Below are 49,279 nucleotides of genomic sequence, written 5' to 3'. Positions count from 1 at the left end.
TCGGTTTCGCATATTGTCGGCTTCTTGAAGGGCAAGACGGCCCTTTACGTAGCGAACAAATATGCGCGCAAGCGCCGCTACAAAGGGTATCACTTTTGGGCACGCGGGTATTTCGTATCGACGACGGGCTATAACGAGCAGGTCGTCAGACAATATATCCGTAATCAGGAAAAGGCCGACAAAGCTTCCGACTTTGCCGACCTCTTCAATCGTAGCTACTAAGCGCTAACAATACCGCTTCTAGCGGTTCAAGCGCAGCGTTTCAAACCTCCACCTCTGGTGGAGGTCATGACTTTTCCCGACTTTCCGAGGGCGGGGCAGGTTCCTGTGCCGGAGGCTTCATTCCGCCGCCAGATTGACCTTCAGCTTTTGCAACTGATCGCGCAGATTGGCCATTTCGGCCATGTCGCAGCCGGTCGCCTGGCCGATGGCATTCATGATCGTGCCGACCTGGCAATTCATGCCTGCGCCTTTTTCCGTCAGGGAAATGATCACTTGCCGCTCGTCCTTCGGGTCTCGCGCCCGGCTGATCAGGCCGGCCTGTTCGAGCCGCTTCAGCAATGGCGACAGCGTTCCGGAATCGAGGTCCAGCTTCTCGCCGATGGTCTTGACCGACAGACGGCCCTTTTCCCATAGCACCAGCATGACGAGATATTGCGGATAGGTGAGGCCGACGCGATCGAGAATCGGCTTGTAGGCCCGGTTAAAGGCATGCGCAGCGCTGTAGACGGCAAAACAAAGCTGGCTTTCCAGCCGCTTTTCCTCGTCAGGTATCATGGTCTGCCCATCCGCCTTGTCCGTCATTGCTGCTCCGCCATTTTTCTTGTTGCAGGCATTGTCACAAATTCACTTTGCAAAATCAAATTGCAAAAAATACATATTGCGCGCGATTAAATCGTGATGTATATAATCGTTATCCAAACACAAAAGGAGGCATGACATGCCAATTCTCTATACCACCAAAGCTTCCGCCACCGGTGGCCGTGCCGGCCATGCAGTTTCCGAAAACGGTGTCCTCGATGTCACGCTGACCGTGCCGAAGGAACTCGGCGGCGACGGTGCCACGGGCACCAATCCGGAGCAGCTCTTTGCAGCCGGCTATTCCGCCTGCTTCCTGGGCGCCCTGAAATTTGTCGCAGGCCAGCAGAAGGTCAAGATTCCGGAAGACGCGAAGGTGACTGCGACTGTCGGCATCGGCCCGCGCGCGGATGGCGGCGGCTTCGGCATCGAAGTGTCTCTGGCGGTCCATATCCCCGGCATGGACAAGGCCGAGGCTGAAAAGCTCGCTGCCGCGGCGCATATCGTATGCCCCTACAGCCACGCCATGCGCACCTCGACCGAAGTGCCGTTCACCGTCGTCTGAGGCGAGCTGCGGCATAGCTTGAAAGCTTCGGGAGCAGAGGTCTCGCCTCTGCTCCTTTTCTTTTGCAAGAAATATGCTATATTCTTTCTTAGGAAAGGATTGCCTATGACAATGGCACAGATAGCAGGCCAGACAAGACCTGGCGAAGCACTCGTCCTTACTAAGGCGGTGGTCAATGCCGCCGACCGGCTGGGATTGAACGCCCGCATATTGGCGGCCGTCATCGGTGTCTCGGAAGCAACGGTGTCGCGTATGAAGCGGCAGGATCATTTGCTGGAGCGCAACAGCAAGCCGTTCGAGTTGGCCGTGCTTTTCGTTCGGCTCTTCCGCTCGCTCGATGCCATCGTGGGTGGCGACGAAGCTGTGGCCCGCCAATGGCTGCGCAACGGCAATCTCGCCTTCGGCGCAGCGCCCATCGACAAGATCATTTCGATTTCTGGTTTGACCGATGTCCTTGCCTATCTGGACGCCCGCCGCGCTCTTATCTGAGGCAAGGGCCATTTCCGGCCGTTATTGGCGACTGGTGGAAGCGCAGCATCAGGTCTCGACGCTGAAGCTTGTGGAGACGCTCGAGGAGCAGGCGCTTCTCGAAAGTCTATTGGAGGAAAGCAAGCCGGTCCTGCCGCCGGAATGCGCCGGTCTCGACTATCTGCTCGCAACACCCTTCCGCTATGGTGCGATCTACCCGCACGGCTCTCGTTTCCGTCGCGCTGGCCGCACGCTTGGCGTTTTCTACGCCTCCGAGCAGGTGGAAACGGCCCTGGCGGAGATGAGCTTCTATCGGCTGCTCTTTTTCCGTGATTCGCCCGACACGCCGCTGCCGGCCAATGCAGCGGAATACACCGCTTTTGCCGCGTCGATCGCCACGAAGGCAGCGATCGACCTGACCATATCCCCTCTGGATCGCGACCGGCAGCACTGGGCCGATCCGGTCAACTACGAAGCATGCCAGTTGCTTGCCGAAGCGGCGCGGGCCGGCGGCATCGAAGCGATCCTCTACCGATCTGTTCGGGATCCTCGGGGCGGCAGGAACATCGCACTCCTGACGGCCAGGGCCTTCTCCGCGCGCGAGCCGGTGGAGCGCCAGACATGGCGCATCCGGCTGTCGCGCGCTGGTGTCCAGGCGCTCTCCGAATTCCCCCGGCGTCGCATCGGCTTCGAAAGGCAGGATTTCGATCGCGATCCCCGCTTGTCGGAGCCGCCATTCAGAGCAGAATAGCAAGATCGCGGCGCAAACGGTCGCCATTGCCGTCGGGCAGCCGCTCTTCGAGGGCCGCATGCGTTGTCTTCCAGACCGGCACGGCGGCGGCAAGCGCTGCCTTTCCGGATGGCGTGAGGCTGAGAAGGCGAGCTCTTCGGTCTTTGGGATTGGGGACAATATTGATCCATCCGCGCCGCTCCAGTGGCTTCAAGGCCGCCGTCAGCGTCGTCTGATCTATTGCGAGCAATGCCGTGACCGATCCCATGGAGGCCGGCGCCGGCCGGTTCAGGGACATCATCAGGGAGAATTGGCCGTTGGTGAGCCCAAACGGCCTCAGCGCTTCGTCAAAACGACGGGCAAGAGCGCGCGCGGCACGCTGCACATGCAGGCAGAGGCAGGTATCGCGTACTAACAGCGTGGTTTCAAAGGGGATTTCGACTGAGTTTGACATGATTCATTAATATTGATATCAATATATTTGTCAAGATTTGGGAATGAAAACGCCGGAGGAGGGCGCTGACAATGAACCAGGTCGTTTCCAGGGAAGTGTGGCTCGAAGCCCGCCGCCAGCTGCTCGCCAGGGAGAAGGAGGCAACGCGTCTTCGCGATCGCGTCAATGCCGAACGCCTGGCCTTACCCTGGGTGAAGGTCGAGAAAGACTATGTTTTCGACACGCCGGCCGGCAAGAAGACGCTTGCGGATCTCTTCGATGGCCGCAGCCAGCTGATCATCTATCACTTCATGCTCGGCCCGGATTGGGATGCCGGCTGCACCGGCTGCTCCTTCCTCGCCGATCATTTCGATGGAACGCTTCCGCATCTCAACAACCACGATGTCACGCTGGTCGCCGTTGCCCGCGCGCCGATCGAAAAGATAGAGGCCTACAAGAAACGCATGGGCTGGAAGTTCCCATGGGTGTCGTCCTTCTCCAATGATTTTAATTTCGACTATCACGTCTCTTTCACCAAAGAGCAGCTTGCCGGTGAAAAGGTGTTCTATAACTTCACCGATATGGACGCCGCCAACGGCAATGACGAGTTGCCGGGACTTAGCGCCTTCTACAAGGATGAAGCCGGCAATATCTTTCACACCTATTCCAGCTATGCCCGCGGCGGTGAGGAAATGATCGGTACGCTGATGATCCTCGACAACGCGCCGAAGGGCCGGAATGAAGACCGCACCATGGATTTCGTGCGTCGCCACGACGAATATCAGGAGGCGGCGAAGGCGGGCTCCTGCTGCCATTGAGGCATGACGGGACTGCCAAATTCATGCCATGCGGCGCAAGGGGTCGAATTATTACGCCTTGCGCCTAGTTAAGACCTGGAGCCTGCTTGCCGGGAAACGACGGGTTATCGATGAGCCATCGTTCGGCCGTCACTTTCATCGGCCATGATGCGCGTGTGCCGACATCAGGCTCAAGACAAGACGGATGACCGCAACAATCACAACAGGGAGAGACGCGATGGCTGAGAAAGGATATTTTGTCTGGTACGAGCTGATGACCACCGACATGGCGGCGGCCGAAGCTTTTTATCGCAAGGTGGTTGGCTGGGATGCGGCGGATGCCGGCATGCCGGAAGTCGGCATGGACTATACGCTGTTCAGCGCTGGTGCCGGCCCTGTTGCAGGCTTGATGATCTTGCCGGAGGGGGCGAAGGCCATGGGCACCCCGCCCTGCTGGACCGGCTATATCGGCGTTCCCGATGTCGACGAGACGGCAAAGACGATCGCCGCCAAGGGTGGCAAGATCTATCGCGAGCCGACCGACATTCCAAGCGTCGGCAGATTTGCCGTCGTCTCCGATCCCTATGGCGCCGCCTTCTGCCTCTTCACGCCGCTGCCGGGCCAGGATTGGCAGCCGCCAGCCCCCGCCACCCCAGGCTATTTCGGCTGGCATGAGCTCTATGCCGGCAACGGCCCGAAGGCCTTCGATTTCTACAGCGAGATGTTCGGCTGGGAATTGAGCTCCGATTTCGACATGGGGCCGATGGGCAAATACAAGATCTTCAAGATCGGCGATCGGGACTTCGGCGGCATCATGACCAAACCGGCGGAAATGCCCACGCCCGCCTGGAATTTCTACATCAACGTCCCGGCGATCGATGCGGCGATCACCCGCATCACGGAAGGCGGCGGCAAGATTGCCAACGGCCCGATGGAAGTCCCCGGCGGCAGCTGGATCGTCCAGGCCACCGACCCGCAGGGCGCCTTCTTTTCGCTGGTTGCGCCGGTGCGGTAGTTTTCACCCTCCCCTTGAGGGAATAGTACCTCCCCCTCGAGGGGGAGGTCGCCGCAAAGCGGTGGGTGGGGGTGACACCCAGATCTGTAAAGATCGTCGCAGATCACCCCACCCCCGGAGGTTCGCTCCGACCCTCCCCCTCAAGGGGAGGGTGATTTTTTACCGCTTCAAGCTGCCGAGAATGCCGCGCACCAGCGCCCGTCCGACCTGCGTGGCGACCGTGCGCGCCACGCTCTTCAACGCCGCTTCCATGATCGTTTCGCGTTGATAGCCCGAACGACGCCCGGCAGGCTTGCCGCTGTCGCCGCCGAATCCGGGCAGGGTCCAGCCATCGCCGGCACTCTCGTTCTGCGGCGCTGCCGCCTTGCTCGCACGCTCCGCCAGGATTTCATAAGCCGACTCGCGATCGATCGTCTGGTCGTAGACGCCGGCGACCAGGCTTGCATTGATGATCGCCTGCCGCTCGGCGTCGCTGACCGGGCCGATGCGGCCGGACGGAGGGCGGATCAGCGTGCGCTCCACAACCGACGGCGCACCCTTGCCCTCCAGCATCGATACGAGCGCCTCGCCGGTACCAAGCGTTGTGATGACGGTGGCGCAATCGAAGGCGGGATTGGGCCGGAATGTCGAGGCCGCCGTCTGCACGGCCTTCTGCTCACGCGGCGAATAGGCGCGAAGCGCATGCTGCACGCGGTTGCCGAGCTGCGCCAGCACCGTTTCCGGCACGTCGAGCGGGTTCTGGGTGACGAAATAGACGCCGACACCCTTGGAGCGGATAAGGCGCACAACTTGCTCGACGCGTTCGATCAGCACCTTCGGCGCGTCGTTGAAGAGCAGGTGCGCCTCATCGAAGAAGAAGACCAGCTTCGGCTTTTCCGGATCGCCCACTTCGGGCAGTTCCTCGAACAGCTCGGAGAGCAGCCACAGCAGGAAGGTGGCATAGAGGCGCGGGTTCATCATCAGCTTCTCGGCTGCGAGCACCGAAACCTGGCCGTAGCCGTCATTACTGACGCGCATGATGTCGGAGATTTTGAGCGCCGGCTCGCCGAAGAAGTTTTCCGCGCCCTGCTGTTCCAGCACGAGCATGGCCCGCTGGATCGAGCCGACCGACGACTTCGAGATCAGGCCGTATTTGCTGGAAAGCTCGCTGGCATTCTCACCCATATAGTTCAGCAGCGCCTGCAGGTCCTTGAGATCGAGCAGTGCCAGGCCGTTTTCATCGGCGATCTTGAAGGCGATGTTGAGCACGCCCTCCTGCGCCTCGGACGCATCCATCAAGCGTGCCAGCAGCAGCGGCCCCATCTCGGCGATGGTCGTGCGCACGCGATGGCCTTTTTCGCCATAGAGGTCCCAGAAGATCACCGGGAACTGATCGAATTCATAGGGCGAGAGGCCGATCTCTTCGGCACGCTTCAGCAGGAAATCCTTGGCCTCGCCCTTGGCGGCGATGCCGGAGAGATCGCCCTTGATGTCGGCACAGAAGACGGGCACGCCGGCCTTGGAAAATCCCTCCGCCAGCACCTGCAGCGTCACCGTCTTGCCGGTGCCCGTCGCGCCGGTGACGAGGCCGTGGCGGTTGCCGAATTTCAGCGTCAGGAACTCGTCCTTGTTGATGCTGTCATCCGGATTGCGGCTCGCGCCGACGAAAATCTGTCCATCCTGCTGCGGCATGGTGTCGTCTCCCTTAAAGCACTTCCAGCAAAAGTGCGAAGCGGTTTTGCGTCCGGAACTGCGTAAAAACAAAAAGATAGAGCGTTTTCGCGATTCGAAGAAAAGCGGAAATGCTCTAGAACATGATGCCGAAAAGTGTCACCGGTTTTCCGACGACATCATGCTCTACCTATTTGATCCTAGTACCGGGTGATTCTGGATCGATTCGATCCAGAATCACCCGGTACTAGGGCGGCGGCACAGCAGCCTTTCGGGCTGTCAGGGCCATTCATCGATTTGTCCTGACACTGTTATAAGAACTGACTTGAATGCGGACAACTGTTCGCGTCGCGGTTATGCTTCTGGTAGCGTAAGGACCGCCAGCGCGGCTTGTGCCGGTCGCTTCATTCAGTTACGTTGACGTTAACGTCGTAAAGGTAGGAGGCCACAATGAACGAAGTTATTGATCAGATCGCGACCAAAGCCGGCATCGCTCCCGACCTCGCGGAAAAGGCCGTCGGCATGATTCTCGGCTTCCTGCAGCGCGAAGCTCCGGATGGTCCTGTCACCAAGATGATCGAATCCATTCCCGGCGCCAGCGATCTCGTTGCGCAATATAACGGCGAGGAAACGGGCGGCGGTGGTCTGCTGGGTGGCCTGCTCAGCGCCGTCGGCGGCGGCGGCGGCCTGATGGCGCTCGGCCAGCAGCTGATGAGCAGCGGTCTCAGCATGGGCGAAATCACCTCGCTCGCCAAGGAGACGATTGCAACCGCCCGCCAGCATGCCGGCGACGAGGTAGTCGACCAGGTTGTCAGTTCCGTCCCGGGCCTGCACCAGTTTATCTAGGCCGGAGACGCGTTCTCTTGATGACGAGAGAGCCGACTGGCTAATGGTCATTGGTTTCATCCGTTGACTTCATGGGCGCGCTCCGCAGTTTACGCATCGATTGCTTCGAATCTCTCGGCCTTCGCCCTTGGGCGAGGGCCGTGGCTTTTGAGGAGGCAGCTTCGTGCCAGATAGCCCTATCCCGGCCCTTATGCCAAGCAGGTCCGGTCATCAGTTCATCCTCTATGGTGATGCCTGTTCCGGTATCCCCGGCGCCCTGCATGAAAGCACTTTCGCCAGCGTCAATCAGATCCTGCGCAGGCTCGATCCGCACCCAGAATTCATTCTGTTTCCGGGTGACGAGATCATCGGGCTAACTGCCGATCCGGATGCATTGCGGGCGCAATGGCGACATTGGCTTGATCATGAGATGGCATGGCTTGATCGCCGTAAAACGCCGCTTTGGCATACGACAGGCAACCACACGGCCTATGACGAGATGAGCGAGAGGATTTTCCGCGAGGTGCTTCAGCTGCCCGAGAACGGGCCTGTGGGGCAGGAAGGACTATCCTACTGGGTTCGTCGCGACGATCTGTTGTTGGTGTTCGTACATACGTTGTGGACTGGATTAGGCGGCGAGGGGCACGTCGAAACGGAGTGGCTGGAAGCGACGCTAAAGGCGCATTCCGATGCCAGGTATAAGATTGTGCTGGGTCATCACCCTGTTTTCCCCGTCAATGGATATTCCGGTGCATACCAGCGGGAGATCGGTCACGAATACGCGAAGCCATTCTGGGATATTCTCGTGGACGCCGATGTCCTGGCTTATGTCTGCAGCCATATGCTGGTTTTCGACGTTCAAGTTCATCGCGGCGTCCTGCAGCTTTGTACGGCGGGAGCGGGGACGGCGCACCGGATGCCGGAAGGTGTGGAGTATCTCCATTGCGTTCAGGCCGCATTGGACGCCGATGGATTTCGCTATCAGGTGCTCGACATTGACGGCATCGTTCGCGAGCGGCTGCAATGGCCTTTTAAAGCGGCTGAGACGTTGCGACACCTGTCACAAGGATTGAATAAAGCCGATTTTGACGGTCTCAGAGGCGATGATTATATCGTTCACCTCCGGATATCCGGATGCTTGGCAGACGAGGCGCATGCCCCGGCGCAAACGCTATTTTCCGCTTTCGGACCCGAAGAGATCGCCCCCATCTGGCTGGGCTTGCGTGGTCCCCGGCAGACACTGACTTTGATTCTTGGCCGCGATCCCGGCCGCAGTCCGCATTATTGGTTCGGGCCTGATCTCGCTCCGGGCCGACCATTCGATATAGATATTGCCCTACACGCCGGCATGGGGCCTGGTGGTATGCTCTTTCGTATGCCGACTGACCACGGATGGAGCTCGCTCAAGGGCGCATCGGCAACCGGTCTCGAGCGCACCATATGGCCTGAACGATGGGCTGTGGGCCATGCCCAGGGCGGCGTCGCGGACCGTCCCTTCATGGGCAAGGACCTGGCTGTCCAGATTGCGGCGTCGGCATGATCGCCTCCGCCGCAGTGATTAGCCTTCAAACCTAAATCTTCCTGCCCTTCGGCGTCCCATCGATCTCATGCCATTTGCGGCCGTCGCGTTCGATGAGCTCGTCGGCGCAGGCAGGACCAGTGCTGCCGGGCGCATAGGGATCGGGTTTGCCGCCCTCTGCCCAGAGATCGAGGAAGGGCTGCACGGCTGCCCAGCCGGCTTCGATGCCATCGGCGCGCTGGAACAGGGTCTGGTCACCGACGAAGAGTTCGTAGAACAGGCTTTCGTAGCCAGTCTGCTTGCCGATGTCGAAACTGTCGGCATAGCGGAAGTCGAGCGAGACCGGCGCTGTTTTCAGCACCAGCCCCGGCGATTTGATGGAGATTTCCATGTCCAGCCCCTCGTCGGGCTGCACCTGGATGATGAGCCTGTTCGGCGGAAGTTCCGGGCGGGATTCGTGGCGCGGGAATTGTGCAAAAGGCACCTGCCGGAAGGTGATCACCACCTCCGTATCGCGTGCCTTCATCGCCTTGCCCGTGCGCAGGTAGAAGGGCACGCCGGCCCAGCGCCAGGTATCGACGAACAGCTTCAGCGCCACGAAGGTTTCGGTATTGCTGTCAGGCGCGACGTCTGCGGTCTGGGTATAGGCGGGCAGATCGTGGCCGGCGAGCGGGCCGGCCGTATAGGCGCCGCGCACGCCATTCTTGGCCGCTTCCTCACGCGAATAAAGACGCAGGGCTTTCAGCACCTTGCCCTTTTCATTGCGGATCGATTCCGCATCAAAGCTGTTCGGCGGCTCCATCGCCACCATGGCCAGCAGCTGGAAGAGGTGGTTCGGCACCATGTCGCGAAGCGCGCCGGTCGCATCGTAGAACTTGCCGCGCATGCCCACATCGACCAGTTCGGCCGCCGTAATCTGGACGTGATCGATATAATTGTTGTTCCACAGCGCCTCGATCATCATGTTGGCGAAGCGCGTCGTCATGATGTTCTGGACGGTTTCCTTGCCGAGGAAGTGGTCGATGCGATAGATTTGGCTTTCGGACACATGGTTCAGCAGCCGCGCGTTCAAAGCCTGTGCCGAGGCAAGATCGTGGCCGAAGGGCTTTTCGATTGCGATGCGGCGGAAGGCGCCGGTCGCCTCGTTCATCAGCCCGTTTTCGGATAGTTTCTCGGCGATATCGCCGAAGAAGCGTGGCGGTACGGCGAAATAGAAGGCCGCATTGGCGCTTGCCGCATGCGAGAGATAGTCCGAAATCTCCTTGTAGACGCCATTCTGCGTGAAGTCGCCCGAGATATAGCTGATGCGCTTGCGCAGGCTCTGCCACGCGGCTTGCCGCTCGGGATCGTCCATATCGCCGGAGGTCTTCAGGAATGATTCCAGGCGATCCACCAGCATGTCGACGCCGCCGGTCTCTATGCCGATACCGAGAATGTGCAAATCCTCTCCGACGAGCCCGCTGCGGGTCATGTTGATCAGAGTCGGGATCAGCAGGCGCCGGGTGAGATCGCCGGCAGCACCGAAAATCACGAAGGTCAGGGGCGGGGCGGGCGCCAGGTCGGGGGTGGTCATGGGCGCTTCTCCTTCTGACAAACATGGAGCGGATTTCTGGGGGGCATCGACTATCTCCTCGGAGCTATTGCTGTTTTAGCCTCGGCTGAAGGTGTTCTAGCGCGGGCCGGCGCCGGTTGTCGATGGGATCGGCACGCCGGCGTCAGTCTGTTTCGGAACGGATCGGTTCCTAGTTTTTTACGGCAACCAGGAAGAGCCGTGGGAACCGCAGCAGCACCTTGCCGTCGACGAGCGGCGGATATGCCTTTTCGACGTGCTTCAGATATTCGGCGGTGAAGGCATCGCGATGCTCTGCGCCGGCATGGTCGAGGTAAGGGCGCAGGCCCGTGCCCTTCACCCATTCGACGATGGCGGCGGCATTCTCCAGCACGTGATTGTAGTTGGTGTGCCAGATATCGACCCGGGCCGATTTGCCGATCAGCCTGTTGTAATAGACCGACGGCGCGGGCAGCGGATTGCGCCGGACGCTCTTCTTGGCGAAGGCATCGCTCCAGGGACCGTTCTTTGCGGTCTCTTCCATCATCAGATGGCTCTGCTCGGTCAGGTTGTCGGGCATTTGCACGGCAAGCACGCCGCCAGGTTTCAGCCCGTCCATCAGGTGGTCGAGGATGTCGAGATGATTGGGCAACCACTGAAACACCGCATTGGCAAAAAGCAGGTCCAAGGGTTCCTGCGGCCGCCACGTGGCGAGATCGGCCTTTTCAAAGTGCGTGCCGGGCATGCGCTTGCGAGCGGCCTCCAGCATATTGTCGTCGCTATCGAGGCCGGAGACACCGGCGGTGCCATAACGCTCGACGATCAGCTCGGTCGAATTGCCAGGGCCGCAGCCGAGGTCGATCGCTCGCTCGACGCGCTCCAGCGGCACTTGCGCCAAGAGGTCCCGTGCCGGGCGCGTGCGTTCATCCTCGAATTTAACATATTGGCCGGCAGACCATGCCATAAGCGTATCCTCTTCGTGGATTGCCGTTTCCCCGATGCGCATAGCACCGGGATATATCAGAACCGTGTAATGACGCTGATGCCCTTGCCCTCGGCCTTATCAAGCGTCATCAGCGCCGGAACGGCTTCTTCCAGGCTGATCCTGCGGCCGATGAGCTTCTGCGGCGCGATCTTGCCGGCGGCGAGCATGTCGAGCATGGCATCGTAGCGCCAGGCCTGCATGCCGTGGCTGCCGTAAATCTCGAGTTCATGGCCGATGACCTGCGCCATCGGGATCTGCGGCGTTGCGTAGTCACTGAGCATGAGGCCGACCTGCACATGCCGGCCGCGCCGTCGCAGGTTCTTGATGGAGTTGAAACAGGTCGTGGGATGGCCGAGCGCATCGATCGAGACATGCGCGCCACCCTTGGTGATCTCGCGCACCGCCTCGGCCACATCGGTGATCTCAGACGCATTGATGGTTGCCACCGCGCCGCACTCGCGGGCGAAGGCCAGCTTCTCGTCGGAAATGTCGATGGCGATGGCATTGGCGCCAAGGGCGCTCGCAATCATGATCGCCGACAGCCCGACGCCGCCACAGCCATGCACGGCGATCCACTCGCCTGGACGGGTCTTGGCCTGGTCGGCAACGGCGCGGAAGGAGGTGGCGAAACGGCAGCCGAGGCTTGCCGCCGTCGCATCGTCGACCGTCTTGGGCAGGTGGACGAGATTGGTGTCGGCGTAGTCGATCGCCACATATTCTGCAAAGGAGCCCCAATGGGTGAAGCCGGGCTGGAACTGACTGGGGCAGACCTGCTGGTTACCGGAATGGCATTCGGCGCAATGACCGCAGCCGGAGACGAAGGGAACGGTGACGCGATCGCCGACCTTGAAACGGACGACGCCGCGCCCTGTCGCCACGACCTTGCCGGCAAGCTCATGGCCCGGCACATGCGGCAGCCTGATATCCGGATCATGTCCCATCCAGCCATGCCAGTCGCTGCGGCAGAGCCCGGTCGCCCCGACGGCGATGACGACGCCGTCCTCACCCGGTGTCGGGTCCGGCAGGGTACGGATTTCGGGTGTCGCCTCGAAGGTCTCGTAATACATCGCTTTCATGGGAGTTCTCGCTCTTCCCTGACGGTTTGGCCGGCTCATCATTTTTCCTGATGGACCTATTCGTCAAGCTGTTGTTTCGACGCATGAAAATTGCGCCATGAATGCGGTATCGAGCGCTTTGTTGCAAATGAATTTTGCCGCATAGTTTCTGCTTGACCCTTGGGTTGCGCGGTTATTTGCTTTTCGCCACCCAGAGCAATTCCAGGAAAAGCGCGTAGCGATTTTCCGGCTGGAGCTGCATGAAAACAAAGAGATGGAGCGGTTCGGAGAGTCCACGAAAAGCTGGATCGCTTGAGGAGAGGAAGCACCATGTCCGTCGATACGTCGCCCCGCACCACCACCTGGACCCATGTCGAGGGAGAATGGCTCTCCGGCAATCCGCCGCTGATCGGGCCGACTTCGCATGCCATGTGGCTCGGTTCGACAGTGTTCGATGGCGCGCGCTGGTTCGACGGCATTGCGCCCGATCTCGATCTCCATTGCCAGCGTATCAATCATTCGGCCGTCGCCATGGGGCTGAAGGCGATCAAGACCTCGCAGGAGATCGAGGCGCTCGCCTGGGAAGGTATCAGGAAATTCGACGGCAAGACGCCCATCTATATCAAGCCGATGTATTGGGGCGAGCATGGCTCGCCGGGCAGCGTCGTTGCCGTCGATGCGGAATCGACGCGCTTCGCCCTCTGCCTGTTCGAGGCGCCGCTTGGCGGCAATGGCGGCATCACGCTCACGGTCTCGCCCTTCCGCCGCCCGTCGCCGGAAACGGCGATGACCGACGCCAAGGCCGGCTCGCTCTATCCGAACAGCGGCCGCATGATCCTGGAGGCGAGAAGTCGCGGTTTCAACAATGCGCTCGTGCGCGACATCAACGGCAACGTTGTCGAAACGGCATCCTCCAACGTCTTCATGGTCAAGGACGGTATCGTCTATACGCCCGTCGCCAACCGCACCTTCCTTGCCGGCATCACGCGCGCCCGCGTCATCGGTCTGCTACGCCAGGAGGGCTTCGATGTGCGGGAGGAAACCCTATCCGTCGAACAGTTCATGGGCGCCGACGAAATCTTCACGACCGGCAACTATTCCAAGGTCGTCAGCGTCAACCGCTTGGACGACCGCGAATTCCAGGAAGGACCGGTCGCCCGCAAGGCGCTGGAACTCTATATGGATTGGGCTCACGGCCGCAGCGCCAGCGAGGAATAACCCTTTTCGTAAGGAGAAGGACATGCGGAAGAGTGCGGCCGTTTATGGCCGCACGGGTGTTCCCACACGACCTGCCGAAGCGATGTAGGATCGCGGCGCGAAGAAAACGCCATCAGTCTCGAAAGCCTCGAGGTCTTCGGCCTGGAGCGCGCGGCGGACGCTCGGTCTTGTGCTGACGCGGGCCATGAACTCCTGTAACGCCGGCCTGCGTGCGACGTCAATCTTGATCCACGGCGACCAGTTCAAGCAGACGAAGAGATAGGCGTCAGCCACCGTGAAGTCGTCACCGGTCAGATAGGGGCCGACAAGCCGGCTGTTCAGCCAGTCCAGTCGCTTGCATACCAGTTCATGAATGCCGGCATGGGCGCCTTCATAAGCGGCGTTGAAGAGCATCGCCATTGGCTTGTGAAGTTCGGCGGTGATGAAATTCAGATAGGATTGAACCTGGCTTCTGGCATAGGTTCCGGCCTCCGGCAGGAGGCGCGACCCCTCCGGTGAACATTCCGCGAGGAATTGCACGATGGCAGGACCTTCGGTCAGCACCCTCCCATCATCAAGCATCAATGCCGGCACGTAGCCATTCCCGTTGATGGCAAGGTAGTCCTCGCCCGAACTCGTCCGATGAGTCTTCCGATCGACTTTGACCAGTTCAACATCCAGCCCCAACTCCCGACAAACGATGTGCGGCGACAGGGAGCAAGCGGCGGCGTGCATGTAGAGTTTCATGGGTTTCTCTCTCCTTTTCGATGCAGGCGCGAGGTATGGCGTCGGCACCTATTGAATATTTGTACCATTTCGCATAAAACTCATCCGGTCAAGATTTTTGTGCGAACTAGTATAAAATATGAAAAGCGAGAAAAAACAGGGTCGTCCACGCGCTTTTGACGCCAAAGCAGTCATCGGGCAGGCGCGGGAGGTCTTCTGGGACAGGGGGTTCTCGGCCGCCTCATTGGATAATTTGAGCGCCGCGACGAAACTGAACCGGCCGAGCCTCTACGGCGCGTTCGGTGACAAGGAGGACCTCTATCTTGACACCTTGGAAGGCTACCGCGAGGACAGCCTCGATATATTGTCTGAGGCACTCAACCCGACCCTCACGCTGCGGGAAAATCTCACGCGCATCTATGCCGAGGCTCTGAAAATATACCTGCATGGCGAGACTGCAGCGCGTGGCTGCTTCCTGATCGGCACTGCCACGGCAGAGGCTATTCAGCATGATCGGGTGCGGGAGGTGTTGCGCCGCAGCCTGAATGAATTCGACGGTGCGATCAAGGAACGCATGGAGCTTGCGGTGAAGCAGGGCGAACTCCCTGATAACACGGATGCTGCAACGCTCGCAAAGCTCGCATCCGCCGTCATGCATTCGCTTGCCGTTCGAGCGCGTGCAGGCGATACGCGCGAGACGCTGGAGGCGATCGCGCGTTCTGGCGTCGATTTTATCTGCGGCCGGCTATAAGGGGCAGCTTGATGCTGCTCGGATCGATCTCCAGACGTCAAACTCGCGCAAACTCATCGATCCCTGTGTGATTCTGTCTTCGGGCTGACCCACCAGCAATAGATGGCTCCGAGCGCCAGCAGTACGCAGGTTCCGAGGAAGACTGCGGGCATGCCGATATGCCCGCCGACGAAGCCGCCCAGGACCGGGCCTGCCACCTGGCCGACATATTGCGAGGAGATGGAGAGGCCGAGAATGCTGCCCGTCGCCGCATCGGGAACATTGTGCCGGATGACGGCGGTGATGCAGGGCAGAAGGCCGCCGAGCGCCACGCCCATCAGAAAGCGCAAGCCGATCAATTGCCAGGCCGAGGTCACGAAAGCCTGCGGGATCAACAAGAGCGCCGCAACGGCAAGCGCCGCCATGATGACGCTCCAGTAGCCGATGCGATCGGCAAGCTTGCCGAGCCAGGAGGACGACAGGATGCTGCCGAGCGCAGCCGCCGCCATGACGACGCCCGAGACCATCGTCACCTTGGCGTCCGTGACGAACTGCGCGACATAGACTGTGATGATCGGCTCGATCGACATATTGGCCAGCATCAGTAGCAGGCCGAGCGACAGCATGGCGACGACGGGGCGCTTGTCAGGAATGGACGCCCAACTGCCACTTGCCTTCGCAGCCTTCTTCCGCGCCGTGGATTTCTCCTCCTTGATGAGGAAGGTTGTCGCCAGGAAGGTGAAGAAGATCACGCCGCCGGCCAGCAGGAAGGTGCCGCGAATGCCGATGATCGGTGGCAGCGCGCCGCCGATCAGCGGTCCGACAAGGTTTCCGGCCATGATACCGGCAGACAGCGTGCCCAGCGCCCAGGCAGAGCGATGCTTCGGCGTCTGGGCCGCCACCAGCACCATGGATCCCGAGGCATAGCCGCCTGCAAGGCCGGTGAAGAGGCGCAGCGCTACCAGCTGCCAGACATTGCCGGCCATGCCCATCAGCGAGATGGCGACCGTCATGCCGAGGCTGGCGCGGATCAGCATCAGCTTGCGGCCATAGATATCACCGAGCCGCCCCCAGAGCGGCGCGACCAAGGCTGCGGCAAAGAAGGTGGCGCCATAGGCGATGCCGGACCATTGCACGATCGCGGCCTTGTCGCTGACGCCGAGTTCCTCGACATAGAGCGGCAGGAAGGGGAGCAGCAGCGTCATTGCCACGATCGTCGTGAACGAGCCGACGAGGCAGATAACCAGGTTCCGCATCCAATGCGCGGTTTCCGGCTCGGCCGGTGCGGCTGCATCCCATCTCGTCTCGGTCATTTCTCGGCCTTTGCATTCAATGTGTAAAACAGTTCCTGGCTGCCCGATGCGAGGATATGACCCTTCGCGGCAGCAAGCAGATCGGCGCGGGTGAAGAGATCCGGCAGGTTCAGTCGGTCGACATCGAGCGCATAGACGGTGACGTGATAGCTGTGGACACGCGCGTCATTCCAGGGTGGGCAAGCGCCCATATAACCGCCATGCGGCCCGTCCTTCAAATTGCTGCCGCCCGCACCATTCTGGCCGCGGCGCCCATAGGATGTGCGCTCGAGCGGCAGGCCATTGGCTGAAGGGCCGTTTCCGTCGGCACCTTCGGCAAGGCTGGTGCGCGATGCGGGAATATCGGCCAGCACCCAGTGAACGAACTCCATCCGCTTGAAATCCTTCGGAATGGTTTTGTCCGCCTTGTTGAACAACGAGAAATCCGCGGGCACGTCAGGGTCGACCATCGTCAGCGCATAGGATCGCGTGCCCTTCGGCCCGTTCGACCAGGAAACGGCAAGGCTCTTGTTGGGACCGGGTGCCGACTTGTCTGAAGATGTCGAAATGCAGGAGGCATTTTCGGGCATCATCATCCGGCCATTGCTCTTTGCGAACGTCACCTTGAGATCGGCCGAAAGGGCCGGCGTGGCGACAACTGCTGCGATGACGGTGGCGTTCAGAAGGTTGAGCATGGTTTTCATGATGTTGCCCTTTCGCGGTTCGCTCTTGTGAGCTTTGAGGGCTGGGTCTAACAAATTCGTGCTGAGCGGCTGCGCACACAAACGCTCAAAATGCGGCCTAAAACGCTCATGCACCGCGAAGTCGATCGGCGAAGCGGCGTGGCGAGCGATAACCGGTAGCAAGGGCTGCTTCGCGCAACGACAGCCCGTCCTCGGCGAGAAGGGTCGTTGCCAGCGCCACGCGTTCGCTTGCCAGTACCTCTCGCAGGGAAGCGCCCTCGCGCGTCAGGCGCCGGCGCAGCGTCGCGTTGCTGGTGCCGAGCTCGGCGGCGATGAGGTCGGCAGTCCAGGGGCGATCCGGCTGCCAGCGTACCAGCGCCCGCACCGCCTCTGCGGTTGTCTCCGGCGACCCGGGCAGGGCGCCGCGCATGCCCAGCACCATGAGTATTTCCAGGAGCCTGTGTTCGATCAGCGGGATCGGCATGTTACCGCCGGCAATGCCTTCGCCGGCATGGCTGATGGCAGCGGCCAGCAATGGATCGAGTGGCAGGTCGATCTGCGATGCGGTTTGGGCCGGCGGAAAGGCTTTTGCGGCGCGGCGCGTCAGTTCCTCGGGAAAAGTGATGAAGATTGCCCGATAGAAGCCGGTCTGCGGATCGGGATCGTTGACGACATCGCCGCTCCAGCCGGCCGGCAGCACGAGCACCGTACCGGCTGCAAAATGCCGCTGCCGTCCCATGCTGACGATTTCCTTGGAACCTTCGAGGATGGCGACGATTGAAACCTGAGAAAAGGCCGAGCCGGCAATGCGCTCGCGTTCGCGCGCGACGAAGGTGAAAAGCGTGGAATAGCTGCCGATGCTGCTCAGCGCGACAGTCGGACGATTGTCCTTTGCCGCCAGGCGGCGCAGCTTTTCCAATATGGGATGATGAGCCTCGGACACGACGATGGCTTCCTGCTGATATGGGGTGCTGCGAAGTTTGGACCACGCGGACGACAATGCCAAGTCCGCAAAGCGCCTTGTTGGTTCGCCCGGCTGATGTTATAAACTGATTGCATTTTGCAATCGGATTGCCATAGGCACCGTGATTGCGCCGATGCAAGGAGGAGGCACATTATGAACTCTCTCGAAAATGTCCGTTGCGATATCGTCAGACGCCTGTTTGCCGCCTATGTGGCGCAACAGCCTGATGTCGTCGATCCGATGCTGACCCGGAACTTTACCTTTTCGAGCCCGCGTGACGATCATATCGACCGGAAGCGCTATTTCGAGCATTGCTGGCCGAAGGAGAATATCTTCCGCGACATCCATATCGAACATCTGGTGGCGGATGGCGATGACGTTATCGTCAGCTATCGCGCCGAGAAGATGGACGGTGGCAGCTTTCGCAATGTCGAGATGATCCATTTTGCCGGCGACCGCATCGCCGAGATCGATGTCTATTTCGGACGGAACTTATAACAGGTCAGCCGTGGCAATTTTTGCGATTGCCGCTGCAAGGGCGGTCGCCGGGCCGGTTATCGGTCGTTCGATGCCGTCCGAGAGAAGGTCGACGGCACCCGTCATCGACGCCTGCGCGAAAGTGAGCGTGACGGCGCCTTCGCCATGCGCTTCCCTCACCGCATCGGCGATGGAGGCCCGCAGATCGCCTGACCGGAAATGTGTCCATGCGCCAGGAACCAGCCGAACTTCGATTTCCGCGCCTGTTGCCTTTGCAGCAGCCTCGAAGAGGGCTGTCGTCGGGATGATGGTCGTTTCGACGGTGCAGAGAACGAGGACCTTGCCGCCGGCCTTGACCGCCTGTTCGGCCAGCGCCGCATCCGCCCTGATGATCGGCGCTCCAGCACCCGCCGCGACCTTCGAGACGGCCGGGCCGAGCGTCGAACAGTTGAGCACGACGGCATCGGCATCCTCGGCCAGATGCCAGAGGAGAGCCGCCGTTTCGGCCGAAATCTCATCCGTCAGGCGTCCCAGTTTTTCGGCGGCAAGCAGGAGGTCGGCGCGGACATGATGACGCAGCGTGCCCTCAGGCAATCCGAGTGCTTTTGCCGCCGCCTCATAGACGGCAATGTTGCTTTTGGCTGTGTGCAGGCAGACGATCGTCACGGGATATCTCGTAGAAGGCAGAAGGTCCGCGAACCTAGCCTCGACCATGTGCTTTGTCGACGGTTCGCCGTTGCCCTCCTGGATGCATTGCCACGTCATCATATGCAATGATGCAAATTTCTAAGTCGGTGCTATACATGATTGAAAAATAGGGCAATTTTTGCTCCCGTACGCAACTTTTTTGGCATGTCGCCGGTTGCTCTTCCAGGCGACCGCTCCTATGTTCCGGTTCACCTGCCGACGCAATTTTTTGCCAAGAGGAGATATGACCATGGCTTTCGAATTGCCTGAACTTCCTTATGATTACGATGCACTTTCGCCCTTCATGTCGCGTGAGACGCTCGAATATCACCACGACAAGCACCACAAGGCTTACGTCGACAACGGCAACAAGCTCGCTGCTGAAGCAGGTCTTGCCGATCTGTCGCTCGAAGAGATCGTGAAGAAGTCTTTCGGCACCAATGCCGGCCTCTTCAACAATGCAGCCCAGCACTACAACCACATCCATTTCTGGAAGTGGATGAAGAAGGGCGGCGGCGGCAACAAGCTGCCGGGCAAGCTCGAGGCTGCCTTTGCCTCCGATCTCGGCGGCTATGACAAGTTCAAGGCCGATTTCGCCGCCGCCGGCGCAACACAGTTCGGCTCGGGCTGGGCATGGGTTTCCGTCAAGAACGGCAAGCTCGAAATCTCCAAGACCCCGAACGGCGAAAACCCGCTGGTTCATGGCGCCAACCCGATCCTCGGCGTCGACGTTTGGGAACACTCCTACTACATCGACTACCGCAACCTGCGTCCGAAGTACCTCGAAGCCTTCATCGATAGCCTGATCAACTGGGACTATGTCCTGGAGCGCTACGAAACTGCGACGAAGTAAGGTCTGCCAAATAGGCTGGCTTTCGCACCCGGCGTCTTTTCGACGTCGGGTGTTTTCTTATCAGCCAGCCCTCACCGATGCCTCCGCGTGCTGCCTTACCGGCGCAAGGAAGCCGTCCAAGGAGGACGAATGCCGTCCGCACTGCTTTTCCGCTTCGGTGTTATCGCCGATCCGCAATATGCGGATCTCGAGCCCAATCTGACCCTCAATCGCTATCCGGCGAAGAGCCTCGACAAACTTCGCAACGCGATAGAGGAATTCAACCGGCACGACCTTGCCTTCGTCGTGACGCTCGGTGACATCATCGACCGCGAATGGAAGAGCTACGACGCGATCCTGCCCGTCTACGAGATATTGCGGCACCCAAAATACTTCCTCCTCGGCAATCATGATTTCGCCGTAGCACCCCAGAATCTGGGCAGTGTCCCGGCCCGCGTGGGCATGCCCGCTGCCTATTACGATTTCAGCCATTGTGGCTACCGCTTCATCGCGCTCGATGGCAATGAGATCAGCCTCTTCGCTCCGCCGGAAGGCGATCCACGCCGGCAGGAAGCGAAGGACCTGATGAAGGCGCTGGATCGCGCCGGTGCGCTGAATGGCCAACGCTGGAACGGGGCGATCAGTGATGCGCAATATGACTGGCTTGCCGCGAAGCTGCGGGAGACAAAGGCGGCGGGCGAGAAGGTCGTTATCCTGAACCATTATCCCGTCTTCCCGGAGAATGGCCACAACGCCTTGGACAGCGACCGCATGCTGGCGCTTCTGGCCGAACATGACCATGTCGTCGCCTACCTTAACGGGCACAATCACGCCGGCAACTTCGGCGCTGTCGAGGGAACCTATTTCGTCAACTTCAAGGGCATGGTGGATACCGAAGACAGCAGCGCTTACGCGATCGTTTCGGTTCACGCGGATCGGTTGGATATTGAAGGATTTGGGCGCGAAGAAAGCAGAGCGCTGGCGCTTCAGATGCCTTAATGAGATCTCCGCATCTTTTGATGTCTGTAGGGAACGATCCGCATCGCTGAATGTTTAGAAACGGAGGCTGCCTGCGAGGCGAAGCTGATGTTTCCGACATTGCAAATCCTGACAATTCTGATTGTGGCAGTCGCCATGGCGCTGGGACTGGCGCATGTGCTGGAGCTGCCGGGCAAGATGCGGCTATCGAAAGAGGATTACCTGACGGTTCAGCGGATTTACTATCCGGGCTTTACGATCCGCGGTGCCAGTGAGCCGCTTGGCGCTCTGCTGCTTCTGCTACTCCTGTTCCTGACGCCAGCCAATACGCTCTCATTCTGGCTATTGTCGGCTGCCTTTGCTGCCATGGTCGCCATGCACGCCGTCTTTTGGCTGCTGACGCAACCGGTAAACAATTTTTGGCTGAAAGATGCGAAGCTGGAAGGAATGGGCGCAGGTTTCTTTTCTCACGATCCATTCGGTGGCCATCAAATGGAAACCGCCGTCAAACCGGATTGGACCATGCTGCGCGACCGGTGGGAATGGTCGCATGCCGTCCGCGCCGCCCTGGGATTGCTGGCTTTCATTCTATTGATGACTGAGGTTGTTTTGTAGCGCCGCGCAAAGCCGGCGCATCTTCACTCCGCTGCCATCTGCGTTTCGGTTGAATCTCTCCAGGCGGTATGATCTTTCCAGGCTTCTGATCGTAACCTCAAAGAGCCTTAGCGCCTCAGCCGGCCGCGGCGGGGGTGTTTACCTGCCAGCCATTCACCCAGATCTGCCGCAAGCCATCACCTTCGCCCTTGAACCAGAATCCCGTCGCCTCGCAGCCTTCGATACGATCGCTGCGAAAGTTACGGATAGCCTGGCGCAGCTCGCACCAGGCGACGATGTTAGCCGTCTCCGAATAATAGATGAGGGCAATTGGCCGGATGATGCGTTCCGTGGCGCGGCCGAGCTCGTCGCGGTAGGCAAGGTCCAGCTTTTCCTCATCACGAATGGCGCGTCGCACCAAAGCTAGATCGATCGCCGAGGCAGAAGGTGCGGCAAAGCCCCAGGCATGCAGTGCATTGGCGTCGAGCGTCTGGCGCAGCGGCGGCGGCACGGCGCCGGCAATCTTCGAGGTGACGCGCTTGGCCGCCTGCTTCAGCTCGGCATCGCCGGTGCGTTCCAACAGGGCCAGCGACAGCACGATCGCCTCCATCTCCTCGATCGAGAACATCAGCGGCGGCAGGTCGAAGCCGGGCCGCAATATATAGCCGATGCCGCGCTCGCCCTCGATCGGCACGCGCATCGCCTGAAGTGCTGCGATATCGCGATAGACGGAGCGTACCGTCACTTCCAGCCGGGCGGCGATATCGGCTCCCGTCACCGGCCGCTTGGCCAGCCGCAGGATCTGGATGATCTCGAACAGGCGCGATGCCTTGCGCATTTCATTACCCTCAAGATGAAGGCTACTGACAATACCCTGTCAGTTGGCTCGATTTATAAAGCCGCCTATTCACTTGAAAATCAACCATTTCCTCTCCTGTTTCCAGGGAGAGGGCGATAGGCAACTGACATGGGTTACGCAGAAAATCTCTGGCTCTTCTTCATCCTTCTCTTGGGCATCATCATCGTGCCGGGCATGGACATGCTGTTCGTGCTCGCCAATTCGCTGACTGGCGGCAGCAATCGCGGTCTTGCCGCCACGGGTGGCATCATGCTGGGCGGTGCGGTGCATTCGCTGAACGGCGCCATCGGCATCGGCCTGCTGATGCATTTCGTGCCCATTCTCTTCAACCCGCTGCTGATTGCCGGCGGTGCTTATATGGTCTTCATCGGCTACACGCTGATGCGCAGTTCCATCACGGTGGGAGGCGAGGGGCCGGCCGGCAGCCGCTCCGCCTGGAAAGCCTTCCGGCAGGGAGCCGTGACTTGCCTCATCAATCCCAAGGCCTATCTCTTCATCTTCGCCGTCTATCCGCAGTTCCTGAAACCGGATTACGGGCCGATGTGGATACAGGCCGTCATCATGGGAGCCATGACCATCGCAACGCAATTTGCCGTCTATGGCGGACTTGCCATCACTGCCGGGCGCAGCCGTGACCTGCTGGTGGCCAATCCCAGGGCGACAGCCATTGCAGGCCGCGCAGCCGGGTTGCTTCTCGTCGCTGTTTCGGTGTTCACGGTCTGGGAGGGCCTGAAATTGGCGTGAGGGCGGATGCGGCGAATGAGTGTCTCGATCGCATGACACTGATTTCACTTAAATCTCACCACTTTGTGACTTCATTGCCGGACGGGAAACCGGCAAACATGTCGCAGTAATCATGCGCAGCTCGCGCATGCCGGTCTTTATCATCAGGAGAGGTAGGAGAAGGAAATGAAGTGGAAAGCGATTGTGGCGGCAGTGGCTCTAGCCGGCATCGCCCTTGGTTCGGTCGTTGCAGCCGACGGCACGCATGACTCCCGCATCGGGATGATGAAGAAGATCGGCGGTGCCACCGGAGCTCTCGGCGCGATCGCCAAGGGCGACAAGCCCTATGACGCCGATATCGTCAAGGCGTCGCTGACGACGATCGTCGAAACTGTCAAGGCTTTCCCGGATCAGTTCAACCCGCAGAGCGACAAGACCGATCCCGAGGTCAATCCGAAGATCTGGGACAATCTCGATGACTTCAAGGCGCATGCCGCCAAGCTTTCCACCGATGCCGAGACGGCGCTCGCTCAGCTCCCTGCCGACAAGGCTGGTGTCGGCGCGACACTGAAGACCCTCGGCGCCAGCTGTGGCGCCTGTCATCAGGCCTATCGCATCAAGAAGGATTAAGCGGTAGGTCTAGAAATCGATTTTGGCGTCCGCACCGGTTCTGCCGGTGCGGAGCCTTTTTGTTTTAGAGCTAAGGCTTGGGGTGAGGTGATGGCGCGGTTTATTCGATTGTTGCTTTGCCTTTTCGGCGTGATCATCCTCGGCAGCGGCGCATTTTACGTCATCACCGCGCCGTCACCTTTGCCCGCGAGCCATTGGGCCAATCTCGGTGATCCCGACATCAAGAACGGCGAGATCGTGTTCTGGGCGGGCGGCTGCACCAGCTGTCACGCTGCTCCCGGCGCGCAGGGTGACGCCAAGCTGGTGCTGTCGGGCGGTCTGGCGCTGACGAGCCCCTTCGGCACTTTCCATGTGCCGAATATATCGCCGGATGAGAAAGCCGGGCTCGGGACCTGGACGCTTGCCGATTTCGGCAATGCCATGAAGCGGGGGGTCGGCAAAAACGGCGAGCATCTCTATCCGTCCTTTCCCTATGGCTCCTATGCCCGTATGAGCGACAAGGACATCAACGATCTCTGGGCCTTCCTGAAGACGCTGTCGAAGAGCGATAATGTCGCCCCGCCACATGAGCTACCCTTTCCCTTCAATATCCGGCTGGCGCTGGGCGGCTGGAAGTTCCTCTATCTCAACGACCAGCCGCGTGTCGTCCTCGCCAATGCGGACGACAAGATCAAGCGCGGGCAATATCTGGTGGAGGGGCCGGGACATTGCGGCGAATGCCACACGCCGCGCGACAGCCTCGGCGGCTTCGTGAGCGGCCAATGGCTGGCGGGCGCGCCCAATCCGGAAGGCAAGGGCCAGATCCCGGATATCAGGCCGGGCTCCAAGGCGATCGGCAGCTGGAGCGCCGGCGACATCGCCAACTACCTTGAGACCGGCTTCACCCCGGATTATGATTCCGCCGGCGGCTCGATGGCCGAGGTCCAAAAGAACATCGCCCACCTCCCGGCAACCGACCGCGAAGCGATCGCGGCCTACCTGAAGGCGCTTCCGGCGAAATAGGCCTGGTTCTTCAGGCCGCGCCCGAGCGCTTGGCGAGATAGAGATGCGTCTCGTAACGCAGCTCGAATACGCCGCCATGCGCGTTGATGGCATCGGCAAGCTCGGAAAGCAGAGATTCCCGCTGATCTTCGGCCAAAAGCCGGGAGCTTGAAAGCGTGCGCAAAAGGTCAGTATAGCTCTGCGCCGTGTGCAATCGGCTCCAAGGATGGCAGTGATGTGCTGGAGCTTCGAAGTGGTCGGACTGCTGCAGCTCCCGAACAAAAGGGCCATCGGGCAGGTACCAGGCCTCCGCGGGCGGGCCAGTAAGCTGCGGGGCATGGCGGGCGTAGATCCCCGCGAACTTTTCTGACAATGGTGATTCCGGCTTCATCGGCACATTGCCGAAGACGGCAAGTATTCCCTCTGGCGCGAGAAGTGCCGCCGCCCGGGCGAAGCGCAATTCTGGCGTAACCCAATGGAAGGATTGTGCCGCGAATATCAGCCTGAAGCTCTCCAGCTTCCCTGGCCATGCTTCGAAAGTGGTTTGCTCGAATCGCACTCGCGGAAATCCCGCCAATCTTTCCCGCGCGACCGCAATCAGTTCCGCGCCGGGATCAAGCGCGAGAATGGAAAGGCCGCGGCGAGCAAAGCCCTCTGTCGCCTGTCCGGTGCCGCAGCCGATTTCGAGAACCTGATCCTTGGTTTCCAGGCCGGCAAAATCGATCACATCGGCAAAAAGCGCATCGGGATAGAGCGGGCGGGAAGTATTGTAGAGGCTGGCGACGCCATCGAATGTGAACCGCTGTTCCAAGCCGCATCTCCAGTTGCAGATCGAAGTCGACAGCCATTTTTCTAGCGCATTTCCGGTCAAGCTTGTAGCCAAGGATTCGGCAACAGGAGAGGGTGGTCGTGGACGCAAGGGTGGCGCGGAAGGTTCCTTATTTCAGCCAATGGGAAACGCCTGACATGACACTGGCGGTCGTCGCCGAGGGTGCGCAATCGGCCTTGCTGAAGGATCCGCTCTGGGCGTCATCCGGCGCAAGCAGCGTCGAGGATTATGCCCGCTGGGCCGGCAATCTCTGCGGCATGGCCTGCCTGAAGATGGTGCTCGCCGCCCGCACCGGCAAAACCATCCCGATCATGGATCTGGCCATGGGTTGCAGGGAGTATGGCGGCTATGTCGAAGAGGCTGATGGCCGGATCAAAGGCTTGATCTACGCGCCGTTTGTTTCCTTCGTTAAGGCTCGCTTCGATCTGGATGCCCGCATCGTCACCGGCATTTCCGTCGCTGACATCGTCGATATCCTCGACCAGTCGGAGTTTTTCATCGCGTCGGTGCATCATTCGATCCGCTGGCCAGAGACCGAGCCGCCGGCCAAGGGCGGCCATCTCGTGCTGGTGACATCTGTCGACGGAAACAGCATCCGCTTTCACAATCCTTCAGGTCATGTCGATGCGACGCGCGAGAACGCGGAGATGCCGCTGGAGATATTCGAGAAGTTCTTTGCAGGCCGCGGGATCGCCATCGATCGCTGAAGCATTTCCAGGAAAAGTGCGCAGCGGCTTTCCGTCCGAATTGCGCAAAACCAGAAACACTCTAAAAATCAATATCGAATGGCGATCCTCTTAAAGGCCGGCATCAGGCGAGTGCCTGGAGGTAGCGCATGCCGGTGACCGGACGCGGCTTGAAATCCATGTTTTCGTAGAAGCGGTGGGCCTGGAAATTGCCCGTCGCAGCACCGACCGAAAGATAGCTGCAGCCGGCCTTGCGGGCGATATCGCGGGCGCGGTCGACGAGATGCTGCCCGACGCCGTGGCCGCGATGGCCGTCACGCACGAACAGATGATGCAGGTCCATGCCGCGCTGTCCCTCTTGCGCCTTGTAGAGCGGCACGAGGATGGCGTAGCCGATCAGCCCCTGTTCGCCTTCGGCAACAAGCGCCGTGATCCACGGCATAGGACCGAAGAGGTCGCGCTCAAGCTGCTCGGGCGTGGTGCCTGAGGGGTCGCCATGATGGGCGGCCAGCAGCCGGATCATATCGTTGAGTTCAGGCAGGTCGCGCGGCTGAGCATTGCGGATCGTGAGCACCGGCGGGCGGAGAAGTGAGATGTCGCTATCGTCTAGCATGGCATTTGGCGTCCTTGTTTTTCAAATGAGCCGTCAGGACGCTGCCGATACAACAAAGCCGCCTGACGGCGGCTTGTTGACAATATGATCTGTCTTGGCCGCCCGTTACAGGTACAGCCAAAAATACGAGCAGTTATGGAGCGCGTGCGTGATCATGGCCGCATCAATGATCCGGTTCAGCACGTTTGTCAATGGGGGCACGTTTGGGGTCTCAATGCTCGTGTTCGCATAGGCCGTGATCGGAAAGCGCACGGATGACATAGCAGTCTTCGATGCTGTGGCCGTCGCAATGCGAAACGATGCGCTCCAGCTCATGCTCCAGCTTCTTTAGCCGCGCGATCTTGGTGCGAACGTCATCCAGATGCTCCTTGGCGATACGGTCGGCGCCGACGCAGGGACGGTCCGGATGCTGGCTGAGCGAGATCAGCTCCTTGATGGCATCGATCGTCAGGCCGAGGTCGCGGCCATGACGGATGAAGGCGAGGCGCTCCAGATCGGTTTTGGAATAGCGCCGCTGGTTGCCTTCGCTGCGATCAGGCTCCGATATCAGCCCCATCTGCTCGTAATAGCGGATCGTCGGCACTTTCACTCCGGTACGCTTGGACAGATCACCGATCGACAGCATTGCATGGCCTCCAATATCTCTAGTCTCTATAGAAATAAATATGCGATTGGCAGTGGAATTTTCAAGGATGTGCCGAAGGCCAGTCCGGATGTGTTTGCGCAGCCGCCTGATCCGGTAGCGCCGCTTCAAGACGCGGCTTCCAATCCGTCGCCAAAAATAGTATACCCCCCTATATTATAATCGAGGCCACAATGTCCCACACTATTCGTCAGCAAGCCAAGCTCCTGTCCCGCATCCGTCGCCTCAAAGGACAGATGGAGGCGGTGGAGCGAGCGCTCGAAGCCGAGCGGCCGTGCGGGGAGATACTGCAGCTTCTTGCTTCCATTCGGGGCGCGCTGACGGGCCTGACAGGAGAGGTCCTGGAAGATCATCTGCATGAGCATGTGCTTCATGCCGAAACGGAGGAGGCCCGCCGTCAGGCGGTCGATGAGATAGCCGACGTGCTGAAGACCTATCTGCGATGAGCAGGCCGTGTCTCGCAAATGGTGCGGCAGATTTAACTGGAGACTGACGTCATGAGTATTTCCTCCGATACGAGCCACAGCCACGTCTTTCTGGGCTCCGATCACCAGCGCAACGAACGACGCATCTGGCTCGTCATCGCGCTGACCGCCGTCATGATGGTGATCGAGATCGGCGCCGGCACGGTCTATGGCTCGATGGCGCTGGTGGCCGATGGCTGGCATATGTCGACCCATGCCAGCGCCATGCTGATTTCCGCTCTCGCCTATCTCTACGCCCGCCGGCATGCGCATAATACTCGCTTCACCTTCGGGACCGGCAAGCTCGGGGATCTCGCAGGCTTCGCCAGCGCTATCGTCCTAGCGCTGATTGCGCTGATCATGGGCTGGGAGAGCATTCTGAGATTGCTCGATCCGGTGGCGATCAATTTCCGCGAGGCCATTGCCATCGCTGTGGTCGGGCTCATCGTCAATCTCGTCAGCGCATGGCTTCTGCGCGACGATCACAGCCACCATCATCATGGCCATTCCGGCCATGGGCACAGCCATGATCACGCTCATGATCATGACCATCATCACGAGCATGATGGCGACCACCATCATCATGACGGGGGTAGGGACAACAATCTCCGCTCCGCCTATGTCCATGTCATAGCCGATGCGATGACCTCGGTTCTGGCAATCGTTGCCCTGCTGCTCGGCAGTCGTTTCGGCTGGACCTTCCTCGATCCTGTCATGGGTATCGTCGGTGGCCTGGTGATCCTGCAGTGGGCCTGGGGCCTGCTGCGCATCTCCGGCGCGGTTCTGCTCGACTTCATTCCGCCGGGTGAGGACCTGCCTGATGAGATCCGTGAGGCGATCGAGACGGGCGAGGACCGCATCACCGACCTACATGTCTGGCAGGTCGGCCCCGGACATCATGCCGCCATCGTCGCGGTTGCAACGCCCGTCTCGCGCGACCCGTCTTTCTACAAGGCACGGCTTGCCGCTATTCATGAATTGTCGCACGTCACCGTTGAAGTCACGGTCGACAAGGCGGCATAAATTCCGCTAGCAATTGGTAAGATCAGAGGCTTGCCATATTCCTCGCATAGCCCGACATCTGCCCGATTCTGCTGGAGGCTTTTCTCATGCCCACATTGCTTACCCGCCGCCGCCTCATGGCGGGCTCGGCGCTGCTCCTTCCCGCCCTGACACTTGGCCCCGATGCGCTGTTCGCCCAGGAGAGCGGCGCCTCATCACAGACGCTCCCGACGACGGACAATTCGGCGGCGCCCGACGCCGGCGACCAGGGCATGGAAGGCGGAGCATCGCAGGACGGCGCACAATTGTCCGACGATGTCGACAAACAGCTTGCGGATCTTGAAAAGAAGACCGGCGGCCGCCTCGGCGTCTCCGTTCTGGACACCGAAACCAATATCTCCCTCGGCCATCGCGAGGAGGAGCGCTTCCCGCTGTGCAGCACCTACAAGGCGCTCGCCGTCGGCTTCGTGCTGGCGCGCGTCGATCAGGGCACGGAAAAGCTCGATCGGCGCGTCATCTACGGCAAGGACAAAGTGGTCACCTATTCGCCGGAGACCGAAAAGCATGCCGGCACCGATGGCATGACCGTCGCCGAACTTTGCGGTGCGGCGATCACGCTGAGCGACAATACGGCCGGCAATCTGCTGCTTGAAAGCTTTGGCGGCCCTGCCGCCCTGACCTCCTGGTTGCGCACGACAGGCGACACCGAAACCCGCCTCGACCGCAACGAGCCGGATGTCAATCAGGCGGTCAAGGACGACCCGCGCGATACGACGACGCCGGATGCGATGCTGGACAGTATCGGCCTCCTGACCCTCGGCAATACACTGTCGGAAACTTCGAGGGATCAGCTGGTTAACTGGCTGGTCGCCAACACCACGGGCAATAATCGCCTGCGCGCGGGCCTGCCGAAGGAGTGGAAGGTTGGTGACAAGACCGGGACCGGTAACAACGGCTCCTATGCCGATATCGCGGTGATCTGGCCACCGGAACGCGGGCCGATCCTCGTGACGACCTTCGTTGCGGAGGCGACCGCATCGGCGAAGGATATTGAAGCGGTCTTTGCCGAGGTCAGCAAGATCGTTACCGGGATGGTCGGGCAATAACGAAACATATTAAAAGAAACAAGGCGATACGGCCATCACCTGAATCAGGTTCGTATCGCCTTCATGCAGTCCCGTAATGTCTTCAGGCGATAGACAATGCCGATGCGGCGCTGTCCGTTTCCTTGTCGCCATCTCGCTCGCCGTCGGCATTGCCAACACCAAGTTTCTGTTTGATCTCGGAAGCGATCTGATCGTTGATCGCCTTCTGCTCATCGGCCGAAAGCGCCTTGAAGGAATCTTCCGTCAGGCCGTGCGCTTCGAGATACTGCGCACGAATCTTCTGCGCCGGCGTCATATTCGCCCATTTGGCAAACTCGTCCAGAATGTCCTGGTCGGATTGCCTGCTCGACGAGGCCGAGCTGCTGCCGGAAACGCTCGCAGCCGACCGATCGTCGGCGGCGTCCGTTGTGGAGGACGACGCCTGGCTGAGCTGGTTGAGCCAGAAGCCGGAGGAAATGGAAGAGGGGACGCCGCTGGACGAGATGGAAGGTCCCTGCGAACCTTTCTGTTGGTCGCCGCCATCACTCAGTAGCGAGAATGTCGAGCTGTCGTCGCTCTCGCTGCTCTGTTGGCTGCGGATCGGCGTACTGAAATAGTTCTGGGTGCTGTGGTGCACTTTCATCGTGATGTCTCCCCATGAGTTGAGGAGACGATGACTCTGCAAGCATGTCCGGGGCTTGTGCTTCCGGCTTTCTTACGTGCCGCAGAAGGTCTGCAGCACGCGCTCGCTCGGCAGCGGAGGTTCGGCATAGGGTGCGAAGGCAGGCTGGTCTTCATAGGGTGTCGCAAGCACCTTCAGCAATGCCTCGAACAGGGAAAAATCACCGTCTTCGGCGGCGGCTTCGATCGCTTGCTCGATTCGGTGATTGCGGGGAATGAAGGCCGGATTGACCCTGCGCATCGCTGCCGCGCGCGTCGTCGGCGTTTGAGGATCGCGGCCAAGGCGCTCACGCCAGCGTTCGAGCCACGGCGCCGTCGATTGCGGATCGCTGAAGGTAGCGGCAAAATCGCCGGCGTCCTCATCCACGGCGAGGGCGGCAAGCCGGCGAAACGCGAGCGTGAAATCCGCGCCTTGCTGCTGCATCGTCGCCAGCAGCGACTGGATCAGGTCCAGATCGCCGTCCTCCTCGCTTGCAAGGCCGATCTTGGCGCGCATGCCGGCAAGCCAATAGGCCTGGAAGCGTTCGCCATAGGCCTTGATGATGGTGTTCGCCAGATCGATCGCCGTATCGACGGACGGGTCGATCAGCGGGATGAGCGTCTCGCCTAGGCGCGCGAGATTCCATTGGCCGATCGCCGGCTGGTTGGCATAGGCATAGCGGCCATTGCGGTCGATGGACGAAAAAACGGTCGCCGGATCGTAGGCATCCATAAAGGCGCAGGGACCGAAATCGATCGTCTCGCCCGAGACCGTCATATTGTCGGTGTTCATCACGCCATGGATGAAACCGACATGCAGCCAGCGCGCGATCAGCGACGCTTGCCGCTCCGCCACGGCTTCCAGCAGGGCGAGATAGGGATTCTTGCGGTCTCGAATCTCGGGATAGTGCCGGGCAATGACGTAATCCGCCAAGGCCCGCACGCTCTCCGTATCGCCCCGCGCCGCAAAAAATTGGAAGGTGCCGACGCGAATATGACTCGCCGCTACCCGCGTAAACACTGCACCTGGCAGCACTTCCTCGCGATAGACAGGTTCTCCGGTCGTCACGGCGGCAAGCGCCCGCGTCGTCGGGATGCCGAGCGCGTGCATCGCCTCGCTGACGATATATTCGCGCAGGACCGGGCCGAGCGCCGCGCGCCCATCGCCGCGGCGGGAAAATGGCGTCGGTCCCGACCCCTTGAGCTGGATATCGCGGCGTCTGCCGTTCCGATCCTTCACCTCGCCAAGCAGGATCGCGCGTCCGTCGCCGAGCTGCGGCACGAAATTGCCGAATTGGTGGCCGGCATAGGCCATGGCGATCGGCTGCGATCCCGGCAGCAGCTCGTTGCCCGAAAAGATCGCCGCCGCATTTCGTTTCAACGCTTCGACATCCAGCCCGAGCTCTCGCGCCAGCACCTCGTTGAACTTGATCAGCTGCGGCGCGGCGACCGGCGTCGGCGCCTGGTCAGCAAAGAACTGCGGCGGCAGACGTGCGTAGCTATTGTCGAAGGCGACCATCGGCACCCGAAGGGCGGTGTCATCGTGAAGAGGAGAGCTCATGTTCCTAAGGTAGGGGCGGTGCGTGGGAGGCGCAAGGCGGATATCGTAATCGGCTTTGCTGTTGCCGATTTCAAAGTCCGCTGTCCTCCAGCTCCCGCGCCATCTCCGCAAGCTTGCGCACCGTATTGAGATTTCTCGACGTTCCCGCCTTCAGCGCCGGCAGCTTCAGCTTCGAGCGGCCCGAGCCATCGGGATAATGTACATAGATTTCGCGGCCGGCGACGCGCACTTCTTCGCCGCCGGGCGCGACGAGCTTGTTCAGTGCATCCTTCGGTGCCTCATCTTGCAGGAAGGTCACCAGTAGGTAGTTCGGCTTGGCGTGCGGGAAGGGCGAATGTTCCGCTGCCCTTTCCAGCGCTTCACGGTTGCGCAGGATCACGCCCGGAGACTTGCCCATCTTGGCCGCCAGCGCCGTTTCAAGCCGAGCCTGCACCGTTGCCTCGTCCTCCTCGGCGCGGAAGACCACATTGCCGCTCTGGATGTAGGTGCGCACATCCTTGAAGCCGATCTCTTCGCAGAGCGTCTTGAGATCGGCCATGGACAGCATGCCGGTGCCGCCGACATTGACGGCACGCAGCAGGGCGACGAACACGGCCATGGCTTCCTCCCGCAGTTCGGCTTACATCTTCTCGGCAACCTTGACGGCGAAGGCGTATTCGAACGCCACTTCCTCCAGGCGCTGGAAGCGGCCGGAAGCGCCCCCATGGCCGGCATCCATGTTGGTCTTCAGCAGGATGGGCGCGTCGCTCGTCGTCTTCTCGCGCAGCTTGGCGACCCACTTCGCCGGTTCCCAATAGGTGACGCGCGGGTCGGTGAGGCCGCCGAGCGCGAGGATCGGCGGGTAGGGCTTCTCGCCGACATTGTCATAGGGGCTGTAGGCTGCGATCTGCTCGTACTCTTCCTTGCTTTCGATCGGGTTGCCCCATTCCGGCCATTCCGGCGGCGTCAGCGGCAAGGTGTCGTCGAGCATGGTGTTGAGCACGTCGACGAAGGGCACGGCGGCGATGATGCCGGCGAATTTTTCCGGCGCCATGTTGGCGACGGCTCCCATCAGCATGCCGCCAGCCGATCCGCCTTCGGCGATGATCTTCGCGTAAGAGGTGAACTTCTGCTGATTCAAATAGTCGGCTGCGGCGATGAAGTCCTTGAAGGTATTGGTCTTCTTTTCCATCTTGCCGTCCTCGTACCAGGCAAAACCCTTGTCCTTGCCGCCGCGGATATGGGCGATGGCATAGACGAAGCCGCGATCGGCGAGCGACAGGCAATTGGTGTTGAAGCCGGCCGGGATGGTAACCCCGTAGGCGCCGTAGCCATAGAGAAGGCAGGGGGCTGAGCCGTCGAGAGGCGTATCCTTGCGATAGAGCAGCGTCACCGGCACTCTCTCGCCATCCCAGGCAGGGGCAAAGACGCGGCGCGTCACGTAGTCGGCCGGATTATGGCCAGAGGGCACTTCCTGCGTCTTCAGCAAGGTGCGCTCGCGCGTCACCATATTGTAGTCGTAAAGCTGGCTCGGCGTCGTCATCGACGAATAGGAGAACCGGATGACATCCGTGTCGTATTCCGCCGCACCCTGCAGGCCGAGCGCATAGGCCTCCTCCTCGAAAGCGATTGCATGTTCCTCGCCAGTGCGGCGATCGCGGATGATGATGCGCGGCAGGCCATCCTTGCGCTCCAGCCAGAGGAGATGGCGGGCATAGGCGAGGTGGCTGAGGATCAGCGTGCCCGGCTTGTGCGGTACGACCTCGCGCCAGTTCTCCTTACCCGGCGCCTTCGCCGGCGCCTCCATGATCTTGAAATCCTTGGCGTCGCCGTCGTTGGTGAGAATGTAGAAGACGTCGCCGCCTTCGGTGATCTCATATTCGATCTCCGTTTCGCGCTCGGCGACGATCTTGGGCTCGGCGGTCAGGTCGGAGGTCGGGATGATGCGATATTCGCTGGTCTCGTGATCGTGAATGTCGATGAAGATGTAGTCGTCCAGCAGCGAGCCGCCGACGCCCATGAAGAAACCTGGATCCTCCTCCTCATAGACAAGCCGATCGTCCGACTGCGGCGTGCCGATGATGTGATGGAAGATCTTCGAGGGGCGATGGTTTTCGTCCTGCAGCGTATAGAAGAAGCTCTTGCCATCGGGCGCCCAGACGGCATCGCCACCGGTATTCTCGATCACGTCGGCAAGGTCCTCGCCGGTCTCGAAGTTGCGGATCTTCAGCGTGAAATATTCCGAACCCTTGTCGTCATAGCCCCAGATGCCGTGGCTGTGATCGGAGGAATGATCGAGGCCGGAGAGGCGGAAATAGGACTTTCCTTCATTCTCCTTGTCGCCGTTCAATAGCAGCTTGCGGTCGCCGCCGTTGCGCGGCTCGCGGAAAAAATGGGGCTGCTCGCCTCCGGTGACGAAAAGCGTGCCGTAGGCGTAGGGGCCGTCCTTCATCGGGATCGAGCTGTCATCCTCCTTGATGCGTCCCTTCATCTCGGCGAAGAGAACCTTCTGCAGTTCCTTCGTGTCCGCCATCGCGGCGTTCATGTAGGCGTTCTCAGCCTCCAGATGCGCCCGGATTTCCGGTGCCAGGATCGACGGATCCTTGAACATCGCCTGCCAGTTATCAGCGCGCAGCCAGGCATAATCGTCGGTGCGGGCAATGCCGTGACGTGTATCCGTAAACGGCTTTTTCTCGGCGACGGGCGGAGTGGGAAGATTTTTGAAAACTGGCACGAGAGCACTTTCTCTGGTGTGAAAGTCGAATGTGAAGAGAAGAGAGAAATAGAGGGCAGCGACCTTGGGTTCAAGCGGCAAGTCCGCTCCTCAAGCTTCATGCAAGCCGTCGTCATTAATCTCGATCGAACAGGCGGCTCCTGGCATGAATGGCGCGCTGCCTTGATGAGACCACATTCTTTATCGAAGTCGGCATACAGTGCGTCGACATGAAGGCGATCAAGACCTTCCCCGATGAAACCGGCGCACTCAAAATCCAAAACAATGCAAGGGACCGGTCTTCATGCTGAAACTCTTAGCCATCCTTATTCCATTGGCGTCAGTCGCTACCTGCGCCTTCGCCGTCGATTCGGCCATCAAGAAACAGTTGGAGAAACTCGACCCCTCGGAGCGGATGGAGCAGGCATGCGATGCCGAAGCCATGAAGCGTATCGGCACGGACAAGACGGGTTTCAAGCCGGACAAGGTGATCGCCTATACTTTCGGCGATCCCGATATGAAGCCGGATGCCATGAATGCGCCCGGCGCGGTTTTCCGCAGCAAGGGTGACTGGTACCACCTCTCCTACACATGCGTAACCGGCCCGCAGCATATTCATGTTCGGGATCTGAGCTACCAGATCGGCGACAAGGTGCCGCGCGACGCCTGGCAGCAACATTATCTCTACGACTGAGCGTTTCGGTCCCGTAAGACTGCCGGGGCCACGACATTCCATCTTGATGTCGCAACGGCACGATGCGATCGGACGCTATCGCCGTCTCCGGGATTCGACGCGGGTCAGCTCCGACAGGATATGCTCCTGCACGTCGATCGGCTGACGGCAGACGGCATCTGTCAGGTCGCGCAGCGTCGCCCTCAGGCTGTGAAGCTGATCCACCAGATCCATGACGACATCGACGCCGGGTTCGTTGAGCCCCATTGCTCTGTCGAGATCGAGGATCAGTCGGCCGCGCGCGATATCGGCCTCGCGAAAATTCCGTCCGTGATCCGTCTCTTCCGGCACCAGCCAACCTTGTGAGATCCAGACTTCCAGCACGGAGGTCTCGATTTGGAGGTGCAGTCGAAACTCGCTCTCGTTCATCGCTTATCCTCCCATGGACTTTCTGGGATCTTGTGCCTTGCCCGCCTCCCATTCGGAAACGAAGCGTGTCAGTTCGGGATCCGGCGTCTCCGGCAGGACGACCTTCAGGGTGACATAGGCGTCGCCGTTTTCCTTGCCGCGCACGGGTGCGCCCTTGCCCTTCAGGCGCAGCACCTTGCCCGTATTGGAGTTCGGAGCGAGAGTAACGGTAACCGCGCCGGACGGTGTCGGAACCCGGATCTTGCCGCCGAGCACTGCTTCCGACAGCGAGATCGGCAGTTCCATCCGGATATCGTCGCCATCGCGGGTATAGAAGCGATGCGGCCGGACATGCACCGCGATCAGCGCATCGCCGGCGGCCCCGCCGCCGAAGCCGGGATGTCCCTTGCCCTTGAGGCGAAGCGTCTGGCCGTCGCGCGTGCCGGGCGGGATCTGGACGTCGAGCGCCGGCCCGTCGGGCAGGCTGATCTGTTTCTTCACGCCGTTGATGGCGTCAAGGAAATCGACCTCCATCGTATAGTGACGGTCTTGACCCTGCATTTTCGTTTGGCCTCGGCTGCGCCGCGAGAAGAAACTGGAAAATATGTCGTCGGCATCGCCGAAATCGGCAAAGCCGCCGGCATTCTGATAGCGGCCACGCTGGCCTTCGTTCGCCGCATAATCACGGTAATAGTTGCGCGGTGCCTGCTCGGCACCGCTGCTGTCGATCTCGCCGCGGTCGAACCGCGCACGCTTCTCCTCGTCGCCAAGAATGCCATAGGCTGCCGAGGCCTCCTTGAACTTGTCCTCGGCCTGCTTGTCGCCGGGGTTGAGATCGGGATGCAGCTTCTTGGCAAGCTTGCGGTAGGCGCTTTGAATATCCTTTTGCGGAGCGTCCCGCTTCACGCCCAGAACTTCATAGGGATCGCGACTCATGCATGTCTCTCTTTGGGAGCAGGGAAAAATACGCACATAGTGCTACGGCAACCTCATATCAATCGTAGCACAGACGACACCTGGTTGAAGTCCGCACTTGGAGGCTTTCATGTCCGGCGCATTTGTGCTGTGAAATGAGCCGAGCGACGCCGGTTTGCCATATTTCCGGCGTGTTGCCGGATGATGGCGGCGTTGCAGCTGACATGATCATCATTCGGCCGCCCGATTTCGTTTGTTTGATCTACCCGGTGGCCGCCTCGATGAAACGCCTGTTGCCGACATTCATGCTTCTGCTTGCCGCGCGAGCCGTCCTCGCCGCGCAGACCGAGCAGCCGCCTGCCGGCTGGCCGCAACTGCCGCCTAAGGCGCCGCCGTCGAACACCAGGCTTGTCGAGCCGCATCTGCACGTCGATCGGGCGGGCAAGGGCGCGCCCCGCATCGCGCTCACCTTCGACGCCTGCATGGGCAAGACCGATCCACGCATTCTCAGCACCCTCGTCGATCAGCGCATCCCGGCGACGATCTTCGTCACCGCGCGTTGGCTGCGCACCAACCCCGACGCATTGAAGGTCTTCCTGGCCAACCCCGATCTCTTCGAACTGGAAAATCACGGGCAGAACCATATCCCGGCCGTCGACATTCCGACCAAGGTTTATGGCATCCCCGCCGCCGGTTCGCCTCAGGCTGTCGCGCAGGAAGTCAAGGGCGGCGCCGAGGCGATGATCGCGGCCGGAATTCCGCAGCCGCGTTGGTTCCGCGGCGCGACCGCGAAATACAGCCCTTCCGCCATCGCGCAGATCCGCGGCATGGGGTATCGAATTGCCGGCTATTCGGTGAACGGCGACAGCGGCTCGCTGCTGCCGGCAAAGATGGTGGAGAAGCAATATGCCTCCGCCAGGGACGGCGATGTCATTATCTCCCACATCAACCAGCCGACGCATGCGGCGGGTGAGGGGGTCGCGGCCAGTATTCTTGCGCTGAAGGCGAAGGGCGTGGAGTTCGTTCGCCTGCAGGATATCTCCGAAAAGGGTGACGACGGGACGACGAATTGAGGAGTTAAAGGGCTTAACCCGGCAATTGCGGCTGGACCTTTTCCTCGATGAACAGCTCTTCGACGACGGTCATGACGATCAGCGACAGCGGCAGGGCCAGCATGGCGCCGACGGCACCCCACATCCATGTCCAGAAGAGAATGGCAAGAAAGACGACGAAGGGATTGATCTCCCATTGCCGGCCCATGATCGCGGGGAAAACGAGGTTTTCGACCGCCAGATGCACGGCGAAAAACGCGATGGCGGGCGCGAGGCCGAAGATGATGTCGGAATGCGTGACGATACCGGCAATCGCCAATGCAATCGTCATCGTCGTGATGCCGAGGAACGGAATGAAGCTCGAAACGAAAGCGAAGGCGCCCCATAGCACCGGCACGCTTAAGCCGCCGACATAGGCGATAACAGTCATGGCAACGCCTATTCCGGCATAGATCAGCGAGGCTGTCGCAAAATAGAAGCCGAGCACCTGTTCCACCGCATTCAGGATCCGGATCGTGGTCAGCCGCGACGCGTGGGTGGAGAAGGCCAGAATGATCGTCTTGCGCAGGCTCACCCTGCCGGCAAGAAACAGCAGCAATGCAGCGAAGAAAATCAGGATTTGCACGATGGCCGGTGTCAGGCTGGTCGACACGACATGCAGGACGTTGCCGCTGTTTTCCAAAAGGGTGCTGATCGACATCGGACCGCCCTGAAGGCTTTCGGACGAAACATGCAGCCATCTGAACCTATCGAGGTAGGGCATCAGTCGGTCGGAGGTGCGCTGAAAGAAGTCAGGCGCTTCCTGGGCGAGTTTGCCGACCGGTCCGGCAAGCGCGTTGATGACGAGGAAGATGACCAACGCCACGGCCGAAGACAGAAGCATGGCGTTCAGGACGCGGGGCACGCCGAGCTTGCTGAGCTTTTCCGCCGCCAGCCCGAGGATCATGCCGACGACGACCGCGAGCGTTACCGGGATGAGGATCAGTGACATCATGTAGACGCCGGCCAAGGCCAGGATAAGGAAGATTCCTATGGTCGCCCAGGATGCGGCGATGTCGAGCCTGCCACGCATCGATCCGTGGGAAATGTCGAAAATATTGTCGTCGTCGCGCTCATCTTGAGATGTGTTGCGTTCTGCGTCGGTCCTGCCTTCGCATGTAACCGTTGTTTCCGATCGCGTGGTAACGACTTTATCGACTTCCATGCCCTGCACGTTCCCAGAGGCACAATCGCCTCGCTACTCCAACGCGAAAAGCCCGTTCCGGTTCCGCAACGGGCTTACGCGATAGCGATTTGGGCAGATCAGGCGATCAGGTTCAGTCCGATACCCCAGGGGTCGCGCAGCGAAACGCCGCCGTCGCGTTTCTCGGTCTTGATCTCATGCTGCTCCAGGGCGGAGACGGCGCTATCGAGCGCGGCCTTGTCGTTGAACCGCAGCGTATAGTCGGAAAGACCGGTCATATGTTCGGAGCGCAGACCGGCGCCGCGGCTGTTCCAGGTATTGGCGCCGAGATGATGGTGGTAACCGCCCGTCGCAAGGAAAGTCGCGCCAGGATAGCGCGCGGCCATTACCTTCATGCCGAGCACGTCGCGATAGAAGGCATTGGCTTCCGCCACATCGCCTACCTGCAGATGGATATGGCCGATGGCCGATCCCTCGGCCATGCCCTCCCAGCGGTCCTGCGGGGCGCTTTCGCAGAGCTTCTGCAGATCGAGCCGAAGCGTGGCCATCTCGACCGTGCCGTCGTTATGGAAGGTCCACTCATCGTGCGGCCGGTCGGCATAGATCTCGATACCGTTACCTTCCGGATCGGAGAGATAGATGGCTTCGCTGACGATATGATCCGATGCGCCTTCCAGTACGACATTGTTTTGGGCGGCATGGCGAAGCCAGCGCGCCAGTTCGACGCGGCTCGGCATCAGAAAGGCGGTGTGGAAGAGGCCTGCGGCGGTCTTCGGCGCGCGCATCGCAGCCCGATCCGTCGTCAGTGTCAGCAAGGGATGGCCGGCAACGCCCAAGACCTCGCCGCTTGCTGTCTTCTCGATCACCTTCAGGCCGAGCATGTCCTGATAGAAACGCGACACCTGCGCAAGGTCGGTGACGACGAGGTGCGACTGGCCGACATAGGCGGGACGGGTCAGAGCATAGGAAGGGGCAGTTTCGGTCATAGGATCAGTTCCAGCCTCGATACTTTAAAAAGGCAACCGGCGTCGGCGGCTATGGGCCGCCAGGGGCGGGGGAGTTTGCCGATTGATTGCCTCTTTGGATATCCTCTGCCCGCCGTACTTGCAGTTGATATGGCGGATTTCGATTGTTCACAGAAGCCCATAAATTGCGGATTGAGCGTTCGCTTTCCATTGACGCATGCGGTGGGTGGGCCTCGTTTACGAAGATTGATCGATGCGCGCGTTTGGCGCAGTTGCTTCTTCGTCGCCCCGGTGCGAAGATCGATTTCGGACGGAAGCGGACGGAGTTCAATGACCGAGTATAGGGGCATCCGTTGGGCCTATGATCGCTATGAGATTATCGCCGACAGCATCGTCAATGGTGTCGGGGTCGTCTTTGCATTGATCGGCGCGACCGTATTGATCTTCTATGCGACGGTCTGGAGCTCCTACGGAGAGATTGCAGCGGCCTGGATCTATGGGATCGGCCTGGTGCTGACGCTCGGAATGTCCTTCACCTACAATCTCTGGCCGGTATCCAGGACGAAATGGTTCCTCCGCCGTTTCGACCACTCCTTCATCTATGTCCTGATCGCCGCCACCTACACGCCCTTTCTTGAGCGGGGGGCCGGGGATCCCCTGTTGCTCGGCGTGCTGATCGCCGTCTGGGTCTTCGCCGCCTTCGGCATCATCCTGAAATGCCTGTTTCCAGGGCGCTACGACCGATTGGCGATCCTGCTCTACCTGGCCATGGGCTGGAGCGGTATTTTGGTCGCCAAGTCGGTTTCCATGCATATCCCCTTCGCCTCGATGCTGCTCATCATCATCGGCGGCGTGATCTACTCGCTTGGCGTAATCTTTCACGTCTGGGAAAAGCTGCGTTTCCAGAATGCCATCTGGCACGGCTTTGTCGTCGCCGCGGCCGCCGTGCATTATTCGGCGGTGCTGACCTGCTTCAGCCTGTCACCGGAAAGCTTTTGACGATCTCTGCCGTCGGCGTGCACTTCCTGGTCGAGCGCAGGCTACGCACCAGGCGCATGACGATGGCATCGTAGCGCTGCATATCCGTTTTCGAATAGTCCATCTGGAAGAAGGCCGCCGCCCCATTGCAAAGGGCGACGCCGCGGACATACACGATGCGCCCCTGCCTGGTGCCTGAGAAGCTGATGCCGCGCGAGTTCGATTTGGAATAGGAAATCTTCCAGCCGTCCTCCCTTGCCAGTGCCATGCGCCCATTCGCTTCCGAGGCAAAATCGCCATTGGCGATCATCGTGCTGAAAACCAGCAGCGTCGCCGAGCGGTCCGCCGGTGACAGCGCGAGCCGATCGGTATCCCCGGAAGGAGTTGCGAGATGGAATTCCGGCGGCAGCTCGATCGCATAGCCGAGACCTGCATTGTCATAGGACCGCCAATCCGCGGCAAAGGCCGAGGCGGAGGAAAGAAGCAGGAGTGCGATCAGACGGGCGAGCATTGCGGTTCCTGGGAGGCGGGATCTGCAAACCGGTCAAGAATAACGCATTTTTCGGCGGAAATTCCATAGCGATTGAAGATGCTGGCACAAATTAGCGCAAATTCGTTACAGCTTCATTGCGAGCTATGCGTAATTGGCGGTTTGTCTGGCCCCGCTGCCCGCAGTTTACGAAGCTGTCACGGGTCCAGCCGTTTGCAACGTCTGCAGGCCACCGTTTAAAAAGCCGATTTCAGTGGTTTACGTCCGGTTTTCCCTTTCCAGGGCTTGAGGCGATGTGCCCTTTCGCCTATCCCTTCAAGTCAGCTCCGGCATTGACGGATTCGATGATCATTCAACAAAGGGGGGAACATGGCCGCCGCCACCGCGGGCCTGACATTCCTGGCACTATGCCTGCCCTTTCTCGGTGCATTGATCGCGCCCATCGCTGTTCGGCGGCTAGGTCATAATGCGGCCTGGCTCTTGGCGTTGCTTCCAGCGCTTTCCTTCATTCATTTCGTCGGCTTTCTTCCTGCAATCGCGGCCGGGCAGGCTGAATTGGGCGGCTTCGATTGGGTGCCAAGCCTCAATCTGCGGCTTTCCTGGCTGATTGACGGCCTGTCGCTGACCTTCGCGCTGCTCATCACCGGCATCGGCACGCTGATCGTCCTCTATGCCGGCGGCTATCTGAAGGGGCATGTCGATCTCGGCCGCTTCTTCTCCTTCATCTTCCTCTTCATGGGCTCGATGCTCGGCCTCGTCGTCTCGGATAGCTTCCTGACGCTCTTCGTCTTCTGGGAGCTGACCTCGATCACCTCCTTCCTGCTGATCGGTTTTGATCATCAGCGGGAAGCCTCGCGCCGGGCGGCGCTGCAGGCACTGGTCGTGACCGGCGGCGGAGGGCTGCTGCTGCTGGCAGGCCTGCTGCTGCTCTGGCAGATAACCGGTATCGCCGCGATGTCCGACCTGTTGAAAGCCGGCGATCTCGTGCGGGCGAGTCCGCTCTATCTTGCAGCCCTGATCCTGGTGCTTGGCGGCGCCTTCACCAAATCGGCGCAGTTTCCGTTCCATTTCTGGCTGCCGAATGCCATGGAAGCGCCGACTCCCGTTTCGGCCTACCTTCACTCGGCAACCATGGTGAAGGCGGGCGTCTATCTTGTGATGCGGCTCAATCCCGTCCTCGGCGGTACGACGGCCTGGCAGGCCATCCTTCCGCTTTTTGGTGCCGCCACGCTGCTCGTCGGAACCTTGCTTGCCATCCGCCAGACCGATCTGAAGCTGAAGCTCGCCTATACGACGGTTTCCTCGCTCGGCCTGCTGGTCATGCTCACCGGCTTCGGCACGGATTATGCCATCGAAGCAGCTGTCATCTATCTGGTGGCGCATTCGCTGTTCAAGGGCGCCCTTTTCATGGTCGCCGGCATCGTCGATCATGAGACGGGGACACGCGACATCACCCGGCTGGGCGGCTTGCGCTCGGCCATGCCGCTGACCTTTGCCGCCGCTCTGGTTGCAGCGGTCTCGATGGGGGGGCTGCCGCCGGCTTTCGGTTTCCTCGCCAAGGAAGAGATCTATGCCGCGCTGGCACAGGCATCGCCCGCCGCGATCATCCTGACGATCATCGCCGTGGCCGGCAACGCGCTGATGTTCGCCATCGCCTTCGCCGTCGCGCTGAAGCCTTTCCTGGGGCCGCTGACCGAGACGCCACGCCATCCGCATGAAGCGCCGCCCTTGCTTTGGCTCGGGCCGGTGACACTTGCCTTGCTCGGCATCGCTTCGGCCTTGTTCGCACCCTTATGGCACGTTTACATCTCCTCACCGATGGCAAGCGCCGTCAGCGGCACAGGTTTACAGATCGCAGTTTCGCTGGCTCCGCATATCGGCCTGCCTCTGGCACTCTCCATCGTGACCGTGCTGATCGGCATCCTTGTCTATTGGCAGCTCGATCGCGCCCGTTTTTTCATGTCCATTGTCCTGCGGATGCTGGGACCGGGCCCGGATCGCGGTTTCGACGGGTTCATCTCCGGCCTGGTGCGGCTCTCACACGTCGTCTCGCGTTTCCTGCAGCCCGGGCGGCTGGAAATCTATGTCGCCGTCACCTTCCTCTGCCTTGCGGCGATGCTGCTGATCCCCCTCGTGATCCACGGCGAATTGCCTCATGTGCCTGCCTGGCCGGACCTGCAGTGGCACGAGGCGGCGATCTTCCTGATCGCCATCATCGGTGTTGCCGCAGTCGTCTTCGCGCGGGACCGGCTGACGGCCATTGTTTCGCTCGGCATTCAGGGATTCGCCGTCGCCGTCATCTTTCTCTTGTTCGGGGCACCGGATCTGTCCTTCACGCAGTTCATGGTCGAGACCCTTTCGGTCGTGATCCTGGCCCTGGTGATGACGCGCCTGCGCCTCTCGCCTTCGGATCACCGGCCGCCGCTCGCCAGGGTCGCTCATGCCGTATTGGCGATCGCCTGCGGCATCGGCTTTGCGCTTCTGCTGCTGAAGGCGACCCAGGCACCGTTCGACCTGACGCTGACGGCCTTCTTCAATCAATATTCGAAGCTGATCGCGCATGGCGACAATGTGGTGAATGTCATCATCGTCGATTTCCGCGGCACGGACACGCTCGGCGAGATTGCCGTCGTCGCCATGACCGGCCTTGCGATCCTGGCGCTGATCCGCATCCGTGCCGGCGGCGAGCGTAAGCTTGCAACCAACGACCCCGATCTTGAGGAAAAGGCCGGTCTCGGCGAAAGGATGGAGGCCGAGCGCTCGTGAATACGCTGATCTTCCGCACCGCCGCGCCGTTTCTGACCGCCCTGATGCTGCTCTTCTCCGTTTTCGTGCTGCTGCGCGGCCATAACGAACCCGGCGGCGGCTTTATTGGCGGCCTCATCGCAGCGTCGGCCCTGGCAATCTATGGTATTGCCTGTGGCGTCACGGCGGTCCGGCAAGCCATTATTTTTCATCCGCTGGCGATCGCCGGCTTCGGTCTGTTGGCGGCGACCCTTGCCGGCTTTCTGTCTGTTTTTTGCGGCGTGCCGTTCATGACCGGCCTTTGGATCTATCCCCATCTCTTCGGCGTCGAGGTGCCGCTTTCGACCGTCATGCTCTTCGATATCGGCGTCTATCTGGTGGTTGTTGGAGCCATTACCTCGATCGCGCTGGCGCTCGAAGAGCGGGAGGCGGATTGATGGAGGTCGTCTTTGCCCTCGTCGTCGGCCTCTTCTTCGCCGCCGCGATCTATCTGATGCTGTCGAAATTCTCGATCCGCATCATGCTCGGCATCGCCATTCTCGGCAATGCCGTCAATCTTCTGCTTTTTACCGCCGGCCGGGTCACGCCCGAAGTGCCTCCCATCATCCGGAAAGGGGCGAGCACGCTCGACAACGCAGCCGCCAATCCGCTGCCGCAAGCCTTGATCCTGACGGCGATCGTCATCTCCTTTTCATTCCTTGCCTTTCTGCTTGTCCTGACCTACCGCGCCTATCAGGACTTAAGGACCGACAATACGGGCGAGATGCTCGTGGCCGAACCGGACGAGCGGCCGTTGCCGCCCCTGGGCTACTGACGCGATGGCCGGCCCACCCGATATTCCCGTCGATCTCTCCGCCGCGCTGGTTGCCGCACCCGTGCCTGTGGGCCATTGGCTTGTCATCCTGCCGGTCGCCTTGTGCATCGGGCTCGGGGCGATTCTGCTGATGTTGCGCAACCGGACCGAATGGCATGCCGCGATCGCTATTCCCGGTCTCGTACTGCTGGTGCTGATCGACGCTGCCTTGCTCTATAAGGTCGTCGACGAGGGCGCCGTCACGATGGTCATGGGACGATGGCTGCCGCCTTTCGGCATCGCCTTCAGCGTCGATATTTTCGGCGCGCTCATGGCCCTGACGGCAGCCGTTGTCGCCCTGTTGGCGGGCTTCTACTCGCTCGGCGAAATCACCGTGAGCGGGCGGCGATATGGTTTTTTCCCTTTCCTGATGCTGTTGCTGGCTGGCGTCAGCGGCGCCTTCCTGACGGGCGACGTCTTCAATCTCTATGTCTGGTTCGAGGTGCTGCTGATCTCGTCTTTCGGCCTGCTGATCCTCGGCTCGGAGCGCGAGCAGATCGATGGCGCATTGAAATACGCCCTCCTCAATCTCATCGCCACCACGCTGTTCCTCGTCTCCGTCGGCTATCTCTACGCCGTCTTCGGTACGCTCAACATGGCCGATATCGCCATGAAGGCGAGGGCGGGTGAGAGCAATGCGCCGCTGACGACCCTGGCAGGCCTGTTCCTGTTGGCCTTCGGCATGAAGGCGGCAGCCTTCCCGGTCAATTTCTGGCTCCCGGCTTCCTATCACACCCCCCGCATCACCGTTTCGGCGCTCTTCGCCGGCTTGCTGACCAAGGTCGGCATCTATGCCCTCATCCGGGTTTTGGTCATGCTGCTGCCTGTCGAGCGGGCAGGGCTCGGTCCGCTGGTCACGGTCATCGCCATCGCGACCATGCTCGTCGGGGTCATGGGTGCGCTCGGGGCAAACGATGTCAGGCGCATGCTCGGCTATATCGTCATATCGGGCATCGGCACGATGCTGGCTGGCGTTGCCCTCGGCAATGCCGATGGCCTCAGCGGCGCGATCTTCTATGCGCTGCATTCGATGGTGCTGATGACCGCACTTTATCTGCTTGCAGGGCAGGCGGCACGGCTCGGCGGCAGCTTTTCACTCACGGCTCTCGGCGGGCTCTATCGGCAGAGCGGCTGGTTTGCCGGTCTTTCGCTGGTGCTTTTCTTCGCCATCAGCGGTCTGCCGCCCTTTTCGGGCTTCTGGCCAAAGGTCGTACTGGTAAAGGCCGCGCTCGCAACGGGCGCCTGGTGGCTCGCCGCAACAATCCTGCTGGCCGGTTTCCTGACAACGATCGTTTTCGGGCGGGTGTTCCTGCTCGCTTATTGGCGACCCGCGGCGGGCGATAGCGTCGCGGCGGAGCCGATCAGGTGGCAGGCCGCTTTGCCGCTTCTTGCTCTTTCGCTGCTTGTCATCGGCTTCGGCCTGTTTCCGGAACGGCTCCTGCACCTGACCCAGGCGGCGGCCGCCGGCCTCGAGCAGCCATCGGCCTATCTGCACTCCGTCTTTCCCGCGGCAGGAGGCGCTCGATGATCCTCTTCATCTTCAATCTGCTGCTTGCCATCGTCTGGGTTGCCGTAACCGGCAGTGCTTCCTTCATCAATCTGGTCTTCGGCTTCGTCCTTGCGGCGGTTGCGCTCGCGATCGTGCGATCATCCTACGGAGGCGTACTCTATCTCGGGCGTGCTCGCCGCATCCTCGCGCTCCTGGTACTGTTCATATGCGAGCTCGCAAAGTCCGTCTGGGCCGTTGCCGTGGCCGTCATGAGCCCCAGGATCGATGTGAAGCCCGGGATTTTCGCCTTTCCCCTGACGGTCGACCGCGATTTTGAAATCACGCTGCTTGCCAACCTCATCACGCTGACGCCGGGCACGCTATCGGTCGACGTCTCGGATGACCGCAAGATGCTTTATGTTCATGCGCTCGATTGCTCCGATCCGGAAGCCATCAGGCGCGGCATCGCCGACGGCTTCGAGCACCGCATCATGGAGGCTTTCCGATGATGGCCGCATCTATCGTTTCGGCTGCAGCAATGGTGGCGCTGGGCATACTGAGCATCGCCTTCCTGTTCACCGTGTATCGGGTGGTTGCCGGTCCGACATTGCCGGATCGGGTTCTGGCGCTCGATATGCTGGTGGCGATCGCCATCGGCTTCATTGCCGTCATCGCCATCAAGACCGGCTTCACGCTTTACATCGATATTGCCATTTCGCTGGGCCTCGTCGGTTTCCTCGCCACTGTCGCCTTCGCCCGGTTCATCCTGACGCGGGCGCAACCCGATGTTTCGAGCCGGCATGCTGCACGCCCGGAAACTATCGGCGCTTCCGAAAGCAAGAAGACGCGCAAACGGAACAAGCAACGGAAGGGAGGGCGTTGATGGATTTGCTTTGGGCTATCCTGGTCGCCGTGCTTCTGTTGGCTGGCGCATTGTTCTCGCTTATTGCCGCCATCGGCATTGTTCGCCTTCCGGATCTCTACAGCCGCATGCATGCGGCATCGAAGGCAGGCACCGTGGGTTCCGGCCTATTGCTACTTGCGGTCGGTATTCATTCGCAGGACCTGCCGATATTGGCGCGGGCGCTGGCCGGATTTGTCTTTTTCGTATTGACCGCACCGATTTCGGCACATCTTCTTGCGCGTGCGGCGCACAAGGCGGGGCATCGCTTGACGGCGCCTTCCGTACGCGATGAATTGGTGCGGCACGAGCAGCTCGCGAAACGCGGGAATGGAAAAAAGGGCTAACAAACGCAGAAATTGTTAATGAAGGAATATCTGTTCGCGTTATTAGTTATCCATTTTTTAGTAGATGAATTTTTTGCGAAGAAATGTTGGGATTAAAAACTGGACATTTGGGTAAAGAGTGCTAATTCAGATTCAAGTAGAGTTCTGATGTTAAGTTAGTCTCGACCGGGTTTAAGCTCTCAATGCTTTTATCTTTCCTTGATACAAAGCTGAGCAAAACTTTGTTCCGATCAGCGATTAGAGATCGCTATCGTGGTCGCTAATTCTGATATCAGGCGGCAAGAAGCGGTTTTCCCTCGCGTGAAATCTAGGGGTGGATTTCATGCGATAAGAAATATGGCGTTATGCACCGTTTTCTTGCTGATGGCTGCTACGAATACGAGCAATACGTTTGCGCGAATTGCTCGGCGCTGGGAAACTCCGGGATCAGCAGATTTCCGAAGTCAGGCGCAGATTATACAGCAACGCTGTGCCCTGCGCTCTCTTTTGGGGCGCGGCGCGGCAAGCAAGCCGATGAACAGGAGAACACAATGACAGATGCGGCCCTTGGCAACGGGCAGGAGTTACTGGTTGAACTGACCGCCGACATCGTTGCGGCCTATGTCAGCAACCATGTCGTACCGGTCAGCGACCTTCCGAACTTGATTTCCGACGTACATTCCGCCTTGAGCAACACCTCGGCTCCGGCTCCTGCCGTAACCGTGGTCGAAAAGCAGAAGCCGGCCGTATCGGTTCGCAAGTCCGTGCAGGATGATCAGATCACCTGCCTGGAATGTGGCGGCAGCTTCAAGTCGCTGAAGCGCCATCTTATGACCCATCACGGTCTTTCGCCGGAAGAATATCGCGAGAAGTGGGATCTGGCCGCCGATTATCCGATGGTGGCACCGGCTTATGCCGAAGCCCGTTCGCGCCTTGCAAAGGAAATGGGTCTCGGCCAGCGCCGCAAGCGCGGCGGCCGCTGAGAGTTCATTACTGAATCAAAGAAAAACCCGGCTCTCGAGCCGGGTCAGACTGCTGACAAACCTCTGGCGTCAGCCGGAGGTTTTTGATTCAATGGGACATGCTGAAGAAACCTGCTCCCGAACAGACGGCTCTCGAGATGGTGACGCTCGACAGTCTTGTGCCGAAGGATCACCTTCTGCGCCGAATAGACGCGGTGATCGACTTCTCGTTCATCCACGATCGCGTTGCCGGCTTGTACTGCGCCGACAATGGCCGCCCGCCGCTTGATCCGACGCTGATGTTCAAGGCGCTGTTCATCGGCTACCTCTACGGCATTCGCTCCGAGCGGCAGCTGGTGCGC

57 protein-coding genes are annotated in these 49,279 nt (G+C 60.2%); 33 read left to right on the top strand and 24 right to left on the bottom strand.

Annotated elements, in window-relative coordinates; all coding sequences use genetic code 11:
• Positions 1-222: transposase (locus tag PH552_RS31705; RefSeq protein ID WP_285165947.1), on the top strand; the 222-nt coding region annotated here is incomplete at its 5' end.
• Positions 223-339: 117 nt separating this feature from the next.
• Here the strand turns inward: PH552_RS31705 and PH552_RS31700 are convergent.
• Entirely contained in the window at positions 340-804 is a 465-nt protein-coding gene (locus tag PH552_RS31700; RefSeq protein WP_112340301.1) for a MarR family winged helix-turn-helix transcriptional regulator, read from the bottom strand.
• Between the two features lie 136 nt (positions 805-940).
• Between PH552_RS31700 and PH552_RS31695 the strand changes: the two genes are divergently transcribed.
• From PH552_RS31695 to PH552_RS31685, 3 genes are all read left to right on the top strand, one after another.
• The gene (locus tag PH552_RS31695) at positions 941-1,363 is read left to right on the top strand and encodes an organic hydroperoxide resistance protein (protein WP_112340302.1); all 423 of its coding nucleotides are present in this window, start codon (positions 941-943) and stop codon (positions 1,361-1,363) included.
• A 105-nt stretch (positions 1,364-1,468) separates the two neighbouring features.
• On the top strand, positions 1,469-1,852 hold the full coding sequence (locus PH552_RS31690) for an MbcA/ParS/Xre antitoxin family protein (RefSeq protein ID WP_113251766.1): 384 nt from the start codon (positions 1,469-1,471) through the stop codon (positions 1,850-1,852).
• A complete protein-coding gene (locus tag PH552_RS31685; protein ID WP_113251767.1) occupies positions 1,812-2,582 on the top strand; it encodes an RES family NAD+ phosphorylase in 771 nt (256 codons plus the stop codon). The genes PH552_RS31690 and PH552_RS31685 overlap by 41 nt, the downstream gene beginning before the upstream one ends.
• Here PH552_RS31685 and PH552_RS31680 read toward each other — a convergent pair.
• Positions 2,569-3,015: a MarR family winged helix-turn-helix transcriptional regulator gene (locus PH552_RS31680; RefSeq protein WP_112340305.1), complete on the bottom strand. Its 447-nt coding sequence runs from the start codon at positions 3,013-3,015 to the stop codon at positions 2,569-2,571. The genes PH552_RS31685 and PH552_RS31680 overlap by 14 nt on opposite strands.
• A gap of 71 nt (positions 3,016-3,086) precedes the next feature.
• Between PH552_RS31680 and PH552_RS31675 the strand changes: the two genes are divergently transcribed.
• Both PH552_RS31675 and PH552_RS31670 read left to right on the top strand, forming a co-directional pair.
• Complete coding sequence (locus PH552_RS31675) at positions 3,087-3,812, top strand: DUF899 domain-containing protein (RefSeq protein ID WP_113251768.1); 726 nt, start codon at positions 3,087-3,089, stop codon at positions 3,810-3,812.
• A 217-nt stretch (positions 3,813-4,029) separates the two neighbouring features.
• Positions 4,030-4,806, top strand: a complete 777-nt coding sequence (locus PH552_RS31670; protein ID WP_113251769.1) for a VOC family protein — start codon at positions 4,030-4,032, stop codon at positions 4,804-4,806.
• Positions 4,807-4,965: 159 nt separating this feature from the next.
• Here the strand turns inward: PH552_RS31670 and PH552_RS31665 are convergent, their stop codons facing one another.
• Positions 4,966-6,477, bottom strand: coding sequence for a helicase HerA-like C-terminal domain-containing protein (locus PH552_RS31665; protein ID WP_113251826.1), 1,512 nt, complete (start codon positions 6,475-6,477; stop codon positions 4,966-4,968).
• A gap of 429 nt (positions 6,478-6,906) precedes the next feature.
• Between PH552_RS31665 and PH552_RS31660 the strand changes: the two genes are divergently transcribed.
• The gene (locus tag PH552_RS31660; RefSeq protein WP_112340310.1) at positions 6,907-7,302 is read left to right on the top strand and encodes a hypothetical protein; all 396 of its coding nucleotides are present in this window, start codon (positions 6,907-6,909) and stop codon (positions 7,300-7,302) included.
• A gap of 163 nt (positions 7,303-7,465) precedes the next feature.
• Positions 7,466-8,821, top strand: a complete 1,356-nt coding sequence (locus tag PH552_RS31655) for a metallophosphoesterase family protein (protein ID WP_113251825.1) — start codon at positions 7,466-7,468, stop codon at positions 8,819-8,821.
• 31 nt (positions 8,822-8,852) lie between these two features.
• Here the strand turns inward: PH552_RS31655 and zwf are convergent, their stop codons facing one another.
• From zwf to PH552_RS31640, 3 genes are all read right to left on the bottom strand, one after another.
• Entirely contained in the window at positions 8,853-10,373 is a 1,521-nt protein-coding gene (gene zwf / locus PH552_RS31650) for a glucose-6-phosphate dehydrogenase (RefSeq protein WP_183762964.1), read from the bottom strand.
• 169 nt (positions 10,374-10,542) lie between these two features.
• Positions 10,543-11,313, bottom strand: coding sequence for a trans-aconitate 2-methyltransferase (tam, locus tag PH552_RS31645; protein WP_113251198.1), 771 nt, complete (start codon positions 11,311-11,313; stop codon positions 10,543-10,545).
• A gap of 56 nt (positions 11,314-11,369) precedes the next feature.
• On the bottom strand, positions 11,370-12,410 hold the full coding sequence (locus tag PH552_RS31640) for a zinc-dependent alcohol dehydrogenase family protein (protein WP_113251192.1): 1,041 nt from the start codon (positions 12,408-12,410) through the stop codon (positions 11,370-11,372).
• Positions 12,411-12,719: 309 nt separating this feature from the next.
• Here PH552_RS31640 and PH552_RS31635 point away from each other — a divergent pair, with 309 nt between their 5' ends.
• A complete protein-coding gene (locus tag PH552_RS31635) occupies positions 12,720-13,607 on the top strand; it encodes a branched-chain amino acid aminotransferase (RefSeq protein WP_113251191.1) in 888 nt (295 codons plus the stop codon).
• Positions 13,608-13,649: 42 nt separating this feature from the next.
• Here PH552_RS31635 and PH552_RS31630 read toward each other — a convergent pair whose 3' ends face one another.
• Positions 13,650-14,333 carry a glutathione S-transferase N-terminal domain-containing protein gene (locus PH552_RS31630; protein WP_113251190.1) on the bottom strand — a complete coding sequence of 228 codons (684 nt, stop codon included), beginning with the start codon at positions 14,331-14,333 and terminating at the stop codon, positions 13,650-13,652.
• Positions 14,334-14,451: 118 nt separating this feature from the next.
• Here PH552_RS31630 and PH552_RS31625 point away from each other — a divergent pair, with 118 nt between their 5' ends.
• Positions 14,452-15,063, top strand: a complete 612-nt coding sequence (locus tag PH552_RS31625) for a TetR/AcrR family transcriptional regulator (protein ID WP_113251189.1) — start codon at positions 14,452-14,454, stop codon at positions 15,061-15,063.
• A 53-nt stretch (positions 15,064-15,116) separates the two neighbouring features.
• Here the strand turns inward: PH552_RS31625 and PH552_RS31620 are convergent, their stop codons facing one another.
• The 3 genes from PH552_RS31620 to PH552_RS31610 form a co-directional block, all read right to left on the bottom strand.
• Complete coding sequence (locus PH552_RS31620; RefSeq protein WP_113251188.1) at positions 15,117-16,355, bottom strand: MFS transporter; 1,239 nt, start codon at positions 16,353-16,355, stop codon at positions 15,117-15,119.
• Positions 16,352-17,038, bottom strand: coding sequence for a YbhB/YbcL family Raf kinase inhibitor-like protein (locus PH552_RS31615; RefSeq protein WP_113251187.1), 687 nt, complete (start codon positions 17,036-17,038; stop codon positions 16,352-16,354). Before PH552_RS31615 ends, PH552_RS31620 begins: the two co-directional genes overlap by 4 nt.
• A 106-nt stretch (positions 17,039-17,144) precedes the next feature.
• Positions 17,145-17,960, bottom strand: a complete 816-nt coding sequence (locus PH552_RS31610; protein ID WP_113251186.1) for a helix-turn-helix domain-containing protein — start codon at positions 17,958-17,960, stop codon at positions 17,145-17,147.
• Between the two features lie 174 nt (positions 17,961-18,134).
• On the opposite strand from PH552_RS31610, the gene PH552_RS31605 reads away from it, so the two are divergent.
• Entirely contained in the window at positions 18,135-18,479 is a 345-nt protein-coding gene (locus PH552_RS31605) for a nuclear transport factor 2 family protein (RefSeq protein ID WP_112340319.1), read from the top strand.
• Here PH552_RS31605 and PH552_RS31600 read toward each other — a convergent pair.
• Positions 18,474-19,124 (bottom strand): aspartate/glutamate racemase family protein, encoded by a 651-nt coding sequence (locus PH552_RS31600; RefSeq protein WP_113251197.1) that lies wholly within the window; start codon positions 19,122-19,124, stop codon positions 18,474-18,476. The genes PH552_RS31605 and PH552_RS31600 overlap by 6 nt on opposite strands.
• Positions 19,125-19,395: 271 nt before the next feature.
• Here PH552_RS31600 and PH552_RS31595 point away from each other — a divergent pair, with 271 nt between their 5' ends.
• The 3 genes from PH552_RS31595 to PH552_RS31585 all read left to right on the top strand — a co-directional run bounded on the left by PH552_RS31595 (position 19,396) and on the right by PH552_RS31585 (position 21,570).
• Complete coding sequence (locus PH552_RS31595; RefSeq protein ID WP_113251185.1) at positions 19,396-19,998, top strand: superoxide dismutase; 603 nt, start codon at positions 19,396-19,398, stop codon at positions 19,996-19,998.
• 129 nt (positions 19,999-20,127) lie between these two features.
• Positions 20,128-20,976 (top strand): metallophosphoesterase, encoded by an 849-nt coding sequence (locus PH552_RS31590; protein ID WP_113251184.1) that lies wholly within the window; start codon positions 20,128-20,130, stop codon positions 20,974-20,976.
• Positions 20,977-21,063: 87 nt separating this feature from the next.
• Positions 21,064-21,570: an anthrone oxygenase family protein gene (locus PH552_RS31585; RefSeq protein WP_113251183.1), complete on the top strand. Its 507-nt coding sequence runs from the start codon at positions 21,064-21,066 to the stop codon at positions 21,568-21,570.
• 115 nt (positions 21,571-21,685) lie between these two features.
• On the opposite strand, the gene PH552_RS31580 is transcribed toward PH552_RS31585, so the two are convergent.
• The gene (locus PH552_RS31580; RefSeq protein WP_113251182.1) at positions 21,686-22,387 is read right to left on the bottom strand and encodes a helix-turn-helix transcriptional regulator; all 702 of its coding nucleotides are present in this window, start codon (positions 22,385-22,387) and stop codon (positions 21,686-21,688) included.
• Positions 22,388-22,516: 129 nt separating this feature from the next.
• Between PH552_RS31580 and PH552_RS31575 the strand changes: the two genes are divergently transcribed.
• The 3 genes from PH552_RS31575 (at position 22,517) to PH552_RS31565 (ending at position 24,763) form a co-directional block, all read left to right on the top strand.
• On the top strand, positions 22,517-23,152 hold the full coding sequence (locus PH552_RS31575) for a LysE family translocator (protein WP_285166573.1): 636 nt from the start codon (positions 22,517-22,519) through the stop codon (positions 23,150-23,152).
• 165 nt (positions 23,153-23,317) lie between these two features.
• A complete protein-coding gene (locus PH552_RS31570; RefSeq protein WP_113251180.1) occupies positions 23,318-23,761 on the top strand; it encodes a c-type cytochrome in 444 nt (147 codons plus the stop codon).
• Positions 23,762-23,848: 87 nt separating this feature from the next.
• A complete protein-coding gene (locus tag PH552_RS31565) occupies positions 23,849-24,763 on the top strand; it encodes a cytochrome c (protein WP_113251179.1) in 915 nt (304 codons plus the stop codon).
• A gap of 10 nt (positions 24,764-24,773) precedes the next feature.
• On the opposite strand, the gene PH552_RS31560 is transcribed toward PH552_RS31565, so the two are convergent.
• The gene (locus tag PH552_RS31560; protein ID WP_113251178.1) at positions 24,774-25,553 is read right to left on the bottom strand and encodes a class I SAM-dependent methyltransferase; all 780 of its coding nucleotides are present in this window, start codon (positions 25,551-25,553) and stop codon (positions 24,774-24,776) included.
• 98 nt (positions 25,554-25,651) lie between these two features.
• On the opposite strand from PH552_RS31560, the gene PH552_RS31555 reads away from it, so the two are divergent.
• Positions 25,652-26,278 carry a C39 family peptidase gene (locus PH552_RS31555; RefSeq protein WP_285166572.1) on the top strand — a complete coding sequence of 209 codons (627 nt, stop codon included), beginning with the start codon at positions 25,652-25,654 and terminating at the stop codon, positions 26,276-26,278.
• Positions 26,279-26,381: 103 nt separating this feature from the next.
• Here the strand turns inward: PH552_RS31555 and PH552_RS31550 are convergent, their stop codons facing one another.
• Positions 26,382-26,870: a GNAT family N-acetyltransferase gene (locus PH552_RS31550; RefSeq protein ID WP_112340329.1), complete on the bottom strand. Its 489-nt coding sequence runs from the start codon at positions 26,868-26,870 to the stop codon at positions 26,382-26,384.
• A 211-nt stretch (positions 26,871-27,081) separates the two neighbouring features.
• Positions 27,082-27,495: a MerR family transcriptional regulator gene (locus PH552_RS31545; protein WP_112340330.1), complete on the bottom strand. Its 414-nt coding sequence runs from the start codon at positions 27,493-27,495 to the stop codon at positions 27,082-27,084.
• Between the two features lie 191 nt (positions 27,496-27,686).
• Here PH552_RS31545 and dmeR point away from each other — a divergent pair, with 191 nt between their 5' ends.
• From dmeR to bla, 3 genes are all read left to right on the top strand, one after another.
• Positions 27,687-27,959 carry a Ni(II)/Co(II)-sensing transcriptional repressor DmeR gene (dmeR, locus tag PH552_RS31540; protein ID WP_106997300.1) on the top strand — a complete coding sequence of 91 codons (273 nt, stop codon included), beginning with the start codon at positions 27,687-27,689 and terminating at the stop codon, positions 27,957-27,959.
• A 51-nt stretch (positions 27,960-28,010) separates the two neighbouring features.
• On the top strand, positions 28,011-29,000 hold the full coding sequence (dmeF, locus tag PH552_RS31535; protein ID WP_113251176.1) for a CDF family Co(II)/Ni(II) efflux transporter DmeF: 990 nt from the start codon (positions 28,011-28,013) through the stop codon (positions 28,998-29,000).
• 86 nt (positions 29,001-29,086) lie between these two features.
• Entirely contained in the window at positions 29,087-30,085 is a 999-nt protein-coding gene (gene bla, locus PH552_RS31530; protein WP_113251175.1) for a class A beta-lactamase, read from the top strand.
• Between the two features lie 82 nt (positions 30,086-30,167).
• On the opposite strand, the gene PH552_RS31525 is transcribed toward bla, so the two are convergent.
• The 4 genes from PH552_RS31525 to PH552_RS31510 form a co-directional block, all read right to left on the bottom strand.
• A complete protein-coding gene (locus PH552_RS31525) occupies positions 30,168-30,707 on the bottom strand; it encodes a hypothetical protein (RefSeq protein WP_113251174.1) in 540 nt (179 codons plus the stop codon).
• A 72-nt stretch (positions 30,708-30,779) separates the two neighbouring features.
• On the bottom strand, positions 30,780-32,285 hold the full coding sequence (locus PH552_RS31520) for a protein adenylyltransferase SelO (RefSeq protein WP_113251173.1): 1,506 nt from the start codon (positions 32,283-32,285) through the stop codon (positions 30,780-30,782).
• Between the two features lie 70 nt (positions 32,286-32,355).
• On the bottom strand, positions 32,356-32,883 hold the full coding sequence (locus PH552_RS31515; RefSeq protein WP_113251172.1) for a DUF1697 domain-containing protein: 528 nt from the start codon (positions 32,881-32,883) through the stop codon (positions 32,356-32,358).
• A gap of 21 nt (positions 32,884-32,904) precedes the next feature.
• Positions 32,905-34,998 carry a S9 family peptidase gene (locus tag PH552_RS31510; RefSeq protein WP_113251196.1) on the bottom strand — a complete coding sequence of 698 codons (2,094 nt, stop codon included), beginning with the start codon at positions 34,996-34,998 and terminating at the stop codon, positions 32,905-32,907.
• Positions 34,999-35,281: 283 nt separating this feature from the next.
• Between PH552_RS31510 and PH552_RS31505 the strand changes: the two genes are divergently transcribed.
• Positions 35,282-35,671 (top strand): DUF930 domain-containing protein, encoded by a 390-nt coding sequence (locus tag PH552_RS31505; RefSeq protein ID WP_113251171.1) that lies wholly within the window; start codon positions 35,282-35,284, stop codon positions 35,669-35,671.
• Between the two features lie 75 nt (positions 35,672-35,746).
• Here PH552_RS31505 and PH552_RS31500 read toward each other — a convergent pair whose 3' ends face one another.
• Together PH552_RS31500 and PH552_RS31495 are read right to left on the bottom strand one after the other, a co-directional pair.
• The gene (locus PH552_RS31500; RefSeq protein ID WP_113251170.1) at positions 35,747-36,079 is read right to left on the bottom strand and encodes a chaperone modulator CbpM; all 333 of its coding nucleotides are present in this window, start codon (positions 36,077-36,079) and stop codon (positions 35,747-35,749) included.
• 3 nt (positions 36,080-36,082) lie between these two features.
• Entirely contained in the window at positions 36,083-36,994 is a 912-nt protein-coding gene (locus PH552_RS31495; RefSeq protein WP_113251169.1) for a DnaJ C-terminal domain-containing protein, read from the bottom strand.
• A 260-nt stretch (positions 36,995-37,254) separates the two neighbouring features.
• On the opposite strand from PH552_RS31495, the gene PH552_RS31490 reads away from it, so the two are divergent.
• Positions 37,255-38,046 (top strand): polysaccharide deacetylase family protein, encoded by a 792-nt coding sequence (locus PH552_RS31490; protein WP_113251195.1) that lies wholly within the window; start codon positions 37,255-37,257, stop codon positions 38,044-38,046.
• Positions 38,047-38,059: 13 nt separating this feature from the next.
• On the opposite strand, the gene PH552_RS31485 is transcribed toward PH552_RS31490, so the two are convergent.
• Both PH552_RS31485 and PH552_RS31480 read right to left on the bottom strand, forming a co-directional pair.
• Positions 38,060-39,229 (bottom strand): AI-2E family transporter, encoded by a 1,170-nt coding sequence (locus PH552_RS31485; RefSeq protein WP_112340341.1) that lies wholly within the window; start codon positions 39,227-39,229, stop codon positions 38,060-38,062.
• Positions 39,230-39,327: 98 nt separating this feature from the next.
• Positions 39,328-40,194, bottom strand: a complete 867-nt coding sequence (locus PH552_RS31480; protein WP_113251168.1) for a VOC family protein — start codon at positions 40,192-40,194, stop codon at positions 39,328-39,330.
• 309 nt (positions 40,195-40,503) lie between these two features.
• Between PH552_RS31480 and trhA the strand changes: the two genes are divergently transcribed.
• Positions 40,504-41,172, top strand: a complete 669-nt coding sequence (gene trhA / locus PH552_RS31475; RefSeq protein ID WP_113251167.1) for a PAQR family membrane homeostasis protein TrhA — start codon at positions 40,504-40,506, stop codon at positions 41,170-41,172.
• Here trhA and PH552_RS31470 read toward each other — a convergent pair.
• Positions 41,147-41,662 (bottom strand): hypothetical protein, encoded by a 516-nt coding sequence (locus PH552_RS31470; protein ID WP_113251166.1) that lies wholly within the window; start codon positions 41,660-41,662, stop codon positions 41,147-41,149. The genes trhA and PH552_RS31470 overlap by 26 nt on opposite strands.
• 348 nt (positions 41,663-42,010) lie before the next feature.
• On the opposite strand from PH552_RS31470, the gene PH552_RS31465 reads away from it, so the two are divergent.
• From PH552_RS31465 to PH552_RS31425, 9 genes are all read left to right on the top strand, one after another.
• Complete coding sequence (locus tag PH552_RS31465; RefSeq protein WP_113251165.1) at positions 42,011-44,407, top strand: putative monovalent cation/H+ antiporter subunit A; 2,397 nt, start codon at positions 42,011-42,013, stop codon at positions 44,405-44,407.
• The gene (locus PH552_RS31460) at positions 44,404-44,823 is read left to right on the top strand and encodes a Na+/H+ antiporter subunit B (protein WP_113251164.1); all 420 of its coding nucleotides are present in this window, start codon (positions 44,404-44,406) and stop codon (positions 44,821-44,823) included. Before PH552_RS31465 ends, PH552_RS31460 begins: the two co-directional genes overlap by 4 nt.
• Positions 44,823-45,200, top strand: coding sequence for a Na+/H+ antiporter subunit C (locus PH552_RS31455; RefSeq protein ID WP_112340347.1), 378 nt, complete (start codon positions 44,823-44,825; stop codon positions 45,198-45,200). The genes PH552_RS31460 and PH552_RS31455 overlap by 1 nt, the downstream gene beginning before the upstream one ends.
• A gap of 4 nt (positions 45,201-45,204) precedes the next feature.
• A complete protein-coding gene (locus PH552_RS31450; RefSeq protein WP_285166571.1) occupies positions 45,205-46,767 on the top strand; it encodes a Na+/H+ antiporter subunit D in 1,563 nt (520 codons plus the stop codon).
• Positions 46,764-47,237 carry a Na+/H+ antiporter subunit E gene (locus PH552_RS31445; protein WP_113251162.1) on the top strand — a complete coding sequence of 158 codons (474 nt, stop codon included), beginning with the start codon at positions 46,764-46,766 and terminating at the stop codon, positions 47,235-47,237. The genes PH552_RS31450 and PH552_RS31445 overlap by 4 nt, the downstream gene beginning before the upstream one ends.
• Complete coding sequence (locus PH552_RS31440) at positions 47,234-47,611, top strand: cation:proton antiporter (RefSeq protein ID WP_113251161.1); 378 nt, start codon at positions 47,234-47,236, stop codon at positions 47,609-47,611. The genes PH552_RS31445 and PH552_RS31440 overlap by 4 nt, the downstream gene beginning before the upstream one ends.
• Positions 47,611-47,976, top strand: coding sequence for a monovalent cation/H(+) antiporter subunit G (gene mnhG, locus PH552_RS31435; RefSeq protein WP_113251160.1), 366 nt, complete (start codon positions 47,611-47,613; stop codon positions 47,974-47,976). The genes PH552_RS31440 and mnhG overlap by 1 nt, the downstream gene beginning before the upstream one ends.
• Positions 47,977-48,506: 530 nt before the next feature.
• Complete coding sequence (locus PH552_RS31430; protein WP_112340352.1) at positions 48,507-48,938, top strand: Ros/MucR family transcriptional regulator; 432 nt, start codon at positions 48,507-48,509, stop codon at positions 48,936-48,938.
• Positions 48,939-49,036: 98 nt separating this feature from the next.
• Positions 49,037-49,279: transposase (locus PH552_RS31425; protein ID WP_285166446.1), on the top strand; the 243-nt coding region annotated here is incomplete at its 3' end.

This window comes from Rhizobium aureum, from assembly GCF_030182495.1.
Taxonomy (GTDB): Bacteria; Pseudomonadota; Alphaproteobacteria; order Rhizobiales; family Rhizobiaceae; genus Rhizobium; species Rhizobium tropici_C.
This window is presented reverse-complemented; position numbering and strand designations above follow the sequence as displayed.

What these genes read in the sequence shown, in the direction of transcription:
- PH552_RS31700 (WP_112340301.1), bottom strand. Translation starts at nt 804, where the DNA reads ATGACGGACAAGGCGGATGGGCAGACCATGATACCTGACGAGGAAAAG.
- PH552_RS31695 (WP_112340302.1), top strand. Translation starts at nt 941, where the DNA reads ATGCCAATTCTCTATACCACCAAAGCTTCCGCCACCGGTGGCCGTGCC.
- PH552_RS31690 (WP_113251766.1), top strand. Translation starts at nt 1,469, where the DNA reads ATGACAATGGCACAGATAGCAGGCCAGACAAGACCTGGCGAAGCACTC.
- PH552_RS31685 (WP_113251767.1), top strand. Translation starts at nt 1,812, where the DNA reads ATGTCCTTGCCTATCTGGACGCCCGCCGCGCTCTTATCTGAGGCAAGG.
- PH552_RS31680 (WP_112340305.1), bottom strand. Translation starts at nt 3,015, where the DNA reads ATGTCAAACTCAGTCGAAATCCCCTTTGAAACCACGCTGTTAGTACGC.
- PH552_RS31675 (WP_113251768.1), top strand. Translation starts at nt 3,087, where the DNA reads ATGAACCAGGTCGTTTCCAGGGAAGTGTGGCTCGAAGCCCGCCGCCAG.
- PH552_RS31670 (WP_113251769.1), top strand. Translation starts at nt 4,030, where the DNA reads ATGGCTGAGAAAGGATATTTTGTCTGGTACGAGCTGATGACCACCGAC.
- PH552_RS31665 (WP_113251826.1), bottom strand. Translation starts at nt 6,477, where the DNA reads ATGCCGCAGCAGGATGGACAGATTTTCGTCGGCGCGAGCCGCAATCCG.
- PH552_RS31660 (WP_112340310.1), top strand. Translation starts at nt 6,907, where the DNA reads ATGAACGAAGTTATTGATCAGATCGCGACCAAAGCCGGCATCGCTCCC.
- zwf (WP_183762964.1), bottom strand. Translation starts at nt 10,373, where the DNA reads ATGACCACCCCCGACCTGGCGCCCGCCCCGCCCCTGACCTTCGTGATT.
- tam (WP_113251198.1), bottom strand. Translation starts at nt 11,313, where the DNA reads ATGGCATGGTCTGCCGGCCAATATGTTAAATTCGAGGATGAACGCACG.
- PH552_RS31640 (WP_113251192.1), bottom strand. Translation starts at nt 12,410, where the DNA reads ATGAAAGCGATGTATTACGAGACCTTCGAGGCGACACCCGAAATCCGT.
- PH552_RS31635 (WP_113251191.1), top strand. Translation starts at nt 12,720, where the DNA reads ATGTCCGTCGATACGTCGCCCCGCACCACCACCTGGACCCATGTCGAG.
- PH552_RS31630 (WP_113251190.1), bottom strand. Translation starts at nt 14,333, where the DNA reads ATGAAACTCTACATGCACGCCGCCGCTTGCTCCCTGTCGCCGCACATC.
- PH552_RS31625 (WP_113251189.1), top strand. Translation starts at nt 14,452, where the DNA reads ATGAAAAGCGAGAAAAAACAGGGTCGTCCACGCGCTTTTGACGCCAAA.
- PH552_RS31620 (WP_113251188.1), bottom strand. Translation starts at nt 16,355, where the DNA reads ATGACCGAGACGAGATGGGATGCAGCCGCACCGGCCGAGCCGGAAACC.
- PH552_RS31615 (WP_113251187.1), bottom strand. Translation starts at nt 17,038, where the DNA reads ATGAAAACCATGCTCAACCTTCTGAACGCCACCGTCATCGCAGCAGTT.
- PH552_RS31605 (WP_112340319.1), top strand. Translation starts at nt 18,135, where the DNA reads ATGAACTCTCTCGAAAATGTCCGTTGCGATATCGTCAGACGCCTGTTT.
- PH552_RS31595 (WP_113251185.1), top strand. Translation starts at nt 19,396, where the DNA reads ATGGCTTTCGAATTGCCTGAACTTCCTTATGATTACGATGCACTTTCG.
- PH552_RS31590 (WP_113251184.1), top strand. Translation starts at nt 20,128, where the DNA reads ATGCCGTCCGCACTGCTTTTCCGCTTCGGTGTTATCGCCGATCCGCAA.
- PH552_RS31585 (WP_113251183.1), top strand. Translation starts at nt 21,064, where the DNA reads ATGTTTCCGACATTGCAAATCCTGACAATTCTGATTGTGGCAGTCGCC.
- PH552_RS31580 (WP_113251182.1), bottom strand. Translation starts at nt 22,387, where the DNA reads ATGCGCAAGGCATCGCGCCTGTTCGAGATCATCCAGATCCTGCGGCTG.
- PH552_RS31575 (WP_285166573.1), top strand. Translation starts at nt 22,517, where the DNA reads ATGGGTTACGCAGAAAATCTCTGGCTCTTCTTCATCCTTCTCTTGGGC.
- PH552_RS31570 (WP_113251180.1), top strand. Translation starts at nt 23,318, where the DNA reads ATGAAGTGGAAAGCGATTGTGGCGGCAGTGGCTCTAGCCGGCATCGCC.
- PH552_RS31550 (WP_112340329.1), bottom strand. Translation starts at nt 26,870, where the DNA reads ATGCTAGACGATAGCGACATCTCACTTCTCCGCCCGCCGGTGCTCACG.
- PH552_RS31545 (WP_112340330.1), bottom strand. Translation starts at nt 27,495, where the DNA reads ATGCTGTCGATCGGTGATCTGTCCAAGCGTACCGGAGTGAAAGTGCCG.
- dmeR (WP_106997300.1), top strand. Translation starts at nt 27,687, where the DNA reads ATGTCCCACACTATTCGTCAGCAAGCCAAGCTCCTGTCCCGCATCCGT.
- dmeF (WP_113251176.1), top strand. Translation starts at nt 28,011, where the DNA reads ATGAGTATTTCCTCCGATACGAGCCACAGCCACGTCTTTCTGGGCTCC.
- bla (WP_113251175.1), top strand. Translation starts at nt 29,087, where the DNA reads ATGCCCACATTGCTTACCCGCCGCCGCCTCATGGCGGGCTCGGCGCTG.
- PH552_RS31525 (WP_113251174.1), bottom strand. Translation starts at nt 30,707, where the DNA reads ATGAAAGTGCACCACAGCACCCAGAACTATTTCAGTACGCCGATCCGC.
- PH552_RS31520 (WP_113251173.1), bottom strand. Translation starts at nt 32,285, where the DNA reads ATGAGCTCTCCTCTTCACGATGACACCGCCCTTCGGGTGCCGATGGTC.
- PH552_RS31515 (WP_113251172.1), bottom strand. Translation starts at nt 32,883, where the DNA reads ATGGCCGTGTTCGTCGCCCTGCTGCGTGCCGTCAATGTCGGCGGCACC.
- PH552_RS31505 (WP_113251171.1), top strand. Translation starts at nt 35,282, where the DNA reads ATGCTGAAACTCTTAGCCATCCTTATTCCATTGGCGTCAGTCGCTACC.
- PH552_RS31500 (WP_113251170.1), bottom strand. Translation starts at nt 36,079, where the DNA reads ATGAACGAGAGCGAGTTTCGACTGCACCTCCAAATCGAGACCTCCGTG.
- PH552_RS31495 (WP_113251169.1), bottom strand. Translation starts at nt 36,994, where the DNA reads ATGAGTCGCGATCCCTATGAAGTTCTGGGCGTGAAGCGGGACGCTCCG.
- PH552_RS31490 (WP_113251195.1), top strand. Translation starts at nt 37,255, where the DNA reads ATGAAACGCCTGTTGCCGACATTCATGCTTCTGCTTGCCGCGCGAGCC.
- PH552_RS31485 (WP_112340341.1), bottom strand. Translation starts at nt 39,229, where the DNA reads ATGGAAGTCGATAAAGTCGTTACCACGCGATCGGAAACAACGGTTACA.
- PH552_RS31480 (WP_113251168.1), bottom strand. Translation starts at nt 40,194, where the DNA reads ATGACCGAAACTGCCCCTTCCTATGCTCTGACCCGTCCCGCCTATGTC.
- trhA (WP_113251167.1), top strand. Translation starts at nt 40,504, where the DNA reads ATGACCGAGTATAGGGGCATCCGTTGGGCCTATGATCGCTATGAGATT.
- PH552_RS31470 (WP_113251166.1), bottom strand. Translation starts at nt 41,662, where the DNA reads ATGCTCGCCCGTCTGATCGCACTCCTGCTTCTTTCCTCCGCCTCGGCC.
- PH552_RS31465 (WP_113251165.1), top strand. Translation starts at nt 42,011, where the DNA reads ATGGCCGCCGCCACCGCGGGCCTGACATTCCTGGCACTATGCCTGCCC.
- PH552_RS31455 (WP_112340347.1), top strand. Translation starts at nt 44,823, where the DNA reads ATGGAGGTCGTCTTTGCCCTCGTCGTCGGCCTCTTCTTCGCCGCCGCG.
- PH552_RS31450 (WP_285166571.1), top strand. Translation starts at nt 45,205, where the DNA reads ATGGCCGGCCCACCCGATATTCCCGTCGATCTCTCCGCCGCGCTGGTT.
- PH552_RS31445 (WP_113251162.1), top strand. Translation starts at nt 46,764, where the DNA reads ATGATCCTCTTCATCTTCAATCTGCTGCTTGCCATCGTCTGGGTTGCC.
- PH552_RS31440 (WP_113251161.1), top strand. Translation starts at nt 47,234, where the DNA reads ATGATGGCCGCATCTATCGTTTCGGCTGCAGCAATGGTGGCGCTGGGC.
- mnhG (WP_113251160.1), top strand. Translation starts at nt 47,611, where the DNA reads ATGGATTTGCTTTGGGCTATCCTGGTCGCCGTGCTTCTGTTGGCTGGC.
- PH552_RS31430 (WP_112340352.1), top strand. Translation starts at nt 48,507, where the DNA reads ATGACAGATGCGGCCCTTGGCAACGGGCAGGAGTTACTGGTTGAACTG.